This window comes from Kitasatospora sp. NPDC006697 (assembly GCF_042869935.1).
Taxonomy (GTDB): Bacteria; Actinomycetota; Actinomycetes; order Streptomycetales; family Streptomycetaceae; genus Kitasatospora.
Genome location: NZ_JBIAGU010000028.1, coordinates 1 through 57671, shown reverse-complemented (window position 1 = coordinate 57671; position 57671 = coordinate 1). Strand labels below are relative to the sequence as shown.

Annotated in this window: 41 protein-coding genes, 1 pseudogene and 1 riboswitch; of the genes and pseudogenes, 23 read left to right on the top strand and 19 right to left on the bottom strand. The window is 73.6% G+C overall.

The annotated features are described in order from the left end of the window. The first annotated feature begins 57 nt into the window (after nt 1-57). Both ACFYNO_RS30650 and ACFYNO_RS30645 read left to right on the top strand, forming a co-directional pair. Nucleotides 58-732 (top strand): molybdopterin-dependent oxidoreductase, encoded by a 675-nt coding sequence (locus ACFYNO_RS30650; protein WP_388020024.1) that lies wholly within the window; start codon nt 58-60, stop codon nt 730-732. Then, a complete protein-coding gene (locus ACFYNO_RS30645) occupies nt 716-1375 on the top strand; it encodes a cytochrome b/b6 domain-containing protein (RefSeq protein WP_388019859.1) in 660 nt (219 codons plus the stop codon). Before ACFYNO_RS30650 ends, ACFYNO_RS30645 begins: the two co-directional genes overlap by 17 nt. Here the strand turns inward: ACFYNO_RS30645 and ACFYNO_RS30640 are convergent. After that, on the bottom strand, nt 1342-1869 hold the full coding sequence (locus tag ACFYNO_RS30640) for an NUDIX hydrolase (RefSeq protein WP_388019856.1): 528 nt from the start codon (nt 1867-1869) through the stop codon (nt 1342-1344). The two genes, ACFYNO_RS30645 and ACFYNO_RS30640, sit on opposite strands and share 34 nt — an antisense overlap. Before the next feature lie 63 nt (nt 1870-1932). Here ACFYNO_RS30640 and ACFYNO_RS30635 point away from each other — a divergent pair, with 63 nt between their 5' ends. Next, nucleotides 1933-3150, top strand: coding sequence for a serine hydrolase domain-containing protein (locus ACFYNO_RS30635; protein WP_388019853.1), 1218 nt, complete (start codon nt 1933-1935; stop codon nt 3148-3150). 4 nt (nt 3151-3154) lie between these two features. On the opposite strand, the pseudogene adh reads toward ACFYNO_RS30635, so the two are convergent. Together adh and ACFYNO_RS30625 are read right to left on the bottom strand one after the other, a co-directional pair. Then, nucleotides 3155-4219, bottom strand: a pseudogene (gene adh / locus ACFYNO_RS30630) (aldehyde dehydrogenase); the annotation flags it as partial. A 188-nt stretch (nt 4220-4407) separates the two neighbouring features. Beyond that, nucleotides 4408-5256 (bottom strand): terpene cyclase, encoded by an 849-nt coding sequence (locus ACFYNO_RS30625; RefSeq protein ID WP_388019850.1) that lies wholly within the window; start codon nt 5254-5256, stop codon nt 4408-4410. Between the two features lie 337 nt (nt 5257-5593). On the opposite strand from ACFYNO_RS30625, the gene ACFYNO_RS30620 reads away from it, so the two are divergent. The 6 genes from ACFYNO_RS30620 to ACFYNO_RS30595 all read left to right on the top strand — a co-directional run bounded on the left by ACFYNO_RS30620 (nt 5594) and on the right by ACFYNO_RS30595 (nt 13559). Continuing rightward, entirely contained in the window at nt 5594-8542 is a 2949-nt protein-coding gene (locus tag ACFYNO_RS30620; RefSeq protein ID WP_388019847.1) for an ATP-binding protein, read from the top strand. Nucleotides 8543-8573: 31 nt separating this feature from the next. After that, on the top strand, nt 8574-9641 hold the full coding sequence (locus ACFYNO_RS30615; protein WP_388019844.1) for an aldose epimerase family protein: 1068 nt from the start codon (nt 8574-8576) through the stop codon (nt 9639-9641). 267 nt (nt 9642-9908) lie between these two features. After that, on the top strand, nt 9909-12200 hold the full coding sequence (locus tag ACFYNO_RS30610; RefSeq protein ID WP_388019841.1) for a nitrate- and nitrite sensing domain-containing protein: 2292 nt from the start codon (nt 9909-9911) through the stop codon (nt 12198-12200). After that, entirely contained in the window at nt 12197-12604 is a 408-nt protein-coding gene (locus tag ACFYNO_RS30605) for a roadblock/LC7 domain-containing protein (RefSeq protein ID WP_388019838.1), read from the top strand. Before ACFYNO_RS30610 ends, ACFYNO_RS30605 begins: the two co-directional genes overlap by 4 nt. Beyond that, nucleotides 12601-12996, top strand: coding sequence for a DUF742 domain-containing protein (locus ACFYNO_RS30600; protein WP_388019835.1), 396 nt, complete (start codon nt 12601-12603; stop codon nt 12994-12996). The genes ACFYNO_RS30605 and ACFYNO_RS30600 overlap by 4 nt, the downstream gene beginning before the upstream one ends. Continuing rightward, entirely contained in the window at nt 12996-13559 is a 564-nt protein-coding gene (locus tag ACFYNO_RS30595; protein ID WP_388019832.1) for an ATP/GTP-binding protein, read from the top strand. The genes ACFYNO_RS30600 and ACFYNO_RS30595 overlap by 1 nt, the downstream gene beginning before the upstream one ends. Before the next feature lie 63 nt (nt 13560-13622). On the opposite strand, the gene ACFYNO_RS30590 is transcribed toward ACFYNO_RS30595, so the two are convergent. The 7 genes from ACFYNO_RS30590 to ACFYNO_RS30560 all read right to left on the bottom strand — a co-directional run bounded on the left by ACFYNO_RS30590 (nt 13623) and on the right by ACFYNO_RS30560 (nt 30223). After that, a complete protein-coding gene (locus ACFYNO_RS30590; RefSeq protein ID WP_388019829.1) occupies nt 13623-14402 on the bottom strand; it encodes a G1 family glutamic endopeptidase in 780 nt (259 codons plus the stop codon). A 186-nt stretch (nt 14403-14588) separates the two neighbouring features. Next, nucleotides 14589-15794 carry a fumarylacetoacetase gene (gene fahA / locus ACFYNO_RS30585; protein WP_388019826.1) on the bottom strand — a complete coding sequence of 402 codons (1206 nt, stop codon included), beginning with the start codon at nt 15792-15794 and terminating at the stop codon, nt 14589-14591. Beyond that, the gene (locus ACFYNO_RS30580; RefSeq protein ID WP_388019823.1) at nt 15791-17011 is read right to left on the bottom strand and encodes a homogentisate 1,2-dioxygenase; all 1221 of its coding nucleotides are present in this window, start codon (nt 17009-17011) and stop codon (nt 15791-15793) included. The genes fahA and ACFYNO_RS30580 overlap by 4 nt, the downstream gene beginning before the upstream one ends. A 162-nt stretch (nt 17012-17173) precedes the next feature. Continuing rightward, nucleotides 17174-22588, bottom strand: coding sequence for an amino acid adenylation domain-containing protein (locus ACFYNO_RS30575; RefSeq protein WP_388019820.1), 5415 nt, complete (start codon nt 22586-22588; stop codon nt 17174-17176). A gap of 6 nt (nt 22589-22594) precedes the next feature. Continuing rightward, a complete protein-coding gene (locus tag ACFYNO_RS30570) occupies nt 22595-25600 on the bottom strand; it encodes a condensation domain-containing protein (protein WP_388019817.1) in 3006 nt (1001 codons plus the stop codon). Beyond that, a complete protein-coding gene (locus ACFYNO_RS30565) occupies nt 25597-28653 on the bottom strand; it encodes an amino acid adenylation domain-containing protein (RefSeq protein WP_388019814.1) in 3057 nt (1018 codons plus the stop codon). Before ACFYNO_RS30565 ends, ACFYNO_RS30570 begins: the two co-directional genes overlap by 4 nt. Next, a complete protein-coding gene (locus ACFYNO_RS30560) occupies nt 28646-30223 on the bottom strand; it encodes a condensation domain-containing protein (protein WP_388019811.1) in 1578 nt (525 codons plus the stop codon). Before ACFYNO_RS30560 ends, ACFYNO_RS30565 begins: the two co-directional genes overlap by 8 nt. A gap of 177 nt (nt 30224-30400) precedes the next feature. Between ACFYNO_RS30560 and ACFYNO_RS30555 the strand changes: the two genes are divergently transcribed. From ACFYNO_RS30555 to ACFYNO_RS30520, 8 genes are all read left to right on the top strand, one after another. Next, entirely contained in the window at nt 30401-31945 is a 1545-nt protein-coding gene (locus ACFYNO_RS30555; protein WP_388019808.1) for a class I adenylate-forming enzyme family protein, read from the top strand. Beyond that, entirely contained in the window at nt 31946-34936 is a 2991-nt protein-coding gene (locus ACFYNO_RS30550) for an amino acid adenylation domain-containing protein (RefSeq protein ID WP_388019805.1), read from the top strand. Continuing rightward, nucleotides 34933-35967, top strand: coding sequence for a hypothetical protein (locus ACFYNO_RS30545; RefSeq protein WP_388019802.1), 1035 nt, complete (start codon nt 34933-34935; stop codon nt 35965-35967). Before ACFYNO_RS30550 ends, ACFYNO_RS30545 begins: the two co-directional genes overlap by 4 nt. 178 nt (nt 35968-36145) lie before the next feature. Beyond that, the gene (locus ACFYNO_RS30540; protein WP_388019799.1) at nt 36146-37444 is read left to right on the top strand and encodes an extracellular solute-binding protein; all 1299 of its coding nucleotides are present in this window, start codon (nt 36146-36148) and stop codon (nt 37442-37444) included. A 13-nt stretch (nt 37445-37457) separates the two neighbouring features. After that, the gene (locus ACFYNO_RS30535; RefSeq protein ID WP_388019796.1) at nt 37458-38480 is read left to right on the top strand and encodes a carbohydrate ABC transporter permease; all 1023 of its coding nucleotides are present in this window, start codon (nt 37458-37460) and stop codon (nt 38478-38480) included. A gap of 2 nt (nt 38481-38482) precedes the next feature. Further along, on the top strand, nt 38483-39313 hold the full coding sequence (locus ACFYNO_RS30530) for a sugar ABC transporter permease (protein ID WP_388019793.1): 831 nt from the start codon (nt 38483-38485) through the stop codon (nt 39311-39313). A 57-nt stretch (nt 39314-39370) separates the two neighbouring features. Beyond that, complete coding sequence (locus ACFYNO_RS30525) at nt 39371-41071, top strand: glycoside hydrolase family 13 protein (protein ID WP_388020021.1); 1701 nt, start codon at nt 39371-39373, stop codon at nt 41069-41071. A gap of 1 nt (nt 41072) precedes the next feature. Further along, nucleotides 41073-42119, top strand: coding sequence for a LacI family DNA-binding transcriptional regulator (locus ACFYNO_RS30520; RefSeq protein ID WP_388019790.1), 1047 nt, complete (start codon nt 41073-41075; stop codon nt 42117-42119). Between the two features lie 79 nt (nt 42120-42198). On the opposite strand, the gene ACFYNO_RS30515 is transcribed toward ACFYNO_RS30520, so the two are convergent. The 3 genes from ACFYNO_RS30515 to ACFYNO_RS30505 all read right to left on the bottom strand — a co-directional run bounded on the left by ACFYNO_RS30515 (nt 42199) and on the right by ACFYNO_RS30505 (nt 45462). After that, nucleotides 42199-42399, bottom strand: coding sequence for a hypothetical protein (locus ACFYNO_RS30515; RefSeq protein WP_388019788.1), 201 nt, complete (start codon nt 42397-42399; stop codon nt 42199-42201). Between the two features lie 173 nt (nt 42400-42572). Next, nucleotides 42573-43787 carry a transglycosylase family protein gene (locus tag ACFYNO_RS30510; RefSeq protein WP_388019785.1) on the bottom strand — a complete coding sequence of 405 codons (1215 nt, stop codon included), beginning with the start codon at nt 43785-43787 and terminating at the stop codon, nt 42573-42575. Between the two features lie 7 nt (nt 43788-43794). Next, nucleotides 43795-43938, bottom strand: a riboswitch (cyclic di-AMP (ydaO/yuaA leader). 534 nt (nt 43939-44472) lie between these two features. Beyond that, on the bottom strand, nt 44473-45462 hold the full coding sequence (locus ACFYNO_RS30505) for a hypothetical protein (RefSeq protein WP_388019782.1): 990 nt from the start codon (nt 45460-45462) through the stop codon (nt 44473-44475). Nucleotides 45463-45933: 471 nt separating this feature from the next. On the opposite strand from ACFYNO_RS30505, the gene ACFYNO_RS30500 reads away from it, so the two are divergent. Further along, entirely contained in the window at nt 45934-46170 is a 237-nt protein-coding gene (locus ACFYNO_RS30500) for a DUF397 domain-containing protein (protein WP_388019779.1), read from the top strand. A gap of 251 nt (nt 46171-46421) precedes the next feature. Here ACFYNO_RS30500 and ACFYNO_RS30495 read toward each other — a convergent pair whose 3' ends face one another. Next, complete coding sequence (locus ACFYNO_RS30495; RefSeq protein WP_388019776.1) at nt 46422-46976, bottom strand: ATP-binding protein; 555 nt, start codon at nt 46974-46976, stop codon at nt 46422-46424. A 384-nt stretch (nt 46977-47360) separates the two neighbouring features. Between ACFYNO_RS30495 and ACFYNO_RS30490 the strand changes: the two genes are divergently transcribed. Then, on the top strand, nt 47361-48233 hold the full coding sequence (locus ACFYNO_RS30490) for a helix-turn-helix domain-containing protein (RefSeq protein WP_388019773.1): 873 nt from the start codon (nt 47361-47363) through the stop codon (nt 48231-48233). Nucleotides 48234-48245: 12 nt separating this feature from the next. Here ACFYNO_RS30490 and ACFYNO_RS30485 read toward each other — a convergent pair whose 3' ends face one another. After that, complete coding sequence (locus ACFYNO_RS30485; RefSeq protein WP_388019770.1) at nt 48246-48881, bottom strand: TetR/AcrR family transcriptional regulator; 636 nt, start codon at nt 48879-48881, stop codon at nt 48246-48248. A gap of 211 nt (nt 48882-49092) precedes the next feature. Beyond that, entirely contained in the window at nt 49093-50619 is a 1527-nt protein-coding gene (locus ACFYNO_RS30480) for an MFS transporter (RefSeq protein WP_388019767.1), read from the bottom strand. Nucleotides 50620-50706: 87 nt separating this feature from the next. Between ACFYNO_RS30480 and ACFYNO_RS30475 the strand changes: the two genes are divergently transcribed. After that, nucleotides 50707-51120 (top strand): MarR family winged helix-turn-helix transcriptional regulator, encoded by a 414-nt coding sequence (locus ACFYNO_RS30475; RefSeq protein WP_388019764.1) that lies wholly within the window; start codon nt 50707-50709, stop codon nt 51118-51120. 23 nt (nt 51121-51143) lie between these two features. Here the strand turns inward: ACFYNO_RS30475 and ACFYNO_RS30470 are convergent, their stop codons facing one another. Continuing rightward, a complete protein-coding gene (locus ACFYNO_RS30470; RefSeq protein WP_388019761.1) occupies nt 51144-52100 on the bottom strand; it encodes a M56 family metallopeptidase in 957 nt (318 codons plus the stop codon). A gap of 114 nt (nt 52101-52214) precedes the next feature. Continuing rightward, nucleotides 52215-52772: a DUF5134 domain-containing protein gene (locus tag ACFYNO_RS30465; RefSeq protein WP_388019758.1), complete on the bottom strand. Its 558-nt coding sequence runs from the start codon at nt 52770-52772 to the stop codon at nt 52215-52217. 348 nt (nt 52773-53120) lie between these two features. Here ACFYNO_RS30465 and ACFYNO_RS30460 point away from each other — a divergent pair, with 348 nt between their 5' ends. From ACFYNO_RS30460 to ACFYNO_RS30450, 3 genes are read left to right on the top strand one after another with little or no spacing between them, the layout of a single operon-like run. Continuing rightward, nucleotides 53121-54536 (top strand): DUF6421 family protein, encoded by a 1416-nt coding sequence (locus ACFYNO_RS30460; RefSeq protein ID WP_388019755.1) that lies wholly within the window; start codon nt 53121-53123, stop codon nt 54534-54536. Further along, a complete protein-coding gene (locus ACFYNO_RS30455) occupies nt 54533-55285 on the top strand; it encodes an SDR family oxidoreductase (protein WP_388019752.1) in 753 nt (250 codons plus the stop codon). The genes ACFYNO_RS30460 and ACFYNO_RS30455 overlap by 4 nt, the downstream gene beginning before the upstream one ends. After that, a complete protein-coding gene (locus ACFYNO_RS30450) occupies nt 55282-56361 on the top strand; it encodes a threonine aldolase family protein (RefSeq protein WP_388019749.1) in 1080 nt (359 codons plus the stop codon). The genes ACFYNO_RS30455 and ACFYNO_RS30450 overlap by 4 nt, the downstream gene beginning before the upstream one ends. Nucleotides 56362-56390: 29 nt before the next feature. Here the strand turns inward: ACFYNO_RS30450 and ACFYNO_RS30445 are convergent, their stop codons facing one another. Beyond that, nucleotides 56391-57368, bottom strand: a complete 978-nt coding sequence (locus ACFYNO_RS30445) for a hypothetical protein (RefSeq protein ID WP_388019746.1) — start codon at nt 57366-57368, stop codon at nt 56391-56393. Nucleotides 57369-57671 lie beyond the last annotated feature (303 nt).

The window sequence follows — 57671 nt, the reverse complement described above, 5'->3', positions numbered from 1 at the left end:
ATCGGTGCTGTGAACGACAACCCCGAATCCCGCGGCGCCCCGGTCGGGCGGCGGGTGATGCTTGGGATGCTCGGGCTCGGCGCGGCGGGGGTCGCGGCGGGGCCGGTGCTCTCGCGGGCGGTGGACTCGGTGCTGGCCGGCCTGTCGCAGCAGGACCCGACCGGGCTGACCAGTCTGCTGCCGGACTCCGGCGGCTTCCGCTACTACTCGGTGACCGGCCCGGTGAAGTCCGTCGCGCCCGCCGACTACCGGCTGACCGTGGACGGCCTGGTGGACCGGCCGGCCGGCCACTCCTACGCCGAACTCCAGGCGATGCCGCAGCACCGGATCGTCCACGACGTGCAGTGCGTGACCGGGTGGCGGGTGCCCGCGACCCCGTTCGAGGGCGTGCGGCTCTCCGACCTGCTGGACGCGGCCGGGGTGCGCCCGGGCGCGGGTGCGGTGCGGTTCAGCTGCTTCGACGGCAGCTACACCGAGAGCCTGACCATGGCGCAGGCCCGCCGGCCCGACGTGCTGGTGGCGCTGAAGATGAAGGACCAGCCGGTGAGCCACGACCACGGCGGGCCGGTGCGGCTCTACGTGGCGCCGATGTACTTCTACAAGTCGGCCAAGTGGCTCTCCGGCATCACCGTGACGCAGTCCGTGCAGCCCGGCTACTGGGAGAACCTCGGCTATGACGTGGACGCCTGGGTCGGCAAGTCGAACGGACGCGACGATGCTCCCACCAGCTGAGCCCGCCGCCCGGGTGGCGCGCTTCACCCGGGCCGAGCGGTGGGTGCACCGCGCCACCGCCGGCCTGATGCTGCTCTGCATCGCCTCCGCCGCCTGCCTCTACCTGCCGCAGCTGGCCGAGCTGGTCGGCCGGCGCCGGCTGGTCGAGCAGGTGCACGAGTGGAGCGGGCTGCTGCTGCCGGTGCCGGTGCTGCTCGGCCTGGGCTCGCGGGCGCTGCGCCGCGATCTGGGCCGGCTCAACCGCTTCGCGGCCTACGACCGGGAGTGGCTGCGCGGGGTGCTCTGGCGCACCTTCCACCGGCCGGCCGGCAAGTTCAACGCGGGCCAGAAGCTCTACGCGGGCTGGATCGCCGGCGCCGTGCTGGTGATGCTCGGCACCGGGCTGCTGATGTGGTTCACCAAGCTGGCGCCGCTCGGCTGGCGCACCGGCGCGACCTTCGTGCACGACTGGCTGGCGCTGGCCGTCGGCACGGTGGTGGCCGGGCACCTGTGGATGGCGCTGCGCGACCCGGAGGCCCGGCGCGGGATGCGCACCGGCAGCGTGGACCGGCGCTGGGCGACCCGGGAGCACCCGCGCTGGGACCCGGAGGCGCACGGGGAGGACGCCGGTCAGGCCGGGGAGCCGGCCCGCCACGCCCGGTAGCGCCGCCAGGCCGCCAGGCCGTCCGGCACGAACCGCCACTCGCCGCCGGCGATCCGCTGCTCGATCTCGTCGTCGGTCAGCCAGCCGTGCCAGTCGATCTCGCTGGCCTGCGGATTCACCGGGCCGTGCCACTCGGCGGTCCAGACGTCGCAGAACCAGGCGCAGCCGTCTTCCTCAAAAAGGAAGTTGAAGGCGGGCTCGGCGGTGATCCCGGCCACCCCGAGCTCCTCCTCGGCCTCCCGGACGGCGGCCTCGGCGTAGCTCTCCCCTGCGCCGAGCACCCCGCCGACGAAGACGTCGTAGGTGCCGGGCGCGTACAGCTTCTCCGCGGAGCGGCGGTGCACGAAGACCCGGCCCGCGGCGTCGCGCACCAGCACGGTGGCGCAGCGGTGGGTGAGCCCCAGCCGGTAGACCTCGCCGCGCGGGGCGGTGCCGACCACCCGGTCCGCGCGGTCCACCACGTCGAGCAGCTCGTCCCTCGGGTCCTCGTTCATGGCGTCAGACTAGAGTGCGCTGACAGCGGGTGTCAGGTGGGCAAGAGGCGAGGCGGTTGCGCGGTGCTGGAGATCCGGGGCGAGGCGGTCGAGGGGTTCGAGCCGGTGCGGGAGGCGTTCGCCCGCAACTTCCGCGAGCACGGTGAGCTGGGCGCGGCCTTCGCGCTCTACCTGCGCGGCCGCAAGGTGGTGGACCTGTGGGCCGGCGACGCCCGCCCCGAGGTGGGCGGCCGGCCGGCGCCCGCGGTGGCCTGGAGCGCGGACACCGCGCAGGTGCTGCGCTCGGTGACCAAGGGCGCGGTGGCCGGCGCGGCGCTGCTGCTGGCGCAGCGCGGCGAGCTGGACCTGGACGCGCCGGTGGCCTCCTACTGGCCGGAGTTCAAGGCGGCCGGCAAGGACCGGATACCGGTGCGCTGGCTGCTCTCGCACCGCGCCGGACTGCCCGCGCTGGACCGGCCGCTGACGGTGGACCAGGTGCTTTCCTGGGAGCCGGCGGTGGCGGCGGTGGCCGCCCAGGCGCCGTTCTGGGAGCCGGGCCGCGCGCACGGCTACCACCCCTACACCTACGGCTGGCTGGTCGGCGAGGTGGTGCGCCGGGTGACCGGGCGCACGGTCGGCCGGTACTTCGCCGAGGAGATCGCCGGGCCGCTGGGCCTGGACCTGTGGATCGGGCTGCCGGCCGGGCTCGGCGACCGGGTCGGCCGGCTGGTGGACCTGCCGGCGCCGCCGCCCGGCCCCGGCCTGCGGCTGCGGCCCAAGCGCTCGGTCTCGGACGCCTACCAGGACCCGGCCTCGCTGACCGCCCGCTCCTTCGGCGCGGTGCGGCCGGGCCTGGACCTGAACGACCCGGCGGCGCAGGCCGCCGAGATCCCCGGCGCCAACGGCATCGGCACCGCCCGTGCGGTGGCCCGCTACTACGCGGCGCTGATCGGCGCGGGCGACGGCCCGGCCGCCCGGCCGCTGCTCACCCCGGCGATGCTGGCCGAGGCGATGGGCCCGGCCTCCGACGGACCGGACCGGGTGCTGATCGTCAACTCCCGCTTCGGCCACGGCTTCTTCCGGCACGGCCCGACCTCGCCGATGACCTCCCCGGCCGCCTTCGGCCACCCCGGCCGGGGTGGCGCACTGGGCTTCGCCGACCCGGAACTGGGCCTCGGCTTCGGCTACGTGACCTGCGGGATGCAGCCGGGGGTGACCGGCGACATCCGGTCCCGCACGCTGATCGAGGCGGTGCGGTCCTGCCTGCTCCCGGCCTCGGGCACGGCCCGCACGCCGGGCTGATCCCCTAGAAGAAGCCGAGCTTGCCGGCCGAGTAGCTGACCAGCAGGTTCTTGGTCTGCTGGTAGTGGTCGAGCATCATCTTGTGGGTCTCCCGGCCGAAGCCCGACTTCTTGTACCCGCCGAACGCGGCGTGGGCGGGGTAGGCGTGGTAGCAGTTGGTCCAGACCCGGCCGGCCTTGATCTCCCGGCCCATCCGGTAGGCGGTGTTGCCGTCCCGGGTCCGCAGGCCGGCGCCGAGGCCGAACCGGGTGTCGTTGGCGAGCTTCAGCGCCTCGTCCACCGAGTCGAAGGTGGTCACCGAGACCACCGGGCCGAAGATCTCCTCCTGGAAGATCCGCATCCCGTTGCTGCCGCGGAAGACGGTCGGCTCCACGTAGAAGCCGCCGGACAGGCCCTCGACGGTGCGGGCGCCGCCGCCGGCCAGCAGTTCGGCGCCCTCCTGCCGGCCGATCCCGATGTAGGAGAGGATCTTGCGGAACTGCTCCTCGCTGGCCTGCGCGCCGATCATGGTGGCCGGGTCCAGCGGGTCGCCGGCGGTGATCGCCCGGGTCCGCTCCAGGCAGCGGGCCATGAACTCGTCGTAGATCGAGGAGTGGATCAGCGCTCGGGACGGGCAGGTGCAGACCTCGCCCTGGTTGAGGGCGAACATCACGAAGCCCTCGACCGCCTTGTCCAGGTACTCGTCGTCGGCGGCCATGACGTCGGGCAGGAAGATGTTCGGGCTCTTGCCGCCCAGCTCCAGCGAGACCGGGATGATGTTCTCGCTGGCGTACCGCATGATCAGCCGACCGGTGCCGGTCTCGCCGGTGAAGGCGATCTTGGCGATCCGCGGGCTGGCGGCCGGCGGCTTGCCGGCCTCCAGGCCGAAGCCGTTCACCACGTTGAGCACGCCGGGCGGCAGCAGGTCGGCGATCAGCTCGACGAAGGCCAGCACGCTGACCGGGGTCTGCTCGGCGGGCTTGAGCACCACGCAGTTGCCGGCCACCAGCGCCGGGGCCAGCTTCCAGGCCGCGATCAGCAGCGGGAAGTTCCACGGGATGATCTGGCCGACCACGCCCAGCGGCTCGTGGGACGGGCGCGGCGGACCGGCGGCACGGGTGGGCCGCCGGTCCGTTCCTGCCCGCGCGGGGCGGCCGGGGGCGGTACCCGACGGGTGGTCGGGTCCCGCTCCGCGACACCGCGGTGGGAGGCGGATCGAGGTGCGAGAGGCACCCTAGCCGCCGCGCGGCCGATCGGCTACGGTGAGTGCCGATCCGGTCACCCCGGCTGGTAGCGGCCGGTTCCGCTCTCCCAGCTGAGGTAGCCGCTGAGCCAGGCGGTGAGCCCGTCCGCGTACCGCTCGGCGTCCTGTTCCTGGTCCGGTCCGAGCTCCAGGGCCCGGTAGGTGCGAGGCAGTTCGTCCTTCAGCTGGGCGTACTTGTCGACCATCAGCTGGGCCTCGGCCAGCACCACCGAACCGGCCTCCTCCAGCGAGCAGCCCCGCTCCCGCTGGACGATCATCACCAGGTTGTTCACGTCACCGCGGGGCGCCTCCTGCGGGTAGGAGCGGATGTCGTTGCTGAGCGAGGGGATGTCGGCGGCCAGTTGGCGCAGTTGTCTGAGCGGCGGGCAGTGGAAGGCGGCGGGGGAGACCTCGAACCGCCCCAGCCGCTCCACCATGTCCAGCACCGACTCCATCGCGGCGGTGCCCCGACGCAGGATCAGGTAGCTCTCCCGGTCGGGCGGTTCACCGCCGCGCCGGCCGGCCGCCTCGGCGGGGTGGCTGGCGAAGTAGGACTCCCAGTTGTAGGTCGCCCGGGCGCGCCAGCGCGCGGACATGCCGCGGCTGATCCGCTCCCAGAGGTTCTCGAAGGCCAGCGCGCAGGGCATGTCGGCGGGGGCCGGCGCGCCGTGCAGCACGCCGGTCAGCCGGTCGCAGAGCGCGGCGACCTGTGCCGGGCGCCGGCCGAGCGGCCCGTCGAACTGGTCGTCGAAGAGGAAGTAGAACCCCATCAGGTCGGTGGCCAGGGCCAACTCCTCGGCGGTGCAGTCCGGGTAGCTGAGCGCCGCGAGGTCGGGGACCGCCCAGCGGGCGTAGGAGTCCGGGGTCAGGTCGCTGCCCAACATCCGGAACTCCTGAAGCCAACGTCGGTGGTGGGTCTCGGCGTTGGCCCGGTTCGGGTTCCGGCGGTGGGGATAGGGGACATCGAGGGTCGTCGCATCGGACATGGGACTCCCGAGGAAAGGGCGCACGATGGTGGCGGAGATCGGGAAGCCCGAGGTCCCAAGGGGCGCAGGGTATCCCATAACACCATCAGATGACATTGACGTGGCAGCAATTGCCCATGGCACCCGTACTTGAATCATCATCAGACGACCGACCTGGGCAAAGACGGCATCAAACGGTCCGCGCGGCGATAGCCTCGGGCCAGATCACGCAGTGCGGACGTGGAGGGGACCGAGGGTGACGGAACAGGGGAGCGGATTCGTGCCGGGCGGCGAACGGCCCGGCCCGGAGCCGGCGCAGCCGCGGCTCTACGAGCGCGAGAGCGCCTTGCAGTCCGTCCGACAGGCCCTGGACACCTTGCGGGTGCGGTACGAGGCGGGCGGAGTGCAGCTCGGCTCGGTGCTGCTCTACAGCGGCAAGGCCGGCATGGGGAAGACCAGCATCCTGCAGCAGATCCGCACGCTGGCCGGCCGCGAGGGCCTGACCGTGCTCTCCGGCCGGGCCGGCGAGCAGCGCACCAACGAGCCCTTCCACCTGCTGCGCCAGTTGTTGCTCGGCGAGCTCCTCGCGCTCCCCGCCGAGCAGCGAGCCGAGGTGCTGGGCGACTGGCGCAACGTGGCCGGACCGGCGCTCGGGCTGGTGCCGCCCTCCGGCGAGGACCTGGATCCGCAGAGCGTGCGCCGCGGCCTGGACTTCGTGATGACCCAGCTGGCGGTGGTCCGCGCACCGCTGGTGATGCTGGTGGACGACTTCCAGTGGGCCGACCAGGAGTCATTGGTCTGGCTGGAGGAGCTGGCGGTCCGCTGCCCGGAGCTGCCGATGCTGCTGGCCATCGCCTGGCGCAGCGGCGAACTGCCGGAGCAGGCCCACGGCTTCCGCCGGCTGGTGGCCGCCAACTCGCACCACCACCTGGAGTTCCAGGGCCTCACCCCGCCCGGCACCACCCTGCTGGTCCGGGCCGTCTTCCCGGAGGCCGAGGACTCCTTCAACCGCCAGGTCTGGGCGGTCACCGACGGCAACCCGTTCCTGGTCAACGCCCTGCTCAACAAGGTGCGGGAGAGCGGCATCGAGCCGGTCCACGACAACGTGCCGCTGCTGCACGACCTGGCCGCCGAGGCCGTGGGCATGGACCGCGAGTACTGGCTGCGCAAGCTCACCACCAACACCGTCAACTTCGCGCAGGCCGCGGCGATGCTCGGCACCGAGATCCAGCCCCGGCTGGCCACCCGGATCGCCGGGATGACGCCCACCCAGGCGGCCGACGCGATCGCCGAGCTGCGCCGCCACCAGGTGCTGACCGGCCCGGCCGAGGGCCCGCTGGAGTTCGTCCACCCGCTGCTGGCCACCTCCCTCTACAAGTCGATCCGGCCCGGCACCCGCACCGCGATGCACGGCAAGGCCGCGGTGGAGCTGGAGAACGCGGGCCGGCCGCTGGTCGAGTCCTCCCGCCACCTGCTGGAGACCCACACCGACGCCGACCCCGAGGTGGTGGCCAAGCTGCGCCGGGCGGCCCGCGAACACCTGGCGGTCGGCGCCCCGGAGGCGGCGGTGCGCTGCCTGGACCGGGCGCTGGCCGAGCCGCCGGAGGACCAGGACCTGGCCCAGGTGATCTACGAACTGGCCTGCGCCACCCTGCTCACCGACCCGCTCGCCACCGTCAACCAGCTGCGGCTGGCGCTGACCACCCCGGGCCTGCCGGACGACGTCCGGGTGGACGCCACCTTCCGGCTCTCCGAAGTGCTGGCGCACAGCGGGCAGCTGGGCGAGGCCACCGAGCTCACGCTGGCCGAGGCCGAGCGCCTCGAACCGGGACCGGCCCGGGTGCGGCTGGAGGTGGCCCACTTCATCTGGGCCGCGTTCCAGCGCGACGAGGCGGACGGCCCAGGCCGCTCGGTCCGGCTGGCCGACCTGGCCACCGGCCAGTGCGGCAACGACATCAACGCCCGGGCTGCCCGCGCGCTGCGCGCCTGGGACCTGACCCTGCAGGGCGGCAGCGCGGTCGCGGTGCAGGCGCTGCTGGACTCGGTGCTCGACGAGGTCGGCGGGCTGCCGGAGGGGCTGGACTGGACCACCAGCCAGTGGGGCCTGGAGCTGCCCGGCATCATCGGGCTGACCCACATCTACACCGACCGGCTGGACCGCGCCGAGCAGCTCTTCGAGGAGGCCGGCTGGGCGTTCCGGGTGAACGGCTGGGAGGGCGGCCACATGGGCTTCGCCTACTTCCTGATGGGCCTGGCCAAGTTCCGCCGCGGCGCGCTGGCCGAGGCCGAGGTGGACCTGCGCAACGCGCTGGGCATCGCCCGCCGGCTCGGCGCCGGCCTGCCGCTGCAGTGGGACGCGGTCGGCGTGCTGGCCGACACGCTGCTGGCCCGCGGCCGGGTGGAGGATGCCTGGAAGCTGGCCGCCGACTACTCCTTCGCGCCGCCCTACCACCCGACCGCGATGGTGCTGCCGGACGCGGCCACCCTCTACGGCAAGCTGCTGCTCGCCCAGGGCGACCGGGACGGCGCGGTCCGGGTCTTCGTCGGCGTGCGCGAGCAGTTGTCGGCGCGCGGCTGGCACAACACCATCTGGGCGCCCTGGGCCGGGCACCTGGCCCAGGCGCTGCTGCCGGACCGCCCGGACCAGGCGCGCGAGCTGGCCGCCTGGAACGTCCAGCGGGCCCGCGCCTCCGGCGTCGGCTCGGCGATCGGCAGCGCGCTGCGGATGCAGGCCGCGGTGCTGGAGGGCCAGCCCGCGGTGGAGCTGCTGACCGAGGCGGTCGCGGTGCTCGGCACCTCGCCGGCCGGCTACGAGCACGCCTGCGCGCTGGTCGACCTGGGCACGGCGCTGCGCCGCCTGGGCCGGCTGGCCGAGGCCACCGAGGAGCTGCACCAGGGCATGGAGCTGGCCGTGCTCTGCAACGCGGACGGCCTGGTCGGCCGGGCCCGGCGCGAGTTGAACGCCTCCGGCCTGCGCCCCAGCCGGCTGCGCAGCACCGGCCGGGACGCGCTGAGCCGCGCCGAGTGGCGGGTCGCCGAGCTGACCGTGGCCGGCCACGGGCCGGCCGAGATCGCCGCCCGGCTGGACGTGCCGGAGAGCCTGATCCACCGTCGGATCGCCGCCGTCTACCGCAAGACCGGCAGCAGCCCGGAGGGCCTGGCCGCCGCGCTGGGCCTCCGGGGCGAGGAGCCCGACACGCCCTAGGCTTGCACCGACTTCGGAGGAGGAGCAGACCATGACGGTAGTAGAGGTGACCCGGGCCCCGCTGACGGCGGGCGGGGCCGGGGCGGCGATCGAGCGGTGGACCCTGAGCAGCGGCCCGGTCGAGGTGTCGGTGCTCTCGCTGGGCGCCACCCTGCACACCGTGCGGGTGCCGGACCGCACCGGGGCGGTCGCCCAAGTCCTGCTCTGCTCCGAGGAACTGACCGAGATTCTGGGCCCGGCCCGGCACTACGGCGCCACCGTGGGCCGGTACGCCAACCGGATCGCGGACAGCCGGATCACGCTGGACGGCGAGGAGTACAAGCTGGCGCCGACCGGCCCCGGCCTCACCCTGCACGGCGGGCCGGACGGCTTCGCGGACCGGATCTGGAGCGCCGAGCCGGTCGCCGACGGCGAGCGGGCCGGCGTCCGGCTGCACCTGCACAGCCCGGACGGCGACCAGGGCTTCCCCGGCGCGCTGGACGTCTGGGTCAGCTACCTGCTCGCTCCGGACGGCGAACTGGCCATCGAGTACAGCGCCGTGACGACCCGTCCGACCGTGATCAATCTCACCAATCATGCCTACTTCAACTTGAACGGCGAGGGCTCCGGCGACGTTCTGGACCATCTGCTGACGCTGGCCGCGGACCGGATCACGCCGACCGACGAGCGCCAGGTGCCGACCGGCGAGTACCTGCCGGTGGCGGGCACCCCGTTCGACTTCCGCACCCCGCGCCCGATCGGCGAGCGGATCCGCGACCCCCACCCGCAGCTCGCCCTGGCCGGCGGCTACGACCACAACTGGGTGCTTCGTTCGGATGCGCAGGGCGCCGCCGCCGCACCGGCCGCGGTGCTGGAGGACCCGGTCTCCGGGCGGAAGTTGGAGGTCCGGACCAGTGAGCCCGGAATCCAGGTGTACACCGCCAACAGCTTCGCCGGAGCGGTCACCGGACCGGGTGGAACCGCCTACGGACCGTTCGCCGGAATCGCGCTGGAGACCCAGCACTTCCCCGACTCACCGCACCACCCGGACTTCCCCGACACCGAGCTGCGGCCGGGTCGGGAGTTCCACTCGGTCACCTCACTGCGTTTCTCGTGGTGACCGGGCGCGTTTGCTAGTGAGACACACGGTATGACTAGTATCACTCCGTCAAAGGTCTTACCGCAGACGGCGTGTCGCATCGGCCAGCCGTTCAGTCTCTAGGAGCATGCCCTGCGCGCGCGTAGAGCCTCCCGTACCCGACGCCCACGGCTGAGCCTGCGCACAGCCCTGCTCGTCCTGGCAATCATCCCCAGTCTGGCGATCGCCGCACTGTGGGCCACCACCTCCATCCAGACGCTGTCGTCCTACCAGCGGCAGGCGGCTCAGGTGGACCTGGTGAGAAAGACCGGCCAGCCCGCCTCGCTGCTGCTGTTCAGCCTGCAGGAGGAGCGCCGGATGACCGTGGAGCAGCTCGCCAAGCCGGGCAGCTCCACGGACGCGCTGAAGTCGCAGCGCCAGCAGGTCGACTCCGAGATGCACAACTTCCTGACGCTCTCGAACATCTCGATGGACGGCGAGCCGACGGAGATCCGCACGGCGCTCGCCGCCGCCCGGGACAACCTCGGCGACCTGTCGGGCAAGCGCGCCGCGGTCGACTCCGGCAGCGTCGACGTCCAGGCGGTCTACACCTACTACAACAACCTCATCGCCACCTACATGGAGCTGTTCACGGCGCTCAGCCACGTGGACGACGGCACCGTGGCGTACCTGTCCCGCCCGCTGGTGGCGGAGTTCTGGTACATGGAGATGATCTCCCGCGAGGACACCCTGTTCTCGATCGGCTGGCCGACCGGGCAGCTCCCGCTGCCCAACTACGCCTCCGCGCTGCAGATGACCGCGATCCAGGCGTACATCTTCACCGAGGAGGTCAGCACCCGCCTCCCCGCCGAAGAGAACCAGCTGGTCCAGCGCATCATCAACAGTGACGCCTGGAAGAACAAGGTCCAGGTCGAGGCCGCGGTCCTGAAGCCGAGCAACCCGGACAAGAGCGGCATGATGGCCGTTCCGAACCTGGGCACGCAGTGGCGCGCCGTGATGGACTCGATCCGTCCGCAGATCGCCCAGCTGGTGACCATGCGCGCCAACTCGGTGCTGAACACCGGTCAGAAGGACGCCGACGACCTGCTGGTCAAGGTCATCACCACCTCGGCGATCGGCCTCGCTGCCGTGGTCATCGTGGTGCTGACCGGCTGGGGGCTCACCCGCTCGCTGCGCCGCCGGATCGTCGGCCTGCAGGAGGAGGCCGGCGAGCTGGAGCGCACGCTGCCCGAGGTGGTCGACCGGCTGGCCCGCGGTGACCAGGTGGACGTCGCGGCGGTCAGCCGGGCGATCTCCACCGACACCCTGGCCACCGGCGGCGACGAGCTGGACCGCCTCGGCCAGGCGCTCAACCTGGCCCGGGCCAGCGCGGTCGGCACCGCCGTCCGGCAGGCCGACCAGCACCGCGGCTTCGAGAAGCTGCTGCAGCGCATCGCCCGCCGCACCCAGCTGCTGATCGGCCTCCAGCTGAAGACGCTGAACGAGATGGAGCGCCGGCACGAGGACCCGGAGGTGCTCGAGGGCCTCTTCGACCTCGACCACCTGACGGCCCGTCTGCGCCGTTACGAGGAGAACCTGGTGATCCTCGGCGGCGGCCAGCCGCAGCGCCGCTGGCGCAAGCCGGTCCCGCTGCTGGACGTGCTCCGCTCCGCCCAGGGCGAGGTGCAGGACTACCGGCGCATCCTGATCGACGTCGAGGGCAGCCCCTGGCTGTCCGAGCGCGCGGTCGGCCCGGTGGTCCACGTGCTCGCCGAGCTGATGGAGAACGCCGCGACCTTCTCCAAGCCCCCGTCCCCGGTCGAGGTCCGCGCGGCCCTGGTCGGCCGCGGACTCGCGGTCGAGGTCGAGGACCGCGGCCTGGGCATGGAGCCCGAGCAGTACGACGCGGCCAACGCCCTGATGCGCTCGACCCCGCGGATGGACGTGCTGGCCCAGGCCGACGACGTCCGGCTCGGCCTCTACGTGGTGGCCCGGCTCGCGGCCACCCTCGGCCTCCAGGTGGAGTTCCGCCCCTCGGCCTTCGGCGGCACCCGTGCGGTGGTGCTGATCCCGGGCGAGCTGGTCTCCCGCAACCCCAACGGCGAGTACGGCGGCTACCCGGCCGCGGTGCCCGACCCGGCGCCCGAGCCGCTCCCGGTCCGCGGCGGCGGCGCCGGCGCCGGCGCGGCGCTGTCCGGCGAGGTGTACAACGAGTTCGAGGCCGACCTCAGCTCCACCGAGTACCAGTCCTATGACGAACCCTCAGCCGACACCTGGACCGAGCCCTTGGAGCCAGTCCCCGCGCCGCGCCCGTCCTGGGCCACCCGCGGTGCCGACGACCACGAGCGGACCGTGGAGTCCGCCGAGACGCCGCTGCCGCAGCGGGTCCGCCAGGCCAGCCTGGCGGCCGAGCTGCGCACCCCGCCGCCGGCCAGCGCCGGCGTCGAGGAGACCGCGCCGACCCGCGTCCGCTCCGGTGCCACCATCGGAGCGTTCCAGCGCCGCTCCCGTGCCGCCCGCTTCGGCGAGCAGACCGGTGAGCCGACGCCGTTCCCCACCACCACGGTGTTCCCCGCCCCGACGACCGAGGACCAGTCATGACGCGCACCACCGCCACCTACCAGGACCTGGACTGGCTGCTGGACGGACTTGTCGACTCGGTCCCCGGTACCAGATGTGCCGTGCTGCTGTCCGACGACGGCCTGGTGGTCAGCAAGTCCCGCAGCATCGAGCGGGCCGACGCCGAGCGGCTGGCGGCGGTCGCCACCGGCCAGCAGAGCCTGGCCCGCGGCGTCGGCACGCTCTTCGGCGGCGGCGCCGTGCACCAGGTGATCGTCGAGCTGGCCGAGCTCTGGCTCTTCATCACCGCGGCCGGCCAGGGTACCCACCTGGCGGTGATCGCCTCCCAGGAGGTGGACGCCGAGATGATGTCGCTGGCCATGCACACGCTGGTCCAGCAGGTCGGCCAGAAGTTGGGCACACAGTTGCGGGGGGCCGTCGGATGAACGCGCACTGGAGCGAGGAGGACTTCGAGTACGGTGACGACGGTGCGGACTCGATGGTCCGCCCGTACACCATCACCCGGGGTCGCACCACGTCCGAGCGCGACGACCTCACCCTGATCACGGTGCTCAGCACCGTGCAGCCGGCGGCCCTGGCCGGCCGCCGGCTGCAGCCGGAGCACCGGGTGATCCTGGACCGCTGCCGCTACCCGGCGGCGGTCGCCGAGGTGGCGGCCGACCTCAACCTCCCGGTCTCGGTGACGAAGATCCTGTTAGGAGACCTGATCGCGCAGGGGCTGCTGACCGCCCGTGCCCCCTTGGCCGTTGCCAAGGTCAGCGGAGGCGTCGACCTGGCGCTGCTGACCGCCGTACGTGATGGACTGCGGAGACTGTGATGACGAACGATCAGGCGGCGCCCGCCGCCGTCAAGATCCTGATCGCGGGCGGCTTCGGGGTGGGCAAGACCACCCTGGTCGGCTCGGTGAGCGAGGTCACCCCGCTGCGCACCGAGGAGTACCTGACCCGGGCCAGCGTCGGGGTCGACTCGCTCGAGGGCGTCCAGACCAAGGACACCACCACGGTCGCCCTCGACTTCGGCCGCATCACCATCAGCAACGAGCTGGTGGTCTACCTGTTCGGCACCCCCGGGCAGGAGCGGTTCTGGTTCATGTGGAACGACCTGGTGCAGGGCGTGCTGGGCGGCGTGGTGATCGCCGACACCCGGCGGCTGGACACCAGCTTCGCCTCGATCGACTTCTTCGAGAGCCGGCAGATCCCGTTCGTGGTGGCGATCAACTGCTTCGACGGGCACAACACCCGCTCGGCGATCGAGATCCGCACCGCGCTGGACCTGGACCCGCACGTGCCGCTGCTGGTCGGTGACGTGCGCGCCCGCACCTTCGGGCGGGACGTGCTGCTCGCCCTGGTCGACCACCTGATGGCCCCGGCCCTGGTCTGACCCGTCGTCGACGCGCCGCGGCGCCCCGGAGCACGCTCCGGGGCGCCGCGGCGTTCGCGCGTCTCAGCTGTGGCGCCAGGTGACCGAGAAGGCGGTGCCGTCGGCCGACAGCGGCGAGGTGGTGGCCAGCACGGTCTTGTCCTGCTTGGCCATGGTGATGCCGTCCGGCTTGAAGCTGCCCAGCGGGTGGCCGTTGGCGGTGGCCGAGTCGAAGGAGGCGGTGCCGAAGTCCGTCAGCGGCAGCGGGCCCGCCATGGTGGAGGGCGCCTCCGCGATCACCTCGGCGGAGGCCAGCTTGGCCCGGCGCAGGTTCTTGCGCACGGTGTGGCTCCAGCCCTGGGTGGCGTCGGTGAGCTTGAGGGTGAAGGTGCCGCGGCCGTCGGTGGTGACCGCGGCGTCGAAGTGGTCGCCTGCGGCCACCGGGTCGTTGTAGTTGACCGGGTAGGCCGGGTACATCTCGTACCAGGAGGAGTAGACCGGGGTGCCGCCCGAGCAGTCCGCCTCGGTGCCGGTCTGCTCGACCGAGTCGCTGCCGTCGCCGTCCAGGCCGACCCAGAAGCTGGACCAGGTGTCGGTGTCGGTGCAGGTCGCCGCGGGCTGGGTCCAGCTGGCGCTGACGCTGGTGAAGCGCTGGCCGGTGGCCGAGTAACCGGCCCAGTTGGCGCTGGTGCTGTTCAGCGTCTCGCCGTGCGGGCCGGTGGTGTGCGGGGCGGTGATCACCACCGGGGCGTGCAGGTGCGGGGCGTGCACGTGGCCCGGCGCGGCGAGCGCGGGGGCGGCGGAGGCGGTGAGCAGGGCGGTGAGACCGGTGGCGAGCGCGAGGGCGCGGCGGGCTGCGGGCATGGCGGCTCCCGTGGGGGACAGGTGTGGTTGACGGTGCCCGGACAACGGTAGGGCAGCGAACCAATGGTCCCGGTGTGACGGGTATGCAAATCCGCCGACTTCACCCGAACAGCCGTCAGATCTGTTCAGCACGGAGGCCCCTGACCCACCGTCGGCGGAGCAGGGGCCTCCCGGACCGGGCCGGCGTCAGCCGTGGACGGTGCCGCTGACCGCGCCGAAGCCGATCCGCACGCCGTCCGCGCCGGGCGCCGAGGCGGTGATGGTCACCGTGTCGCCGTCCGCCAGGAAGGTCCGGGTGTCGCCGTCCGGCAGCGTGATCGGATCCCGGCCGTTCCAGGTCAGCTCGATCAGCGAGCCGCGCTGGTCCGGCTCGGCACCGGAGATGGTGCCCGAGCCGTAGAGGTCACCGGTGCGCAGCGAGGCGCCGTTGACCGTGGTGTGCGCGAGCATCTGGGCCGGCGACCAGTACATCCCGGCGTACGGCGGGCGGGAGACCACGGCGCCGTTCAGCTCGACCCGCAGGTCGATGTCCAGCCCCCAGGGCTCCTTCTCCACCAGGTAGGGCAGCGGCTGCGGCTGCTGCTCCGGGGTGGCGGTGCGGGCCGCCTCCAGCGCGGCCAGCGGGACCACCCAGGGCGAGATCGAGGTGGCGAAGGACTTGCCGAGGAAGGGGCCCAGCGGCACGTACTCCCAGGACTGCACGTCCCGGGCGCTCCAGTCGTTCAGCAGCACCACGCCGAAGACGTGCTCGGCGAAGTCGGCCACCCCGACCGGCTCGCCCAGCGCGGAGCCGGCGCCCACCACGAAGCCCAGCTCGGCCTCGATGTCCAGCTTGGCCGAGCGGCCGAAGACCGGGGCCGGGTCCTGCGGGCCCTTGAACTGCCCGGACGGCCGCCTGATCCCGGTGCCGGAGACCACCACGGTGCCGGCGCGGCCGTGGTAGCCGACCGGCAGGTGCTTCCAGTTCGGCAGCAGCGCCTCGGCGTCCGGGCGGAACATCCGGCCCAGGTTGGTGGCGTGGTGCTCGGAGGCGTAGAAGTCGACGTAGTCGGCCACCTCCACCGGCAGGTGCAGGGTCACCTGGTCGATCCGGTACAGGTTGGCCTCGACCAGCCGGCGCTCCGCCTGGTCGGTCAGCAGGCCGGTGACCCGCTCCCGGACGTAGGCCCACTCGCGCGGGCCGCGCCGCATGAAGCGGTTCAGCGAACCGGTCGCCAGGTCGGCGCCGAGCGGGGTGCCCGCCCAGATCGCCGAGAGGTCCAGCACCTGCTCGCCGATCGCGACGCCCACCCTGGGCTGCCCGCTCCCGGGCGGGGTGAACACCCCGTACGGCAGGTTCTGCACCGGGAAGTCCGAGCCCTCGGGAACCGGGACCCAGCTCTGCTCGCTCACTCGCTCACACCGTCCTGCGGGCCGCGCCCGCTCCAACTCCACGCGTACTTGCCGTCGTCGCTGGCCCGGCCGCCCTCGGCGATCTCCAGCGGGCGGAAGGTGTCCACCATCACCGCCAGCTCGTCGAAGGACTCGGCGCCGATCGAGCGCTCGTAGGCACCCGGCTGCGGACCGTGGGTGTGGCCGCCCGGGTGCAGCGAGATCGAGCCCTGGCCGATGCCGGAGCCCTTGCGGGCCTCGTAGTCGCCCCCGCAGTAGAACATCACCTCGTCGCTGTCCACGTTGGAGTGGTAGTACGGCACCGGGATCGACAGCGGGTGGTAGTCCACCTTGCGCGGCACGAAGTTGCAGATCACGAAGTTCTCGCCCTCGAAGACCTGGTGGGCCGGCGGCGGCTGGTGGATCCGGCCGGTGATCGGCTCGTAGTCGGCGATGTTGAAGGCGTACGGGTAGAGGCAGCCGTCCCAGCCGACCACGTCGAACGGGTGGGTCGGCACGGTGAGGACGGTGCCGACCACGCCCGAGGAGCCGTTGCCCCGGTGCTTCACGTAGATCTGGACATCGCCCTCGCCGTCGACCAGCAGCGGGCCGGAGGGGCCGCGCAGGTCGCGCTCGCAGAACGGCGCGTGCTCCAGCAGCTGGCCGTACTTGGAGAGGTAGCGGCGGGCCGGGGTGATGTGGCTGTTGGCCTCGATGGCGTAGAGCCGCAGCGGCTGCTCCCCGCTCGGCAGCCAGCGGTGGGTGGTGGCCCGGGGGATCACCACGTAGTCGCCCTGGCCCACGGCCAGGGTGCCGAAGACGGTCTCCAGCACGCCCTCGCCGGACTCCACGTAGACGCACTCGTCGCCTATGGCGTTGCGGTAGAGCGGCGAGTCCTGGCCGCAGGCCACGTAGCCGATCCGGAGGTCGGCGTTGGCCAGCACGGTGCGGCGCCCGCGCACCGCGTCGGTCTGCCGCCACTGCTCGCCCGGGAAGAGGTCGTGCAGCTTGAAGTGGAAGGGCTTCAGCGGGTGGTTGGGCTCCGGCTTGCCCTCCGGCAGCGCCCAGACCCGGCTGTCCACCAGGGCCGAGGGAATGGCGCGGTGGTAGAGCAGCGAGGAGTCGGAGAAGAAGCCCTCCTCGCCCATCAGCTCCTCGTAGTAGAGGCCGCCGGACTCGTTGCGGTGCTGGGTGTGCCTCTTCGGCGGCACCGTGCCCACGGTGCGGTAGTACGCCATCTCTGCGCCTCCTGAGCGACTGTCGCCCCGGACTGCGTCGGCCGGGGCAGGGTCCGCCCTGGGGGTGGGAGCGGACCAGACCAATCCCATGGCCAGCGCCCCCGACCTGTCAAGGACCCGCTGGGCCGGCGGGCGGCGCAGCGGGTCCCCGACCTGCGCGGATCAGCCCCCGGCGGCCTGGCGGGCGCGCAGGATCTCCAGGCCCACCAGGTCGTCCGGCGGTGCGTCCGGCACCTGCTCGTCGAAGCCGCGCAGGGCCGGCAGCCGCAGCGAGACCAGCACGATCACCGCCATCGCCAGCGCGAAGACCAGGTAGAGCAGCCCGGTGCCGCGCCCGGGTCCGGTGCCGAGCACCCGGCCCACGGTGGAGGCGAGCGGGCCGTGCGCGGCCAGCAGCGGCTCGAAGAGCCTGCTGCCCAGCGGCGCCACCAGGCCGAAGCCGAGCGGCAGGGTGGACCAGGAGATGACCGTGTTCAGCGCGAACACCCGGCCGTGGAACCGCTGGGCCACCTTGACCTGCACGGTGGTGAAGTAGATCCCGTTCATCACGTTCAGCCCCAGGCTCATCCCGAACGCCCCGGCCGCCACAACCCAGAGTCGCGGGCTCAGCCCCGGCAGCACGCAGAGCGCGGCCAGCACCAGCGCGGAGTACAGGATGCCGTGCATCCGGCGCTGCCGCGGCCCGCCCCAGAAGCCCATCACCAGCCCGCCGGCCACCGCGCCCAGCCCGGCCCAGAGGGAGACCTGGCCGGCGTCGGCCAGGGTGCCGAAGGAGAGGGTGAGCGGGGAGAGCAGCACGAAGAGCGGGGAGAGGAAGACGTTGAGCACCGCGAAGAAGAGCAGCATCGAGCGCAGCCCGCGGTTGCCCCAGGAGTAGGCCAGGCCCGCCCTGATCTCCGCGCCCAGGCTCTCCTTGCGCCGCCAGGCCAGGGTGTCCGGGAACCGCACCGCGGCGGTCACCGCGATCGCCACCGCGTAGCTGGCCACGTCCAGCGCCAGGATGCCGCCCAGGCCGATCGCCGCCAGCAGCCCGGTGGCGAGCACCGGCGCGAGCACCTGGGCGCCGCCGCCGATCATCTGCACCACGCCGTTGGCGTGCCCGAGGTAGCGCTTGGGCACCAGCTGCGGGATCGCCGAGCCGTAGGCGAGGCGCTGGAAGGTGACCGCGACCGAGAGCACCATCACGAAGCCGTACAGGTAGCCGACGTCCAGGTGCCCGGTGGCGGCCAGCACGGCCAGGGCCAGCTGGGTGGCGCCGGCCAGGCAGTCGGCCGCCAGCATCACCTTCTTGCGGCTGCTGCGGTCCACCACCGCGCCGGCCAGCGGGGCCAGCAGCAGGCCGGGGACCAGGCCGAGCACGGTGAACAGGGTGAACCGGGCGAGCGAGTGGGTGTGCAGGAAGATCCAGATCGGGATGGCGAACTCGGTCAGCGCCGATCCGGTGACCGAGACCAGCTGGCCGGCCGCGACCGAGAGGAACCGGCCCATGCTGGGCTGCACCCTTCCCCAGCCTCCGGCCGGGGATGCCCCTATGGCCGCCGGGTCCGCCCCGTTCTCGGAGCGCCCGCGAAGCTGCCAGGTCTCCCGGCTCGGGTCCGCCGGGCCGTCCAGCGCGGGGTGCACGGTGGTGACGATCTCGGCCAGTTCCCCGGCCCGGTACTTCAGGAAGAAGTGCCCGGCCTCCTCCAGCACCACCAGCGCGGTGCGCGGGCTGAGGAAGTGCCACTCGCGGAACCGCTCCTCGGCGTACTCGGTGGCCGGGTCCTGGTCGCCGACCACCGCGATCACCGGTGCGGCGAGCGGCGCCACGCCCTGGTCCAGCATCGCGGTGAAGCGCTGCTCGGCGCTCTCGCTGTCGTGCCGCATGTTGCGGATGATCCGGTAGGCCTGCTCCTGGTCCAGCTCACCCATCTCCAGGCCCAGGCCGCGCAGCCAGTTCTCGTAGACCCGGTCGCCCTTGAGCTTCTCCCGCTGGGCGAGCGCGGACAGCCCGCGGATCAGCCGGCCGCGCGGGCGGGCGAACGGGAAGATGGCGCCGATGTAGACCGCCGCCACCGCGCGGCCGGCCGCCTCCAGCCGGCGGGCCAGCTCGACGGTGAGGGCGCTCCCCACCCCGCAGTGGCCGTACAGCGCCAGCGGGCCCTCCACCTTGGCCAGGATCTCGCCGGCGGTGCGCTCGATCAACTCCTCGAACGGCAGCGGGTCCTCCACCAGGCCCAGGTCGTGGCCCGGGATAGAGAGGGCGAACAACCGGTGGGTGTCCGGGAGTTCGTCGGCCAGCGGCTGGTAGACCACCGCGCTGCCGCCGCCGTAGGGCACACAGACCAGGGTGAGTTCGGCGGGGCCCCGGCGGCCCCGGGTCAGCTCGTGCAGCAGCTCGCGCGGGCCGCGCCGGTCGGCCGGCAGCTCGGCCAGGGCGGCCAGCTCACGGACCGTCGGGTGCTTGAACAGGTCCAGCACGCTGATCCCGGCGCCGAGTTCGGCCTTGAGCCGGGCCACCGCCTGGGTGGCCAGCAGCGAGTGGCCGCCCAGGTCGAAGAAGTCGTCGTCCAGTCCGATCCCGTCCAGCTCCAGCACCTGCTGCCAGACGGCCGCCACGGTCAGCTGGGCCGGGGTGCCGGGCCGCTCGCCGGCGGCGCCCGGGGCCGGGCGGGCCGGGGCGGGCAGCGCCGCGCGGTCCAGCTTGCCGCTCGGCGAGAGCGGCAGCGCGGCCAGGTGCACGTAGGCTGCCGGGACCAGCAGTTCGGGCAGGGTGCGCTTGAGCGCGGTGCGCAGCTCGGCCGGCGCGCTCTCCTCGCCGGTGGTGTAGGCGACCAGGCGCTGGTCGCCGGGGCGGTCCTCGCGGACGACCACGGCGGCCTCGCGGATGCCCGGCAGCGCGGTCAGCGCCGCCTCGATCTCGCCCGGCTCGATCCGCAGGCCGCGCAGCTTCACCTGGCGGTCCATCCGGCCGAGGAAGTCCAGCGCGCCGTCCGGCCGGCGCAGTGCCAGGTCGCCGGTGGCGTACATGCGACTGCCGGGCGGGCCGTACGGGTCGGGGCGGAACTTCTCCGCGGTGGCGGTGGGGTTGTTCAGGTAGCCCAGCGCCAGGCCGGCCCCGGCGATGAACACCTGGCCCGGCACGCCGTCCGGCAGCAGCTGCCCGTGCTCGTCCAGCACGTACAGCGAGAGGTTCTGGATCGGGCGGCCGATCGGCAGCCGGGCGGCGCCGGTCGCCGCCTCGGGCGGGCAGGGCCAGGCGGAGACGTCCACGGCGGCCTCGGTGGGGCCGTAGAGGTTGTGCAGCTCCAGCCCGGGCAGCCGCTGGTGCAGTCGCAGCGCGTGGGCGGGCGGCAGCTCCTCGCCGCTGCACACCACCCGGCGCAGCGAGACGCAACCCTCGATGCCCTCCTCGGCCAGGAAGGCGCCGAGCATCGAGGGCACGAAGTGCGCGGTGGTGACGGCCCGTTCGCGGATCACCTCGCGCAGGTAGCCGGCGTCCTTGTGCCCGCCCGGGCGGGCCAGCACCAGCCGGGCGCCGGCCAGCAGCGGCCAGAAGAACTCCCAGACCGAGACGTCGAAGCTGGCCGGCGTCTTCTGCAGCACCGCGTCCGCACCGGTGAGCGGGTAGGCCTGCTGCATCCAGTGCAGCCGGTTGCAGATCGCCCGGTGCGGCACCAGCACGCCCTTCGGGCGGCCGGTGGAGCCGGAGGTGTAAATGGCGTAGGCCGGGTCCAGCGGGCCGGCCTGTGGCTCGGGAGGAGTGTCCGGGTAGCCATCTGATGGATCGTCAAGATAGAGGACCTGGGCCGCTGGTGGGGCGTCCGGCAGGTTCCGCTGGGTGAGCAGCAGGCGGGCGCCGGAATCCGCGACCATGTAGGCCAGCCGCTCGGCCGGATAGTCCGGGTCCAGCGGCAGGTAGGCGGCGCCCGACTTGAGCACGGCCAGCAGCGCGACCACCAGGTCGAGCGAGCGCTCGGCGTGCACGGCCACCAACCGGCCGGGGCCCGCGCCGCGTTCGCGCAGTGCGTGGGCCAGCCGGTTGGCCCGGGCGGCCAGTTCGTCGCCGGTCAGCTCGCCGTCCTCGCCCTGCACCGCGAGACGGCCGCCCGCCTCGGCCAGGCCCAGGTCGACCAGCGCGTCCAGCGTGGTGTCGTCCGGGAACGCCGTGCCGGGGCCGCGCGATGCCTCGATGGCGGCGGCCCGGCCCTGCTCGTCGAGCAGCGGCAGGCGGAAGACCGGGATGTCGGGCTGTTCGGTGGCGGCGGTCAGCAGCAGGGTGAAGGTGGCGGCCAGCCGCTCGACCGTGGCGGCCTCGAACAGGTCCGGGTTGTAGAGGACCTGGCCATGGAAGCCGTCCGGGCCCTCGGTGACGTACAGCTCCAGGTCGAACCGGGTGTTCCAGGTGGTGACCGGGTAGCCCTCGGCGGTCAGCGTCCCGGTGGCCGCCGGCACCGGCGGGGTGTAGTTCTGCAGCGCGAACAGCACCTGGAAGACGGGGGAGCGGCTGACGTCGCGCACCGGGTCCAGGGCGGTGACCAGCCGCTCGAAGGGCAGCTCCTGGTGGGCGAAGGCGTCCAGCGCGGTGCCGCGCACGGTGGCGAGCAGCTCGGTGAAGCTCGGGTCGCCGGCCAGGTCGGCGCGCATCGCCAGCATGTTGACGAAGACGCCGACCACCTCCTCCAGCTCCTTGCGCCCGCGCCCCGCCACCGGGGTGCCGACGGCGAAGTCGCGCTGCCCGCTGCACCGGGCCAGCAGCAGCTGGAAGGCGGCCAGCAGCACCATGTACGGGGTGGCGGCCGCCGCCTTGGCCAGTTCGGCCACCCGCTCGCTGGTCCGGGCGCCGAGCGGGAAGGCGTGGGAGGCGCCCGCGTAGGTCCGTTCGGCCGGGCGCGGGTGGTCCAGCGGCAGTTCCAGGGCGGGCACCCCGGCCAGCCGGGGGAGCCAGTGGTCCAGGTCGCGGCGCTCGGCCGCGCCGTCCGGGGCGGACCGCTGCCAGGCGGCGAAGTCGCCGTAGCGGACCGCCGGTTCGGGGCGGACCGGGGCGCCGCCGGTGAGTTCCAGCAGCTCGGCCAGCAGCAGTTCGGCGGCCCAGCCGTCGCAGGCCAGGTGGTGCACGGCGAGCACCAGCAGGTGCTCCTCGGGGCCGAGTTCGACCAGCAGGGCGCGCAGCAGCGGTGCCTCGGCGGGGTCGACCGGCGCGGCGAGTTCGGCGGCCACCAGCTCGGCGGCCGCGGCCTCGTCGTCGGCGGCGGCGAAGCGCGGCCCGACCACCGCGGCCGGCTCGACCACGGCGACCGGCCGGCCGTCCTCGGTGGCCGGGAACCTGGTGCGCAGCGCCTCGTGACGGCCCGTCAGGGCGGCCAGGGCCGCGGTGAAGGCGGTGCGGTCCAGCGGCCCGCGCAGCCGGCGGACCAGGGGGATCGTGTAGGCGCTGGTGCCGGGCGCGTACTGCTCCATGAACCACAGCCGCTCCTGGGCGTAGGAGAGCGGCGGATCGGCTTCGGCGCGGCGGGGGATGGCGGGGGCGGCGGGCGCGGGCAGCCGCAGCCGGGCCGCGAGCAGGTCCTGCTGGGCGGCGGAGAGCTGGTCGGTCACGGTGGGTCAGGATCCTTCCGCGGCAGCGTCGAGGGAGAGGTCGGCCAGGACCAGGGCGCGGACCTCGGCGGCCAGTGCGGCAACCGAGCGGTGGTCGAAGACCAGCCGGACCGGCAGGTCGAGGGCGGTGGCCTCGCCGAGCCGGGCGGTCACCCGCAGGGCGTGCAGCGAGTGGCCGCCGAGGGCGAAGAAGTCGTCCAGTGCGCCTACCGCGGGCAGGTCCAGCACCTCCTGCCAGACGGCGGCGACCAGGCGCTCGGCGTCGTCCCTGGGGGCCAGGAACTTCGCGGCACCGGGGTCGGGCCGTCCGGGGTCGGGCAGGGCGGCCCGGTCCACTTTGCCACCCGGGGTCAGCGGCAGCGCCTCCAGCAGCACGAACCGGCCGGGGACCAGGCGCTCGGGCAGCCGCGCGCGCAGTGCGGCCGGGTCGGGCAGCGCTCCGACCAGGTAGGCGACCAGGGCCTGGTCGCGGACCGCGACGGCGGCGGCCAGTACGCCCGGTTCGGCGAGCAGGTGGCGCTCCACCTCGCCGGGCTCGATCCGGTGGCCGCGCACCTTGAGCTGTCCGTCCAGCCGGCCGAGGAAGTGGAGCCGGCCGTCGGGGGTGCGCAGCACCCGGTCGCCGGTGGCGTACAGCCGGTCGCCCGGGTCGCCGAACGGGTCGGGGTGGAAGGCGCGTGCGGTGCGCTCGGGGTCGCCGGCGTAGCCGAGCGCCACCCCCGGGCCGCCCAGGTGCAGCTGGCCCGCCACGCCGAACGGCACCAACTGGCGGTGCTCGTCCAGCACGTACGCGTCGGTGCAGTCCAGTGGCTGCCCGATCGGCGGGTCGGCCGGGCCGTCGGCCACCTCGGCGGCGGTGGCGATCACCGTGGCCTCGGTCGGGCCGTAGGTGTTCAGCAGCCGCACCTTCGGGCCGACCGCGCGCCGCCAGGCGTGCACCGCGGCGCCGCGGGCCTGCTCGCCGCCCAGGATCAGCAGCCGCAGCTCCGGTGGCCAGGCGGTGGCCGGCTCGGCGGTGAGCGCGTGCCAGTAGCTGGTGGGCAGATCGAGGACGGTGAGCCGGCGGCCCTCCGGCGTGCGCAGGAAGTCGGGGAGCAGTTCGCCGCCGCCCGGCAGCAGCACCAGGGTGGCGCCGGCGGCCAGGGCCGGGAAGACCTCCTCGACATGGGCGTCGAAGCTCGCCGAGGCGAACTGCAGCACCCGCTCGCCCGGGCCGAGACCGTACCGCTCGACCATCCAGCGCACCCGCACCGCCAGCCCCTCGGCGGTGAGCTGGACCGCCTTGGGCTCGCCGGTGGAGCCCGAGGTGTGGCACAGGTAGGCCAGCCCGGCCGGTCCGGGGCGGGCACCGGGGAGCGGGTGGAGGCCGGTCGCGTCGAGCAGCAGCGCGGCGCCGGCTCCGGCGGCCAGCCGAGCACGGCGCTCGGCGGGGTCGGCCGGGTCCAGGTAGGTGTAGGCGGCGCCGCGCCGGTGGGCGGCGAGCAGCGCCGCGACCAGTTCGGCGGAGCGGGGCAGGCTGACGGCCAGCACCTGGCCGGGGGCCAGACCGTCCAGCCGCTCGGTGGTCTTCGTCACCAGGTCAGCCAACTCGGCGTAGCTGAAACGGCGTTCGCCGTCCACCAGGGCCTCGGCGGTGGGGTCGGCGGCGGCCTGCTCGGCGAACAGCAGGTGCGGGGCGCGGGCCGGGCCGGCCGGGCGCGGGCCGCGGCCGGCGGCCAGCAGGGCGGTCCGCTCGGTGGCGGGCAGCAGCTCCAGCCGGTCCAGCGGGCGGTCCGGGTCGGCCAGTGCGGCGGCGAGCAGGGTGCCCAGGCGGGCGGCCAGCCGGGCGCCCCCGGCATGGTCCAGCAGGCTCAGGCGGTGGCCGAGGGAGAGGCCGAGACCCTGCTCGGGGTCGGCGGGGTCGTCCCAGGCGTCCAGGGTGAGCGGGGCCTTGGCGCGCGCGAAGCCGGAGGGGAGGTGGTCCACCGCCAGCCCGTCGAAGCCGGCCTCCCCGCCGCCCGCACCGCCGCCGTTGAGCACCAGCAGCGCCTGGAACGGACCTTCGCTCCCCGCGCCCAACTCCTCGAACGGCACCTGCGGGTGGGCGTAGGCCTCGAAGAAGGTGCGGCGGTTGCGCTTCAGCAGTTCGCGCAGCGAGGGCGAGCCGGAGAGGTCCTGACGGACCACCAGGGTGGTGGAGAAGTAGCCGATCAGCGGCTCCAGTTCGACCCGGTCACGGCCGGCCACCGGGGTGCCGACGGACAGGTCGGTGGTCGGGTGGTGGCGGGACAGCAGCGCCTGGAAGGCGCTGAGCAGCACCAGGAAGACGGTGGAGCGCTCGGCCCGGGCCAGCGCGTGCAGCCGCCCGGCCAGGCCCGCGGGGAGCGGCACCTGGTGGAAGGCGCCGCGAGTGTCCGTACCCGTGGGCGGCAGGTCGAGCGGGGCGGAACCGTGCAGCGTGCGCTGCCAGAACTCGCGGTCGGCGGCGGCGCGTTCGCGGGACTGCTCGGCGTGGCTGTGGAACTCCAGTGGCAGTGGCGGGAGCTGGACGCCGTTGTAGAGCTCGGCCAGCTCGCGGTGGTAGACGTCCATCGACCAGCCGTCGGCGGCGATGTGGTGCAGCACCAGGGCGAGTTGGTGCTCCTGCGGGCCGATGCGCAGCAGGGTGGGGCGCAGTGGCGGCGCGGCGGCCAGGTCGAGCGGGCGCTCCAGCCGCTCGCGGACCAGCTCGTCGGCCCGCTCGGGGGCGCACTCGAGGAGTTCCAGCGGACAGGGGGCCGGCGCCAGCACCTGGCCCACGGCCACCCCGTCGCGTTCCTGGTACCGGGTCCGCAGCGGCTGGTGCCGGGCGGCCAGGGCGTCCAGCGCCCGGCGCAGTGCGGGCAGGTCCAGCTCGCCGCGCAGCCGCAGCCGACTGTACATGTGGTAGGAGGTGTCCTCGGGGTCGAAGCGGTGCAGGAACCAGAGCCGTTCCTGACCGGGCGTCAACCGGTACTCGCGCTCGATGACCGGCTCGCTCACGGCGGGGGTCACGAGGCCTCCTCCAGGTACTGCGCCAGCCCGCGGATGGTCGGGGCGTCGAAGAAGACGTGCAGGGGCAGTTCGGCGCCCAGCCGGTCCAGGGCGCGGGCGGCGATCCGGGCCATGGTCAGCGAGTGGCCGCCCAGGTCGAACAGGTCGTCGTCCGGGCCGATCGCGGGCAGTGACAGCACCTCGCACCAGATCTCGTGCAGCACGGCCGCCGCACCGGCGTACTCCGCTCCGCTCGCCGGGGTGGCCGTCGGGGTGGGCGCCGGCAGCGCGGCCCGGTCCAGCTTGCCGTTGGGCGTGGTCGGCAGCTCGGCCAGCACCAGCACCGTCTGCGGCACCGCGTACCCCGGCAGCAGCTTGGCCAGCCGGGCCCGCAGCCGCTCCGGGTCCGCGCCGCCCGTGACGTACCCGACCAGCACCTCCCCGTGCAGCGCGGCCGCCGCCTGCCGGACCCCGGGGTCGGCCAGCAGCGCGGCCTCCACCTCGCCCAGCTCCACCCGGTGGCCGCGCACCTTGACCTGGTGGTCCGAGCGCCCCAGGAACTCCAGGCCGCCGTCCGCCCGGTAGCGCACCAGGTCGCCGGTCCGGTACATGAGGGCGGGGGGCGTCAGCGCGGAGGCGGTGCCCCACGGGTCCGGCACGAACCGCTGCGCCGTCAGCTCCGGGTTGCCCAGGTAGCCGAGCGCCACCCCGGCGCCGCCGATCACCAGCTCGCCGGGCACCCCGAACGGGCTCAGGCCGCCCTCCTGGTCCAGCACCCGCAGCCTGGTCCCGGGCAGCGGCCCGCCCAGTGAGACCGTCGCCGGCTCCGCGGGCACCTCCCAGCAACTGGACCAGATGGTGGTCTCGGTGGGCCCGTACATGTTGAACAGCCGGGCCGCCCGCGCCCGCAGCTCCCGGGCCAGCGGCAGCGGCAGCGCCTCGCCGCCGACCAGCGCCACCGGGACCTCCGACAGCCCGCCGGCCAGCAGCAGCTGCCAGCCGGTCGGGGTGGCCTGGAGGTGGGTGACCCCGTGCGCCCGGACCAGCTCGCGCAGCGCCGCGCCGTCCTCGGCGGCCCGCTGCCCGGGGACCACCAGGCGCCCGCCGGTGCTCAGCGGCAGGTACATCTCCAGCCCGGAGATGTCGAAGGAGACCGAGGTCAGCCCGAGCCAGCAGGTGTCCGGACCGGTCCCGCCGACCAACGAGCCGGTCGCGTCCAGGAAGGCGGCCAGCGCCCGGTGCCCCACCAGCACGCCCTTGGGGCGGCCGGTGGAGCCGGAGGTGTAGATGACGTACGCGGGCCGGTCCAGCCCGGGCAGCGCGTCGGTGCCGGGCTCCGCCCCCGGGTCCAGCAGCACCCGGGGCGCGGTGACCGCGGCCGGCAGCAGCGGCGCCGACCCGGCCGTGACCAGCACGCAGGCGGCCCCGGAGTCGGCAAGCGCCAGCGCCGTCCGTTCGGCGGCGTGCTTCGGGTCGAGCGGCAGGTAGCTCGCGCCGGCCCGCCAGACGCCGAGCAGCGCGGCGAGCAGCTCCGGCGAGCGCTCCACGAACACCCCGACCACGTCGCCGGGCCGCACCCCGGCCGCCTGGAGCTGACCGGTCACCCGGGCGCTCGACGCGGCCAGCTCGCCGTAGCGGACCGGGCCGCCGGCGCACTCCAGGGCCACCGCCTCCGGCGCCCGCTCCGCCTGGGCGAGGAACCGCGCGGGCACGGTCGACTCGGGAACCGCCAGCGCGGCTCCCTCCCCGCGGGCCAGCAGCTCCGCCTGCTCCGCCGCCGGCAGCAGCGCCACCTCGAAGACCGACCGGTCCGGCTCGGCCAGCAGCGCCTGGAGCAGCGTCAGGTACCGGGCGAGCAGCCGCTGCGCCGTCTCCCGGGTGAACAGCGCCGCCGCGTAACTGAGGTGCAGCTCGGCCCGGCCGTCCTCGCGCCAGATCTCCAGCGCCAGATCGCACTTGGCCTGCGCGTACTCCAACTGGAAGACCTCGCTCGCGCCGTCCTCGGGGGCCAGCGGCGCGGACTGGGCGTGCTGGAGGGCGAACATCGCCTGGAAGAGCGGGGTGCGGGACCGGTCGCGAGTCACGTCCAGCGCCGTCAGCAGCTCGGCGAACGGCAGCTGCTGGTGCGCGAACCCGGTCAGCGCGGTGGCCCGGACCCGGTCGACCAACTGGTCGAAGTCCGGCTCCCCGGCCAGGTCGGCACGGAGCGCGACCGTGGTGGCCAGGCAGCCGACCAGGCCCTCGTGCTCCACCCTGGACCGCCCGGCCACCGGCGTGCCCACGCAGAAGTCCCGCTGCCCGCTGTGCCGGGCCAGCAGCACCTGGTAGGCGGCGAGCAGCACCATGAACGCGGTGGCGCGGTGCGACCGGGCCAACCTGTCGACGGCCGCCATCAGTTCGGCGGAGAGCTCGGCCCGCGCCAGGCCCCCGGCGGTCTCCCGCACCGCCGCGCGCGGCGCGTCCGTGGGCAGCTCCAGGTCCGGGACCCCGGCCAGCGCGGCGGTCCAGTGGGCGAGCGCCCGCTCGCCCGCGGCCCGTCCGGCGGCGCCGCGCTGCTCGGCCACGTGCTCGCGGTGGGTCATCGCCAGTGGCGGCAGCGGGTCGGGCTTGCCCTCGGTGAAGGCCCGGTAGAGCGCGGCGACCTCGGCGCCGACCAGCTGCATCGACCAGCCGTCCACCGCGATGTGGTGCAGCACCAGGCAGAGCACGTGCTCGGCCGGCCCGACCGCCAGCAGGGCGGCCCGCAGCGGGGCCCCGGCGGCCAGGTCGAAGGGCTCGGCGACCCGCTCGGCCACCAGGCGGTGCAGCGGGTCCGGGTCACCCGGGACGGTCAGCCGCTCCAGCGGTACGGCCGCCGGCGGGGCCACCTCGGCCCGGGGCACGCCGTCCTGCTCCAGGTAGCGGGTGCGCAGCACCTCGTGCCGGGCCGCCACGGCGGTCAGCGCCCGGGCCAGCGCGGCCGGGTCGAGCCGGCCGGTCAGCCGCTGCACCCAGAAGACGTTGTAGGAGGAGTCGGTGGGATCGAGCCGTTGCAGGAACCAGAGCCGTTCCTGGTGGGGGGACAGGTCAAGCAAGGGTGCTCTCCTGGGGGCCGGCCGCGGCGGCGACCTCGGTGCGGAAGGCCGCGGCGAGGCGGGCGGCGGTGTCGGGGGCGAAGGCGTGGTGGTTGTAGACGACGGCGGCCGACAGCGAGCCGTCCGGCCTTTCCTCGCAGATCAGTTCGGGTGTGCTGAGGTCGAGCTCGCCGCCCGGGGTGGGCCAGTCCAGGCCCTCCTGCTCGCGCGGCAGCGGGAACGGCTCGGAGCGCACCCCTGGCAGGAACGGGCCGCTGCCCCAGTTCTCGTAGTGGATCCGGGCCGGGAACGGCACCAGCGGCGCCGTCTCGTGGTAGGCGTGGAACTGGTGGGTGGCCGCCTCCAGGGCGGTGGTCCGGACCCGCCCGAGCAGCGTGGGGAAGTCGGGGGCCGCGGCGGTGTCCACCCGCAGCAGCAGCGACTGGACCAGGCAGCCGATCAGCGCGTCGTGCTCGGCGGCGGTCCGCCCGGGCACCGGGGACATCAGCACCAGGTCGGTCAGCCCGGTCCAGTCCGCGAGCACCCTGGTCCAGCAGGCGGCGACCGCCATGAACGGGGTGGCGCCGAGGGCGCGGGCCCGCAACCTCAGCGCGCCGAGCTCGGCGGCGGACAGCTCGAAGCCGTGCCGGCGCCGGGAGAACCGGTCGGTCCGCAGGCGCCCGGGGAACGGCTCCAGCGCGCGCGGCGCACCGGCCAGCCGCTGCTGCCAGAACTCCCGGTTCCGGTCCCACTGCTGGGCGGTCCAGGCGCAGTAGCCGGCGTGGTGCAGCGCCGGCGGGGCCAGCGGATCGGGCCGGCCGGCCGCGAACGCCGAGACCAGCCGGCCCAGTTCGCGCAGCAGCACGCCCAGCGACCAGCCGTCGAAGACGAAGTGGTGCACGCTCAGTACCAGCACCGCGTCGTTCGGCGCGAGCCGGATCAGCAGCGCCCGCACCAGCGGGTCGGCCACCAGGTCGCCGACCCGCTCGCGCTCGTCCCGGGCCAGTTCGGCCGCGTGCGCCTCGTCCCGGGCCGTCACCAGCTCCAGCTCCGCGGGCAGTTCCGCGGCCACCGAAAGCTGCAGCCTGCCGTCCGGGGTGCGCTCGCGGAGCAGCCGCAGCGGCTCGTGACGCCGGGTCAGCGCGTCCAGCGCCCGCCGCAGCAGCTCGGGGTCGAGCGGTTCGCGCAGCCGGATCGCGGTGCTGATCGCGCCCGGGTCGCGCGGCGGCTCGGTGGCCGCCATCCAGTCCAGGAACTCCAGCTGCTGGGTGGTGAGCGCCAGTTCGGGGTCGGCCCCGGTGGTAGCCGGGGCCGGGGCGGGGGTGGACGCGTGGGCGTCGATCCAGGCGGCCTGCCCGGCCAGCACCGGGCGGTCGAAGGCGAGGGCGGCGGTGGCCGGGGCGCCGAAGGCCTGCCGCACCTCGGCGGCCAGCCGGCCGGCGCGGAAGGAGTCGCCGCCGAGGGCGAAGAAGTCGTCCTGGCGGTCGACCCGGGCCACGCCCAGCAGGCGGCGCCAGATCCCGGCGAGCGCCCGCTCGGTTGCCGAGTTCGCGTCAACTTCCTTGGGGGGCACGGCTGGTGAGTAGGTCATCGGGCAGTCCGTGGGGGTTGGCGGCCGGCGGGTTCCGGCGTGTGCCAGTGAACTGTTACGCATCCGTCCGATCGCTGCAAGAGCATGCGGAAACTTTCTGAAACATCTTCCGTCGCAGGTTGCGGCCCTGTTACGTTCCGAGTCCCCACCCCGACCCCGCCCGACGGAGGGACCCGCATGCCGCTTTCCGAACCCCCGACCACCGTGGTGGGGCTGCTGGCGGCCCGGGCCGCGGCGCAGCCGCGCCGCCCGGCGGTCCGTCAGGACGGGCGCGAGCTCGACTTCGCCCAGTGGCGGGCCGGGGCCGACCGGCTGGCCCGCGCCCTGGTGGCCCGTGGGCTGCGGCCCGGCCAGCGGGTGGCGCTGCTGCCCGGCGAGGACTGGCTGCGCTACGCCGTCGACTTCGCCGGGGTGCTGACGGCCGGTGGGGTCGCGCTGCCGCTGGCCGCCGCGCTGCCGCCGCGTCAGCTGGCCGAGACGCTGACCCGCAACCAGGTGGCGGGCGTGCTGCACGGACCCGGCCTGGCGGTGCCGGCCGGACCGTGGTGGACCGCGGCCGAGCTCCCCGAAGCCCCGTCAGACCTGGCGCTGCCGCCGGTCGGCCCGCAGGACCCGGCCCAGATCGTCTGCACCTCCGGCTCCACCGGCACCCCCAAGGACGTCGCCGCCAGCCACGGCAACCTCTGCCACGGCCGTCCCGCCCACCCGCGCACCCGCCGCTACGCGCACTCGCAGGGCATGCTGCACGCCTTCCCGATCGGCACCAACGCGGCCCAGATGATGCTGGTCGAGGCGCTCACCGCGCACCCCACGCTGCACTGCGCCGGCCGGTTCGAGGCCGCGGCGCACGCCGAGCTGATCGAGCGGGAGCGGATCGGCACCCTCTTCCTGGTCCCGGCGACCGCCGCCGAACTGCTGCGCTCCGGCGCGCTCGACGGCCGCGACCTCGGCTCGGTGCAACTGGTCAGCTCCTCCGCCGCGGCGCTGCCGCCGGTGCTGGCCCGGGAGCTGGCCGCCGCCTTCCCGCGCGCCGTGCTGGTCAACTACTACACCTCCACCGAGGCGGTCCCGGCCCAGCTCAGCGTGATCGTCGACCCGGCCCGGCCGGAAGCCCTCGGGCGCCCGGCCGACCCGCGCGACCTGCGGATCGCCGGCCCGGACGGCACCGAGCTGCCGACCGGCGAGGTGGGGGAGGTCTGGCTCCGCTCGGACGCGCCGCCCCGGCGCTACGCGGGCGACGACGCCGCCACCGCGGCCACCTTCCGGGACGGCTGGGTGCGGATGGGCGACCTCGGGCGGCTGGACGCGGCCGGCTACCTCCACCTGGTGGACCGGGAGAGCGACGTGATCAAGTCCGGTGCGCTCAAGGTCTCCACGCTGCGGATCGAGGCGGCGCTGCTGGAGCACCCGGCGGTGGCCGAGGCGGCGGCGGTCGGCCTCCCGCACCCGCTGATGGGCGCGGTGCCGGCCGCCGTGCTGCGGGCCGACCGGCCGCTGGACCTGGACGAGCTGCGCGACTTCCTGGCCGAGCGGCTGACCCGGTCCGAACGGCCGGTGCGGCTGCTGCTGGTGGACGAGCTGCCGCGGACCGCCACCGGCAAGCCGGTCAAGCCGGAGATCCGCCGCCTGCTCGAAGCACCGGCCCCCGCGCCCGTCGCGGCCGAGCCCGACGTCGCCGACCCGTTCGGCCGCCCCTTCCTCCCAACCCCCGAGGACTTCTGAATGGACGTCAACCTCGCCCAGAGCGGCATCTGGTTCACCGAGCGCCTCGGCGGCCTCGGCACCGTGTACTCGATGCCGTTCGCCGTCACCCTGCACGGCCCGCTGGACCAGGACGCGCTGCTCGCCGCCCTGCGCACCGTGGTCGACCGCCACCCGGTGCTCGCCGGCGCGCTCCGCGAACAGGACGGGCTGCCCCGGCTGGTCCCCGCCGTGCAGCCGCCGCAGCCCGTCGTGGTCGACCTGAGCGCCACCCCCGAGCTGCAGCCCGAGCACGAACGGGCCGAGATCCTGCGCCCGTTCGACCCGGCGCACGGCCCGCTGCTGCGCTGCACCCTCTACCGCACCGCCCCCGAGACCCACCGCCTGCTGGTCGTGGTCCACCACCTCGCCTTCGACGGCCAGTCGACCTCGCTCTTCCTGGACGAGCTGGCCGCCGCCTACGCCGGCGCCGAACTGCCCGCCCTCCCCGAGCCGGAGGACCCGGCGGACCAGCACGACCGGGTGACGCAGGCGCTGCCCGGCGCCCGCGCCTTCTGGAAGCAGCGCTGGAGCGAGCCCGCCGAGGTCCGGCTCCCCGGCCTGCACGGCACCCCGCGCACCGCCGGCCCCGGCGAGAGCGTCGGCTTCGAGCCGGACCCGCGGCTGCGCCCCGCGATCGCCGCCCTGGGGATCAGCACCTTCCAGTTCACCCTGTCCAGCTGGCTGGTGCTGCTGCGCCGCTACGGCAACCTCGAACCGGTCCTCGGGGTGGACTTCGGCACCCGCACCGCCGAGCAGTGCCCGCTGATCGGCGCGCACGTCAACGAACTCCCGGTCGCCCAGGCGCCGCGGCTGGACCAGTCCTTCCGCACCTTCGTGGACGCGCTGGTCTTCGGCCAGGGCCTGCGCTCCGACCTGCGCGGGCTGTTCCGCTACCGCGAGGTGCCGCTCGGCAGGGCCGTCGCCGGGGTGCGCCCGGCCGTGGCCCTGGCACCGGTCACCCTGGCCTACCGCCGTCGCGGTGCGGCCCCCGACTTCCCCGGCCTGCGGGCCGAGGTGGACTGGGCGCTGCCCAACCACACCGCGCGCGGCACCCTGCGGATCCACCAGGTGGACGGCCCGGAGGGCTGGCGGACCGTGCTCCAGTACGACCCGGACCGGCTGGACCGCGCCGACGCCGAGCGGATCGCCCGGCACTGGCAGCGGCTCGCGGCGGCCCTGGCCGAGCACCCCGACACCCCGCTGGCCGAGCTGGAGTTCGCGCCCGAGGAGGCCGAACTGGAGCGCCGGTGGAACGCCACCGCGGTGGAGCGCCCGGCTGCCACGCTGCCCGAACTCCTCGCCGCCCAGGCCGCCGCCACCCCGCAGGCGCTCGCGGTCAGCGGCACCGTCGAACTGACCTACCGTCAACTCGCCGACCGGGTCGACTCACTGGCCCGGCACATCGAGCCCGGCAGCGTGGTGGCCATCCTCGCCGAGCGCGGTCCCGCCGCCCTGATCGGCCAGCTCGCCACCCTCCGCGCGGGCGCCGCCTACCTCCCGCTGGACCCCGCCCACCCCGTCGACCGCCTCCGCGCCCTGCTCGCCGACGCCGGCGCCGCGCTCGTCCTCACGGACCGTCCGCTCGACGGGATCGAGGCCCGCCCGCTGCCCGATCCGGCCGCCGCGCCCGAGGCGGCCCCGCGGACCGACCGTGCCCACCCCGGGCCCGCGGACCGCGCCTACGTCCTCTACACCTCCGGCTCCACCGGCCGCCCCAAGGGCGTGGAGATCGAGCACCGAGCCCTGACCAACCTGCTGCTCGACTTCCGCGACCGGCTGTCCGCCGCCCCCGAGCACCGCTGGCTGGCGCTGACCGCCCCGACCTTCGACATCGCCGCCCTGGAGCTCTACCTGCCGCTGGTCAGCGGCGGCCGGGTGGTCTTCGCCCCGCCCACGGCGCACGCGGACGGCCGGGCCGTGGTGGAGCTGATCGAGCGGCAGCAGATCAGCCACGTCCAGGCCACGCCGTCCGGCTGGCAGCTGCTGCTGGACGCCGGCCTGCGCGAGGTCCCGGTCGCCCTGGTCGGCGGCGAGGCGCTGCCGCCGACCCTGGCCCAGCAGCTGCTGGCCCGCACCGGCCGGCTGCTCAACGTCTACGGCCCGACCGAGACCACCGTCTGGTCCACCGCCGCCGAACTCACCGGCGGCGCCCAGGGCGGCATCGGCACCCCGCTCGCCAACACCACGGTGCGGCTGCTCGACCCCACCGGCCTGCCGCTCCCGCACGGCCTGCCCGGCGAGCTGTGGATCGGCGGCGCCGGCCTGGCCCGCGGCTACCTGGGCCGCCCGGAGCTGACCGCCGAACGGTTCGTCACCGGCCCGGACGGCGAGCGCCGCTACCGCACCGGCGACCTGGCCCGCCGCCGCCCCGACGGCTGCCTGGAGTTCCTGGGCCGCCTGGACGGCCAGCTCAAGCTGCGCGGCCACCGGATCGAGCCCGGCGAGATCGAGGCCCAGCTGCTGACCCACCCGCAGGTGGCCCGGGCCGCCGTCACCGTGCTGGACCCGCAGAGCCCCGGCGGCGGCCGGCTGGTCGCCCACCTGGTGGCCACCGACCCGGTGCCCGGCGAGCCGGAGCTGCGCGCCCACCTGGCCCGCACCCTGCCCGCCGTGCTGCACCCCTCGCTCTGGCGCCTGGTGGACGAGCTGCCGCTGACCGGCAACGGCAAGGTGGACCGCCTCGCGCTGGCCGCCTGGCGCCCGCAGGCCGCCGAGCAGCAGGCACCGCGGCCGGAGCGCGGCGGCACGGCCGCGGCGGTGCACGAGATCTGGTGCGAGGTGCTCGGCCTGCCGGGGATCGGCGACCAGGAGGACCTGTTCGACCTGGGCGGCCACTCGCTGACGGTGACCCAGATCGGCGCCCGGATCGCCTCCCGGCTCGGCGTCGACCTGCCGCTGCACGTCTTCTACGACGACGCCACCATCGCCGGCATGGCCGCCGCCGTGGACCGGGTGGGCAGCGCCCGATGACCGACCTCACCGCGCTGCACGTCAACTGGACCGGTCCGTTCCGGGCCGGCCTGCGCCGGGCCCGGGAGGGCGGCGGCCGCCGGGTCTACGGCTTCCCGCCCGAGGAGGTGCTGAGCTGCGTGCACAGCGCGCTGGCCTGGCGCGAGCACCACGGGCCGATCGAGCTGGTCACCGACGAGCTGGGCGCCGCCTGGTGCCGGGAGCAGGGCCTGGCGGGGCTCTACGAGCGGATCGACACCGGCCTGGACGCGCTCGACGGCATGGACCTGGACCCGGTGGTCTGGTTCACCGGGGCCAAGTACCTCGCGGTGCGCGACCGGCCGGCCCCCTTCGTGCTGCTGGACACCGACCTCTACCTGCGCCGTCCGCTGGCCGGCCTGGACCGCGGCGGGGCGCAGCGGAAGGGCTTCTGGTTCGCGCACTGGGAATCGGTCGACAACGCCGTCTACCCGCCGCCCGAGGAGCTGCCCAACCGGGCCGGCGCCGACCTCTCCCGCTGGCTGTTCGACACCCCCGCCACCAACATGGCGATCGCCGCCTTCCTGGACGAGGACCACCGGGCCGGCTTCGCGCAGGCCGCCCTCGGCTTCGCGCTCGGCAACGGCGGCCCGGCCCCGGGCGAGCCGGTGGCCCGCCCGGCCTTCGCCGAGCAACGGCTTGCACCCGCTGTCGCAAGGACCCTGGGCGTGCCGCTGCACCCGGTGGCGGAGGGCTTCTGGCTGGTCGAGGAGGAGCGCTGGGACGGCCCCGCGCCGGTCGCCGACTTCCACCACATCTGGAACCTCAAGGCCGCGCTGCGCCGCCACCCCGAGCTGCACGGCCCCTACCTGCGACAACTGCTGGCGGAACTGCTCTGGCGGTTCCCGGACACGGCCGGCCTGCTGGCGCGGATCCCGGCGCTGGCCGGGCTGCGCCCGCTGCTCGCACCCACGCTGGCGGCCCTGGAGCAGCACGGCCCGCTGACCGACCCGAGTTGGCCGTTCGGCGAACGCAGGACGCGCCGCGGCAACCGTGAGGACACGCGCGTGTAACGATCGCCGAGTCTTTGCAGAAACTTGCTGCAAGACCTTTCAGCCGGGCTTTCAGCCCTGTTACGTTCCTGCCCAAGCCCGGTGCCGGCGCCAGTGCGGTAGGTGCCGCGGGGCCAGTATCGCCCCTCCAGCTCCCGGATCGGGCACCCACCCCCACCGTTTTCACCTAGGAGTTCTCATGCGGCGTGGCATCGCGGCCTCCAGTCTCGTTGCGGCCCTTGCCGTGACTCTCGCAGCCTGCGGCAGCAGTGGCTCGGGCAGCAGCACCAACGCCCCCGCGGCCGGCGCCTCGGTGGACCCGTCCAAGGTCAGCGGCACCGTGACCTACTGGGACACCTCGGACGCCAAGGCCGAGGCCCCGACCTACCAGGCCGTGATCGCGGACTTCCAGGCGAAGTACCCGAACATCAAGGTCAACTACGTCAACGTGCCGTTCGCCGACGCGCAGAACAAGGTGAAGAACGCCTTCTCCACCGGCGCCGACGCCCCCGACGTGATCCGTTCCGAGGTCGCCTGGACCCCCGAGCTGGCCGCCGACCACTACCTGCAGCCGCTCGACGGCACCCCGGCCCTGGTCAACCCGGACGACTACCTGCCGAACCCGGTCGCCGCCACCAAGTACGACGGCAAGACCTACGCCGTCCCGCAGGTCACCGACACCATGGCGCTCTTCTACAACAAGAAGATGTTCGCCGACGCCGGCATCACCAACCCGCCGGCCAGCGTGGACGAGCTGAAGGCCGACAGCGCCCAGATCAAGCAGAAGCTCGGCAAGACCGGCTTCTACCTGCGCGGCGACGACGCCTACTGGACCCTCTCGTTCCTCTACGGCGAGGGCGGCGACCTGGTGGACGCCTCCAGCAAGACCGTCACCATCGACAACGCGGCCGGCGTCAAGGCCTTCACCACCATGAAGGACCTGGTGGACTCCGGCGCCGCCAAGACCTCGGTCACCGACGGCTGGACCAACATGATGTCGGACTTCCAGTCCGGCAACGTGGCGATGATGATCAACGGCCCCTGGTCGCTGGCCACCATCAACCAGGGCGGCGGCGCCTTCGCCGACAAGTCCAACCTCGGCATCGCCGTGGTCCCGGCCGGCAGCGCCGGCCAGGGCGCCCCGCAGGGCGGCCAGTCCTACGCGGTCTACGCCGGCAGCAAGAACGTCTCCGCCTCGGAGATCTTCGTCCAGTACATGTCCTCGCCCGAGGCCCAGACGAAGATCCTCCAGGGCACCGGCGCGCTGCCCACCCGCAAGTCGGTCTGGGCCCAGCCGGACGTGGCCTCGATGGACGAGGTCAAGTTCTTCAAGGACGCCATCGACAAGGCGCACCAGCGCCCCTGGATCCCCGAGGGCGGCACGCTGTTCGCCCCGCTCGTGACCGAGTACACCGCGATGCTCTCCGGCAAGGAGAGCCCGCAGACCGCGGTCAAGAACGCGGGCGACGCCTACCGCAAGAACCTCGGCTGGAAGTAAGGAAAAGACGGGCATGGCTGCCGTGGACACCACCAGTCGGCCCGGCGCCCCGGCCGCGGGCGGGAACCTCCCCGCCCGCGGCCCGCGGCGCGCGGCCGGCACGGCTGGGCGCTTGCGCCTGGCCCTGAGCAAGCACTGGTACGCCTGGACACTGGTGGCGCCGGTCGTCATCGTCATCCTGGTGCTGGTCGGCTATCCGTTGGCGCAGGGGATCTACCTCTCCACCACCAACGCCAACGACAAGAACACCGAGAAGCAGATCGGCCAGTTCCTGCACATCCCGGCCAGCTACAAGAGCGTGGGGCTGGGCAACTACACCGACATCCTGTTCGGCGCCCACACCACGTTCTGGGCCCGGCTCGGTTGGACCGTCACCTGGACGGTCAGCTGCGTGGCGGTCTCCTTCCTGGTCGGCCTGGCGCTGGCGATGCTGCTGAACCGGCAGGTCCGGTTCCGCGGCCTCTACCGCACCATGCTGATCCTGCCCTGGGCGGTGCCGGCGTTCGTCTCCACGTTCAGCTGGCGGTTCATCATGAACAACGACCGCGGCTTCCTGAACCACGCGCTCCAGGCGATGGGCCTGCCCACCTTCGACTGGCTCAACGACCCGACGATGGCCCAGATCTCGGTGGTCATCGTCAACATCTGGCTCGGCTTCCCGTTCGTCATGGTCGCGATCCTCGGCGGACTCCAGTCCATCCCCGCCGAGCTCTACGAGGCGGCCGAGATGGACGGCGCCAGCCCGTGGCAGAAGTTCTGGTACATCACGCTGCCGGCCCTGCGTCCCGTCAGCAGTACCGTGGTCCTGCTCAGCACGATCTGGACCTTCAACATGTTCCCGGTGATCTTCCTGCTGACCAACGGCGGGCCCGGCGACACCACCCAACTGCTCGTCACCTACGCCTACAACGAGGCGTTCACCGGGATGCGGCAGTTCGGCGAGTCGGCCGCCTGGGGAGTGATCATCCTGCTGATCCTCGCGGTGTTCGCGGTCGTCTACCGCCGGGCGCTGCGCAAGCAAGGCGAGGTGTGGTGACCATGGCACAGAGCAAGAAGCGGTCCCCCGGGGCCTCGGCGGCGCTGCACGGCGCCCTCGCGCTGGCCTCCCTGGTGTCGGTCTTCCCGGTGCTGTGGATCTTCCTGACCTCGCTGAAGCCGGCCGGCCACGAGACCAGCACCAGGTTCTTCGACCACCCCACCCTGGCCGCCTACGGCGACCTGATCAGCCACACCAAGTTCCTCACCTGGTTCGGCAACTCGGTGCTGGTGGCCGGCTTCACCACGGTGATCGGCGTCTTCCTGGCCGCCACCACCGGCTACGCGGTCAGCCGGTTCCGGTTCCCCGGCATGCGGCCGGTGATGTGGACCCTGCTGATCACCCAGATGTTCCCGGTGGCGATCCTGATCGTGCCGCTCTACCAGCTGCTGGCCAAGCTGCAGTTGCTCAACCAGCCGCTCGGCCTGATCCTCACCTACCTGACCATCGCGGTGCCGTTCTGCGCCTGGACGATGAAGGGCTACTTCGACACCATCCCGACCGAGATCGACGAGGCCGGACGGATCGACGGGCTCAACCCCTTCGGGACCTTCTGGCGGCTGGTGCTGCCGCTGGCCCGGCCGGGCCTGGCGGTCACCGCCTTCTACTCCTTCATCACCGCCTGGGGCGAGGTCGCCTACGCCTCGCAGTTCATGACCGGGCTGGACAAGATGACCCTCGCCGGGGGCCTGCAGACCTTCGTCAACCAGTACACCCAGAACTGGTCGATGATGGCCACCGCCTCGGTGCTGATCGCGATCCCCGCGGCCGTCGTCTTCGTCCTGGTCCAGCGCCACCTGGTGGCCGGTCAGACCGCCGGCTCCGTCAAGTAGCCACCCCCAGCGCTCACCTACGTCCCCAAGGGATATGCCTCCATGACCCAGGCCCCCATGACCCAGGCTGCCACCACCCCCGGCACGGCCGACGCCGGCCGGCCCGCCCCCGCCCCGGCCGGCACCCCGGCGGCCGGCGAGTCCAGAGGCTGGTGGCGGGACGCGGTCATCTACCAGGTCTACCCGCGCAGTTTCGCCGACGCCAACGGCGACGGCATGGGCGACCTGCCCGGCATCCGCGCCCGCCTGCCCCACCTGCGCGACCTCGGGGTGGACGCGGTCTGGCTCTCCCCGTTCTACGCCTCCCCGCAGGCCGACGCCGGCTACGACGTGGCCGACTACCGCGCGGTGGACCCGATGTTCGGCACCCTGCTGGACGCCGACGCGCTGATCCGGGAGGCCCACGCGCTGGGCCTGCGGATCATCGTGGACCTGGTGCCCAACCACTCCTCGGACCAGCACGAGTGGTTCCAGCGGGCGCTGCGCGAGGGCCCCGGCTCCCCGCTGCGGGACCGCTACCACTTCCGCCCCGGCAACGGCGCGGACGGCGAACTGCCGCCCAACGACTGGGAGTCCATCTTCGGCGGGCCGGCCTGGACCCGGACCGCGAACCCGGACGGCACCCCGGGCGAGTGGTACCTGCACCTGTTCGCCCCCGAGCAGCCCGACTTCAACTGGGAGAGCCCGGCCGTCGCCGACGAGTTCCGCTCGATCCTGCGGTTCTGGCTGGACATGGGTGTGGACGGCTTCCGGGTCGACGTCGCCCACGGCCTGGTCAAGGCCGCCGGCCTGCCCGACCTCGGCGCCCACGACCAGCTCAAGCTGCTCGGCAACGACGTGATGCCGTTCTTCGACCAGGACGGCGTGCACGAGATCTACCGCGCCTGGCGCCGGATCCTCGACGAGTACCCCGGCCAGCGGGTGCTGGTCGCCGAGGCCTGGACCCCCACCGTCCAGCGCACCGCCAACTACGTGCGCCCCGACGAGATGCACCAGGCCTTCAACTTCCAGTACCTGGGCACCTACTGGGACGCCGACGCGCTGCGCCGGGTGATCGACGAGTCGCTGGACGCGATGCGCCCGGTGGACGCCCCCACCACCTGGGTGCTCTCCAACCACGACGTCACCCGGCACGCCACCCGGTTCGCCAACCCGCCCGGCGGCACCCAGCTGCGCGAGCCCGGCGACCGCGCGCTCGGCCTGCGCCGGGCCCGCGCCGCCACCCTGCTGATGCTGGCGCTGCCCGGCTCCGCCTACCTCTACCAGGGCGAGGAACTGGGCCTGCCGGACGTCACCGACCTGCCCGATGAGGTCCGCCAGGACCCCTCGTACTTCCGGGCCAGCGGCCAGGACGGCTTCCGCGACGGCTGCCGGGTGCCGATCCCGTGGTCCGGCACCGCCGCCCCCTACGGCTTCGGCCCGGCCGAGGGCGGCCCCAGCTGGCTGCCGCAGCCCGCCGAGTGGGCCGGCCTCAGCGTCGCCGCGCAGACCGGCGACCCGGACTCCACCCTGGAGCTCTACCGCAGCGCGCTGGCCGTGCGCCGGCAGCACCCGGCGCTCGGCGCCGGCGACGCCGTGGAGTGGCTGGAGACGCCCCCCGGGGTGCTGGCCTTCCGCCGCGACGACTTCCTCTGCACCGTCAACACCACGGCCGAGCCGGTGGAGTTCGCGGTCGACGGCGCCCTGCTGCTCGGCTCCGCGGGGGAGCAGCAGCCGGGTCTGCTGGCACCGGACAGCACCAGCTGGTGGGCGGTGTGACATGGTTGCAATAGGCTCTGGGATCGTGACTACCGCGCGACTCTCGGACATCGCCGCTCAGGCAGGGGTCAGCGAGGCCACCGTCAGCCGGGTGCTCAACGGCAAGGCGGGCGTCTCGGCGACCACCCGGCAGACCGTGCTGGCCGCCCTCGACGTGCTCGGTTACGAGCGGCCGACCAGGCTGCGCCAGCGCAGCGCCGGGCTGATCGGGCTGATCACCCCGGAGCTGAGCAACCCGATCTTCCCGGCGCTGGCCCAGGTGATCGAGCAGGTGCTCAGCCGGCACGGCTACACGCCGGTGCTCTGCACCCAGACCCCCGGCGGCTCGACCGAGGACGAACTGGTCGAGATGCTGGTGGACCGCCAGGTCGCGGGCATCGTCTTCGTCTCCGGCCTGCACGCCGACACCGCCGCCGACCACGACCGGTACGCCAAGCTGACCGGGCGCCAGGTGCCGTTCGTGCTGATCAACGGCTACAGCGAGCGGATCGCCGCGCCGTTCATCTCGCCGGACGACCGGGCCGCGATGTGGATGGCCGTGCAGCACCTGGCCGAGCTCGGCCACGAGAAGATCGGGCTGGCGGTCGGCCAGCGGCGCTACGTGCCGGTGCAGCGCAAGATCGAGGGCTTCACGGCCGCCATGCAGTCGGTGCTCGGCACCGGCGCGGCGGAGGCCGACGAACTGGTCCACTCCACCCTGTTCAGCGTGGAGGGCGGCCACTCGGCGGCCGGCGTGCTGCTGGACCGCGGCTGCACCGCCATCGTCTGCGGCAGCGACCTGATGGCGCTGGGCGCGATCCGGGCGGTGCGGCAGCGCGGGCTGAGCGTGCCCGGCGACGTCTCGGTGGTCGGCTTCGACGACTCGCCGCTGATCGCCTTCACCGAGCCCCCGCTCACCACCATCCGCCAGCCGGTCGAGGCGATGGCCACCGCCGCCGTCGACGCCCTGCTGGAGGAGGTCGGCGGCGAGAGCCCGCAGCGCACCGAGTTCATGTTCCAGCCCGAGCTGGTGATGCGCGGCTCCACCGGGGCCGCCCGGACGCGCTGACGGTCGGTCCGTACGCCGGTGCCCGCCGCTCCCTCGCGGAGCGGCGGGCACCGGCGTTGCCGTGCTGCGGCCGGGCGGCTCAGCCGTCCGTCTCCGGCCGGCGCTCGCGCTGCAGCCGGCCGGAGTCGTCGGGCTCGCCGGTGCGTGCCTCGGTGCGGCGGCTGCGGGCGAGGTAGTCGCGGACGATCAGCTCGACCGCGTCCTGCGGGTTGGCGGCGCCGCTGAGCATCATCACGTCGATGGCCAGATCGGCGTCCAGGCTGACGGTGACCTTGGGCATGGGCTCTCCTCGGGGGCTGAAGATCCCAGCATGACCCCAGGAGTGCCCGACGGAAACCGGGGATGCCCGGTGACGGCGGAAGGCCGCCCCCCGAACGGGGAGCGGCCTTCCGCCCGTCGGCCGGCGGCTGTCGGACACCAGCCGCCGGCCACCTGGTCCGTGGACCGGTCGGGTCAGACCCGGCCGGCGAAGTCCGGGGTGTAGTTGGAGATGGTCTCGAACTTCACGCCCGCGCTCGGGTTGGCGGCCTCGACGTACTGGCCGTTGCCCACGTACAGACCCACGTGGTAGACGCCGGAGTCGGAGCCGTTGTTCGACCAGAAGAGCAGGTCGCCCGGCTGCAGGTTGTTCAGCGAGACCGGGGTGGTGGCGGCGGCCTGGTCGGCGGCGACCCGGGGGATGGAGATGCCGGCCTGGGCCAGCGCCGCCTGGGTCAGGCCGGAGCAGTCCCAGCCGCCGTTGCTGCTGCCGCCCCAGACGTAGGCCTGGCCGACCTTGGACTCGGCGAAGTTGATGGCGGCGGCCATCGAGCCGGTGGCGGTCTGGGAGGAGGCCGAGGCGGTCCGCACCGAGGCGGTGGTGACCGGCGCGGACTGGGCCGGGGCCGGGGTGCTGTCCGAGCTGTCGTCGCTCTGCTGGGCCGGGGCGGCGACCGTCGTGGTGCCCAGGGTCAGCTTCTCACCCGGGTAGATGACGTTCGGGCCCTCGGTCAGCACCGACTTGTTGAGGTCGTAGAGCTTCTGCCAGCCGCCGTCCACGTGGTGGCTCTGGGCGATGGTGGAGAGCCAGTCGCCGGCCGCCACGGTGTAGCTCTGGGTGGTGGTCTGCGCGGCCGCGGTGGCGTCCTGGGAGGCGCCGCGGTGGTGGCTGTGGCGCTCGGCCCGGCCCTGGTCGCCGCCCTGCGCGGACTGCGACTGCTGGGTCTGGGGCTGGGCCTGCTGCGCCGGGGCCGCCTGCTGGGCAGGGGCGGACTGCTGCGCGGAGCCGCTCGGGTCGACCTGGGCCGGGGCGCCGCCCGCGGTCAGGCCCGCCTGGATGGAGCAGACCGGCCAGGCACCGGGGCCCTGGTCGGCGAGCACCTTCTCGGCGACGGCGATCTGCTGGTCCTTGGTGGCCAGGTTGGCCTGCGAGGCGTACTGCGTGCCGCCGTAGGCCGCCCAGGTCGAGGAGGTGAACTGCAGGCCGCCGTAGAAGCCGTTGCCGGTGTTGATGGACCAGTCGTTGGTGCTCTCGCAGGCAGCGACCTTGTCCCAGACCGAGACCGGGGCGGCGGAGGCGGTGGTGGCGGTGATGCACGGCAGGGCCAGGCCGAGGCCCAGGAGGCCGGTGGCGGCGATCGCGCGCTTGGCGGTGCGGGACGGACGGTTCGTGCCAGTCGTGGGCAGCATGAAGACGCGTTCCTCTCCTACGCCTGCGAGGTGAGCTGTCGGATTCGGGCTGGAGTTGCCCGGCCGCGCACTGCGCGGCTTCACCCCTAGCCCCGGTCTCCCGGGGCGGCTTACCTGGTTCCCCCGCTCCTGCCGTGGTCGCGTTTTCGCACCGCCAGCGGTGCCGGTGGCAGGACTCGGCGTCCGGCCCGCTGGGTCCGTGTGACCACGAACGGGGAGCACGTTAGACAGAGATAAGTTGAATCCGCAAACAGCTGTGAGCAGGGTCACAGCGTCTTCACCGGCTCTTCAAGATCGAAGTGTGCTACCAGCTGAGGGGCCGTCGGCTGGGGGCCGGGGAACTCGGCTGCTCCGTACCGGAATTGCCTGGGTTTCAGGCTGATGCGGTGTTCAAAACGGCGGGGCGCCGCGCGGCCGGCCGCGGCCCGGATCTCGGGACGGGGGCGGGCGGCGGCGGGTCGCGGCGCGCCCGAGTTACCAATTCGAGACCAATCGTCAACCCGCAGCCATATGTCCGTTTTGCACCTGCTGTTCATCCATCAGACGTCTGCCGCTAGCCCGCGGCGGTGCGGCGGGAGCGGCGCCGGGCTGCCGAGGGGCTGCCGAGGGTGCGGGGAACGGCGTGAGGCCCCGCTCCGGGTGCGGAGCGGGGCCTCACGGGGTTCTGGGGCGTCGGGGGGGGGGATCAGCCCTCCAGGGCCGCCTCCGCGGCTTCCCGGGCCTGCTCGGCCGGGTCGGCGGCCTGGGCGGCCTCGGCAGCGGCCTGGGCGGCCTCCTCTGCGGCCGCCAGCAGCGGCGGCAGCACCGACAGGTACGCCGAGCCGACCAGCTGAGCCACCGTCGGGTAGGCGCCGACCGGGGCCGCGCTCGGGCAGCCGGTCTCCTCGGAGGCGGTCAGCAGCAGCTCCGCGTCCACCTCGGGGCCGAGCACCAGCGGCGCCAGCGCGGGCCGCTGCGAGCCGGTGGCCCGCAGGTGGTCCACGGCGCCGGCCACCGAGCCGGGCACGTCCAGCGCGGCCGCCACCACCGGCACGGCCAGCCGGGCGGCCAGCAGCACGCCGGTGATCCCGGCCGCGGCGGCACCCTCCTCACCGCCGGCCGTGGTCAGCACCACGCCGTCGGCCGCGGTGGCGATGGCGAACAGCCGGGCCCGGTCGGCCCGGGCCAGGCCGGCCTCGGAGAGCCGCACGTGCACGGCCTCGGCCAGCAGCGGGTGCGGGCCGAGCACGTCGGTCACCGTCGCCCCGGCCTGCTCGGCCAGGTGGTGCAGCTCGGCCAGCGCCGGGTGCGGGCCGGCCAGCAGCGGCAGCAGCACCGGGACGGGCACGCCCGCCTCGGCCGCGGCGTGCAGCAGCTGGGCCACGGTCGGCACCGGCAGCGGGCCCCGGCCGTCCTGCCGGTCCTGGTCCTGCTGCTGGTCCTGCTGCTGGTCCGGCTCGGCGCCGGTCAGCCAGCCGGCCAGCACCTCGATGCCGGGCTGCTCGCCGCGGACCATCGAGATCAGCTCCTCGACCACCGCGACCGACTCCGGCGTCGCCGGGCCCGGCACGGCCAGGACCAGTGCGGGCGCGCCGGTCGGGACCTCGGGCCGCTCGGGCCGACGGTGGCGCCCCCGTGCCCGGGAGCCTGGCGTGCGGACGGGCAGTGGTGCGCCCGGGATGGCTGCAGTGCTCATGGCGCAGCATCGTAGGACATGCGCGCGATCACTCCTCATCCGGCTGCCGGTCGGCGGCAGTGGCCCGGAACTGCACCGATTCGTGGACCACGTCCACACGGAACCCGCGCCAGTCGTCCCCAAGGTGACGGAGAGTGAGGAATCGGCTGCGAAACTGATCGTCATTCCGCGCTGTCAATGACTGAACCGGTCAGGCCCTCGGTGGCGTCCTCTCCACACGGGGTGACGGATCGCGGCCTGATCCACCCTCAAATGTCCGGTTCTGTCCGATGGAATCTGTCGGATTGGCCATGATTTGTCACCGCAGGTGTGACTCCGTGCACGCGCAAAATCGCATGCCGATGCACGTGCATTAGCGTTATCATCACGACAAGTAAGGCATTCGCCCTGCCCGTACGAGCCGGAGGCGGCCGGCGGCCGGAGCGGTCGGGCGCCGAGCGCTATGAGCACTCCAGCTCTTGGGAGAAACCGATGCACCACACGTACAACGGCATGCCGGCAACCGACCTCGATGGCGTGGTCTGGCAGAAGAGCCGGCACAGCAACTCCAAGGGGAACTGCGTGGAGTTCGCCGCACTGCCGGGCGGCGCCGTCGCGATGCGCAACTCGCGCTTCCCGGACGGGCCGGCCCTCATCTACACCCGGGACGAGATCGAGGCGATGCTGCTGGGCGCCAAGGACGGCGAGTTCGACCACCTGGTGGCCTGACCGTCGGGGTGATGAGCCGTCAAGCCGCCTGCTGCACCGGGCGGTCGCAGGTGCACGGAGAGCCGCCGGGGGAAGGGTCCCCATGGCGGCTCTGTGCTGCCGGGGGCCGCTCGCCGCCGTCCCCGCCGCCGTCCCCGTGCCCTTTCGCGCTCCCGCCCGCATCCGCGTCCCCGCCCGGGCCCGGAAACGGCGAAACGCCGCGCGGCCGCGCGGCGTTCGGTGCACGTTCGGGGGGAGTACTGCTGCTGCGATCAGGCGGAGCGGCGGTGCCGCCCGCTCACGGTGCCGTCCAGCACCACCGCGGCCTGGGCGCAGGAGGACTCGTCGGCCTGGAAGAGCGCCCAGACCACCTTGCCGGTGCCGGAGGCCAGCGGGTGCCAGCCCCAGGACTTGCTGAACGAGTCCACCAGGTGCAGACCCCGGCCGGACTCGGCGACGAAGTCGGCCTCCCTGGTGACCGGGCCCTCGCTGCTCGGATCGCTGACCGCGCAGACCAGTTGGGGACCGCGGTGGACCAGGCTGATCCGGATCGGCAGCGATATCCGGCCGTCTGCAGGGCCGGCCTGCACCGGGAACGGCTGACGTCCCGGCAGATCCGCCGCGCTCGGCTGTCCGATCGCGTGCCGCAGTGCGTTGGTCACCAACTCGGAGGCCACCAGCGCGACATCGTCGAACAGATCGCTGAGACCCCAGTCCTGCAAGGAGGTTCTTGCGAAGTCGCGAGCAGTCTTCACCGCGTCATAGCGGGGTGCGAGGGTGCACGTCACCACGTCAGGATCGACGGCCAGGGCCGTACCGGTGCCCATGAAGAGCTCCTCCCATAAGGGGGCGGACACGGCTGGACCCGGCGGGGTCATGCCGGTCACCTCCGACTCGCTCGGCCGCTTCGCCAACCTCCCGACCACGTACAAGGGGTCGACAGAGGAGCCTGCGGGACTGTCACAGGGGGCGTGCAACTGCACGTGCACCATCGTGCTCTGTGCTCACGGCGGATGCAAGAGTCGATTCACGTGCAGTCGCATCATTGGCATATGCAGGAGCCGGATGCACGTGCATCGGAACGTGCCGATGGATGTGCCGATGGACGTGCTGATGCAAAATTGGTAGATCCTTGTACTGGTACAGGCACGCTGAGCGGCCGGATGATGGCAGACTGTGCGCTGATTTCCTGAGGCGGAGGTTCCCAAGGCATGACCACAGTGCAGCCCGGCGGCGGTTCGATGGTGCGCCGGATCCTCCTGGGCTCCCAGCTGCGCCGGCTGCGCGAGGCACGCGGTGTCACCCGCGAGGACGCGGGCTACGCGATCCGGGCCTCCGAGTCCAAGATCAGCCGGATGGAACTGGGGCGGGTCAGCTTCAAGGAGCGCGACGTCGCCGACCTGCTCACGCTCTACGGCGTGACCGACGGCGGGGAGCGCGAGTCGCTGCTCGGCCTGGTCCGGGAGGCCAACAAGTCCGGCTGGTGGCACAGCTTCAGCGACGTCCTGCCGGGCTGGTTCCAGACCTACGTCGGACTGGAGGAGGCCGCCTCGCTGATCCGCACCTACGAGGTGCAGTTCATCCCCGGCCTGCTGCAGTCCGAGTCCTACGCCCGGGCCGTCTTCGCGCAGAGCCGACCAGTGCTCAGCGAGGAGGAGATCGACCGGCTGGTCGGCCTCCGGCTGCGCCGGCAGGCACTGCTGACGGAGGGTCAGGGCCCGCGGCTCTGGGCGGTGATCGACGAGGCGGCGCTGCGCCGCCCGGTCGGCGGCCCCAAGGTGATGCGCGGTCAGCTGCAGTACCTGATCGACGTGGCCGAGCAGCCCAACGTGGTGATCCAGGTGATGCCGTTCCGGTTCGGCGCGCACGCCGGCGAGAGCGGCGCCTTCAGCATCCTGCGCTTCCCGGAGCAGGACCTCGCCGACGTGGTCTACCTGGAGCAGCTGACCAGCGCGCTCTACCTGGACAAGCGGGACGACGTGGACGCCTACGTGCAGGTGATGGAACGGCTCTGCGTGGACAGCCTCACCCCGGAGCGCACCGTCGACCTGCTCAACACCATCCTGACCGAGAGCGAGGGCTGAGCCCCGGCGGCCTCAGGGCTGCCCGGCCTCCAGCCGCGCCGAGCTCTCCGGCTGCGGGGGCCGGCCCAGCTCCCAGGGCAGCCCGTAACGGGAGAACAGGTCGGCGCGGATCGGCGGCAGAGGGGTCTGTGCCCCCGGCAGCAGCACGCCGATGCAGCCGCCCATCAGCGCGCTGCGCAGCACCGCGTGCTCGGCCACCGGATCCGCCGCGCCCCAGTCCGCCAGCACCTCGCGCAGGATCGCGCCCAGCTGCTGCTGCTCCGGGTCCTGCACGAAACCGCCGACGTCCGGGTCGAGGATCAGCGCCAGGTGCGAGCGCATCACCCGGGGGTGGTCCAGCGCCGTGCGCAGCACCTGGTCGATCGCCGCGGCCAGTCGCTCCTCGGGCCCGGCGGAAGGCGCCAACGCGCCCAGCGCGGCCGCGAGTTCCAGGTGCATCAGGCGGTGGGTGGCCGACTGCATCAGGAGTCGTTTGCCGTCGAAGTAGTACGAGACCAGCCCGCGGGCGAGGCCCGCGCGCTCGGCGATGTCGGCGAGCGTGGTCGCGGCGTAACCGTGCTGGTCGACCAGCTCGACGGTGGCCCGCATCAGCCGCCGACGGGAGCGCAGCCGCATCTCCTCGTTGACCGATTCCCCGCGAGGTGCCATCGTGTCAGCTCCGTACGTTGGTTGGTCCTGGGCCAATATACTTTGTCCAGGTGGCCGGCTCGGCGCCCGAGGCGAAGGCGAGCGCGGGCCCGTACGGATCCGGCGCCGGACTCACCAGAACGGGGGACTGGTGAGACCGGCGCCCACCGGAGCGGCATGGGCGCCGATCCGGTGGGCGTGGTGTTCCGGAGGTGCTAGGTCAGACCCGTCATCAGACCCGTTCCCGCGGGGCCGCCTCGGAGTCCGCGGCCCGGCGGTAATCGTAGTCCGGCACGGAGCGCAGCACCTCGGTCCTGCGGCGGTCCAGCAGGGCACCGGCCGCCGTCACGAGCAGGCCGACCAGGGCCACGCCGGTGACCAGCAGCACCGCGTCCCGGTAGCCGGTGAGCTGGGCCGAGGTGCTGGTGCCGCCGTTGCTGCCCGCCGTCAGCACCGCCGTGGTCACGGCGAGCACCAGGGCGTTGCCGATCTGCATCGCGGTGTTGACCAGGCCGGAGGCCAGGCCCTGCTCCTCGTCGGCCACGCCGTTGGTGGCGGCGATGTTGGCCGAGGGGTAGAAGAGCGCGAAGCCGATGCCGAGCAGCACCATGGTCGGCAGCACCAGGCCGAGGAAGCCGCTGTGCGCGCCCAGCCGCAGGAAGAGCAGATAGCCCAGGGCCATCGCCAGGCTGCCCAGCGGCAGCAGCCGCCCGGTGCCGAAGCGGTCCACGATGGCGCCCATCTTGGTCGCGGACAGCGCCACCAGCGCGCCGGCCGGCAGCAGCGCGAAGCCCATCTTCAGGGCCGACCAGTGCAGGGTCTGCTGCAGGTAGAGGGCGACCACGAACTGGAAGCCCGCGTAGGAGCCCATCAGCAGGAAGGCCGTCAGATTGGCCCGGGCCACGCTGCCGTTGCGGAAGATGCCGAGCCGGACCAGCGGGTGTGCGGTGCGCTGCTCGATCAGCAGGAAGGCGGTCAGCAGCACGGCGACGGCGACCAGCGAGCCGATGGTGCGCGCGGAGGCCCAGCCGACCTGCTGCGCCTCGGTGACCGTGAAGACCAGCAGCAGCAGCGCCGCGGTGCCGGTGATCGCACCGAGCACGTCGTAGCCGCCGGCGCCGCGCTGGTGGGCCTGGCGGGGGAGCACCCGCAGGGCGAAGACCAGCGCGACCACCGCGACCGGGACCGGCATCAGGAAGGTCCAGCGCCAGCCCACCGAGGTGAGCAGGCCGCTGAGCACCAGGCCCAGCGAGTAGCCGCTGGCGCCGCAGGTGGTGAAGATCGACAGCGCCTTGTTGCGCGCCGGGCCCTCGGGGAAGGTGGTGGTGATGATGGAGAGCGCCGCCGGGGCGGTGAAGGCGGCGGCGGCCCCCTTCAGGAAGCGGGCGCCGATCAGCAGCCCGCCGTCGTCCAGCACGCCACCGAGCAGCGAGGCGGCGGCGAAGACGCCCAGCGCGGCCAGGAAGACCCGGCGGCGGCCGAGCAGGTCGGCCGCGCGGCCGCCGAGCAGCAGCAACCCGCCGTAGCCGAGCACGTAGCCGGAGACCACCCACTGCAGGGTCGAGGTGGAGAGCTTCAGGTCGGAGCCGATCGAGGGCAGGGCGACACCGACCATGGAGACGTCCAACGCGTCCAGGAAGAGGGCGGCGCAGAGCACGATCAGGGTCCCCCAGAGGCGGGGGCTCCATTGCTCGGCGGTCGACGGAGCGTCAGCGGGTGTTGCCTGCTTGCCGGGTGATCCGTGGTTGGTGGTCGTCATGGAGAGGAGACTACATGCACGTGCATCCAGTGCAAGCGAATTTAATGCGGCTGCAATTTGTTCATGTGCATCTGCTAGGATGCGCCCGTGTCTTCCGACGTTGACCCGGCCCAACCGGCCGATCTGGTGACCGAGTGGCGCGCCCTGCTGGCCCGCCACGCGGCGACGGCCTGCGCCCTGGACCGCGAGCTGGGCGAGCACTGCGGCCTGGGCATGAGCGAGTTCGAGGTGCTGGAGCGCCTGGCCGAGGACGAGTCGGGCGGTGGGCAGCTGCGCGTGCAGGAGCTGGCCGAGAAGGTGCACCTGAGCCAGAGCGCGCTCTCCCGGCTGATCGGCCGGCTGGAGAAGACCGGCCTGGTCGAGCGCCACATGTGCCCCGAGGACCGGCGCGGCGTCTTCGTGCTGCTCTCGGAGTACGGCCACCAGCGCTACCAGGAGGCCCGCCCGCTCCACCGCGAGGTCCTGGAGCGGACGTTGACGGAGCCTCCGGCCGGCGCCTGAGGGCCGTCCCCCGGGCGCGCTAGCTAGCGCAGCGCGCCCAGCCCCGGCGCCACCGCCAGCAGCAGCGCCGCGGCCGGCGCCGCCAGAGCCAGCAGGGTCAGCCGCAGCCGCCCGGAGACGGGCAGCCGCGGCTCGCCGGCCAGCAGCCGGTCCACCCGGCGCGGCGCCTGCGCTGCCTGCCCCGGCGGCAGTCCGCCCGGTCCGAAGACCCCGCGCCCGGCGTTGATCTCCACCATCGCGTGCGCCGTGGTCATCCGGCCGTGCCGGCGGGCCGCCCGGTCGTCGGCGGCCAGCTCCACCAGCTCGCCGACCTGCTCCCGGAAGGCGGTGAAGACCCCGACCCGGGGGAAGCCCGCCGCCAGCGCCTGGGAGAACTGCGAGAGCCAGTGGTGCCGGGCCCGGACGTGGCCCTGCTCGTGGCTCAGCAGGGCGGCGAGCTCGCGGTCGGTCAGCCGGCTCAGCGCGCCGGTGGTGACCACCAGCCGGGACTGCGCCCCGGGCACCGACCAGGCCTCCGGGCGGACGCTCTCCAGCACCACCAGGCGCTCCCGGCGGGCCGGCGCGTCACCCATCCCGGCCGGCAACTCCGGAGCCCGGTGTGCGAGTTCGCGGTGCAGATGGTCCCGCTGGGCGCGCGCCGAGCGGAACTCCCGGACCAGCGAGACCGCCGTCCAGAGCCCGCCCGCGGCCAGCAGCGCCGCGCAGAGCCGGCCCCAGCCCTCGCCGCCCGCCAGTCCGTAGGCCGCCTCCACCCCGGTCGGCGCGCCGCTGAAGAGCAGTCCGCGCACCGCGGGCAGAGCAGCGGAGAGCGAGATCAGCAGGCTCAGCAGGCAGCAGAGCAGCACCGCGACCACCAGGCACTGCCAGACCAGCAGGGCCAGCACCGGTTCTCGCTCGGCCCAGCGGGCCCGCGCCAGCAGGAGCGGTCCGGCGGTGGCGAACAGCGCACCGAGCAGGAGCAGGCCGAGCAGGGCCGTCATGGCAGCAGGTCCCCCCGGGGGAAGGCGCGACATTACGCTGCGGTCAATCTAGGTCCTCGCCGGGCCCGGGGAGAACCACCCGGCGGCCGCCGTGACCAAGAGCACGTGCGGGCGTCAGAGCGCCAGCAGCATCGCGAACATGCCCACGCCCATGGCGAGTCGGCAGGCCTGCGGGACCGGCCCGCGGGCCGGTCCCGCAGGCGGCCCGGCGGCGGTCAGCAGCCGGCTGCCCGACCAGAGCGCGTAGCAGCCGAAGTAGAGCAGCAGCAGACCGGTGAGGACCGGCAGCCCCGTCGGCATCGCCATCCCCGGGTGCCGGTCCGGGCCGTGCATCGCCAGCGCCATGTAGACCATCGCCGCCGACCCCACCGCGTGGTGCAGCCGGTGTGCCCGCAGCCGCCCCCCGCCCGGTCCGGCGGCCGCGACCAGCGAGCCGGCCCCGAGCAGCCCGAAGAGCACCACCCAGAGCGGGGTGGGCAGCCGGTCCCCGAGCGTGATCATCACGGCCGTGCCCAGGCCCATCGCGGCCTCCGCCGCGTCCGAGCCGCGCGAGCCGTGCCGGGGCGCGCCCGCTCCGGCCGGCCGGGCGCCGCGCAGCCGCAGCAGACAGAGCGTGCCGGTGGCGCCGGTGAGCAGCACCAGCAGCACGCTCAGGACGGCTGGTCCGTGCATCGTGGCTCCCCCGGCCGCTGGCGTCGCCCGGGCAGTCCGGGCCCGTCCACGATCACCCGGAGCGACGCCCTGACAGCAGGGCGCGCACGGGGGCGCATGGAAGTGCGCAGCTCGGCGGGGTCACGGGCGCACGCCGGGGCAGCGCCGACCGGCGGTGCCCGGGTGGCGGCGGACCGTGGCGCCCGGGAGGCTCGAACCGACCGATCCGCCCAAACCGGCGCCGCCGCAAGGGTTTGCGCGCAGCTGCGAGCAGCCCGCAGATTCTCTTTCGTACCCCCCCTTGAACAGGAGAACCTTTCGTCTTTATCGTGTTCTTGACTCAATAACTTCTGTCGAAGCAGGTCTCCTATGCAGAATCTTTCGTCGAAGCTCGCTGCGGCGGCCGACCTTCCCGCTACCGGCCTCCCCGGACCGGCCCTCGCCGACCACCCCGCCTGGCTGCGCCTCAAGGGGGCCGTCGAGACCCTGCGCCCGCTGCAGGACAAGGACGGCTCGATCGACCTCAACGCCGTCCAGCGCGGCACGGTCGACCCGCTGGTCGCCACCGTGCTGGAGTCCGTCCAGGAGCTGGCGCCGTACTTCCCGCACGACGCCGCCTACCTCGAGGCCCTCCAGGCGGACCTGCGCAAGTGGGCCGACACCGGCTACCGCGAGCCCGACTTCCTGGACTCGCTGCTGGCCTTCCAGCCCGCCGCCGACCGCGTCGACGGCCTGCCGCACCTGGTCGTCTTCCCGATGTACACGCAGAACGGCAACCCGGACCGCAACCTGGAGGCCGTGCTGCTGACCGTCGTCTGGCCCGACTGGCTGGCCGAGCTGGAGCGCACCCGCTTCGACAACCCGATGTTCGTGCCGATCACCTTCACCGACTTCACGGCCGGCTACGACACCAACTCCGCCGTGCTCTTCCCGGAGACCGTCGCCGTCCGCAAGGCCCCCGAGCGGTTCACCTGGGGCGGCATCTTCTGCGACCGCGAGGCCGCCCGGTTCCGCGCCGTCTCCGGCTCCGCCGTCCAGCAGCTGGGCCTCGAGATCCCGGCCGACGCCGCCGAGCTGATCGCCGACCAGGACCGCGCCCAGCAGACCTTCGTGCTCTGGGACCTGGTGCACGACCGCACCCACAGCCACGGTGACCTGCCCTTCGACCCCTTCATGATCAAGCAGCGCAGCCCGTTCTGGATGTACGGCCTGGAGGAGCTGCGCTGCGACCTGACGGCCTTCAAGGAGGCCGTCCGGCTGGAGGCCGAGGGCTACTCCCAGGGCCGCGACGTGCAGTACGCGATCCTCTTCGACCGCCTCTTCCGCTTCCCGGTCACCGGCGGCCGGGTCCGCAACTACGACGGCATGGGCGGCCAGCTGCTCTTCGCCTACCTGCACCAGCACGACGCGCTGCGCTGGCGCGACAACCGCCTGACCATCGACTGGGACCGGGCCGCCGAGGTCACCAACGCGCTCTGCGCCGAGATCGAGCAGCTCTACCGGGCCGGCATCGACCGCCCCAAGACCGCGCACTGGATCGCCGCCTACCAGCTGGTCGCCCGCTACCTCACCCCGCACCCCGCCTCCACCTGGGCCAAGGGCCCCGAGGCGCTGCCGCTGGACACCACCGACGCCCGGGCGCTCAACAAGGCGCTCTGCGATGCCGTCCACCCCGACGAGTTCCCGCTGAGCATGTTCTACGAGGCCCTGTCCAAGAAGCTGCGCGGCGTCATCGCCGCCACCACCGGCATCACCGGTGCCGGCATCCAGGAGGTCGCCGCGTGAGCACCACCCTCGGACTCCACGGCAAGGTCATCGCGGTCGCCGGCGCCAGCGGCCCGGCCGGACGCGCCACCCTGCGCCGGCTCGCCGCCGGCGGCGCCACCGTGATCGGCGCCGACATCGACCAGCAGCGCCTGGACGCCGCCGTGGCCTCGGTCGCCGCCGCCGTCCCCGGCGCGAAGATCAGCGGCCAGGTGATCGACCTGCTCGACCCGCAGGAGGTGCACGACTGGGCCGACCACCTGGAGGCCGAGCACGGCCGGGTCGACGGCCTGCTCCACCTGGTCGGCGGCTGGCGCGGCAGCAAGACCTTCCACGACTCCCGGATCGACGACTGGGACTTCCTGCACGACACCGTGGTGCGCACCCTGCAGCACACCTCGCTCGCCTTCCAGCCCGCCCTGCTGCGCAGCGAGGCCGGCCGGTTCGCGATGATCGGCGCGGCCGCCGCGCACAAGCCCACCGCGGGCGGCGCCGCCTACGCGGCCGCCAAGGCCGCCACCGAGGCCTGGGCCCTCGCCATGGCGGACTCCTTCCGCAAGGAGACCACCGACCCCGAGGGCACCCCGACCGCGGCGGCCGTCATCCTGGTCATCAAGGCCCTGCTCTCCCCGGAGATGCGGGCCGAGAAGCCGGAGGCCAAGTTCACCGGCTACACCGAGACCGCCGACCTGGCCGACCACCTGGCGGACCTCTGGTCCCGCCCCGCAGCAGAACTGAATGGACAGCACCTGTGGCTGACAGCCCGATGAGCACCACCACCGACGCGGTGCGCCACCACGACCCCGCCGTGCGCGGGTTCGCCAGTGACAACTACGCCGGTGTCCACCCCGAGGTCCTGGCAGCCATCGCGCTCGCCAACGGCGGCCACCAGGTCGCCTACGGCGAGGACCAGTACACCGAGCACCTGCAGACCGTCTTCCGCCGCCACTTCGGCGAGCGCGCCGAGGCCTACCCGGTCTTCAACGGCACCGGCGCCAACGTGGTCGCGCTGCAGGCGCTGCTGCCCCGCTGGGGCGCGGTGATCGCCGCGGAGAGCGCCCACATCAACGTGGACGAGTGCGGGGCGCCCGAGAAGGTCGCGGGCATCAAGCTGCTCACCGTGCCCACGCCGGACGGCAAGCTCACCCCCGAGCTGATCGACCGGCAGGCCTACGGCTGGGACGACGAGCACCGGGCCGCCCCGCTCGCCGTCTCCATCACCCAGAGCACCGAGCTCGGCACCCTCTACACCGCCGAGGAGATCCGGGCGATCTGCGAGCACGCCCACGAGCGCGGCATGTTCGTGCACCTGGACGGCTCCCGGCTGGCCAACGCCGCCGCCTCGCTCGGCCGCCCGTTCCGGGAGTTCACCACCGACGCCGGCGTCGACGTGCTCTCCTTCGGCGGCACCAAGAACGGCCTGCTGCTCGGCGAGGTCGTGCTGGTGCTCAACCCCGAGCGGGTCCGCAACATCAAGTACCTGCGCAAGATGTCGATGCAGCTCGCCTCGAAGATGCGCTTCGTCTCGGTGCAGTTCGAGGCGCTGCTCACCGGCGACCTCTGGCTGCGCAACGCCGGGCACGCCAACGCGATGGCCCAGCGCCTGGAGACCGCCGTGCGGGAGATCCCCGGCATCACCGTGGTCCGCCCGGTGCAGGCCAACGCGGTCTTCGCGGTGCTGCCCCGGGAGGTCAGCGAGCGGCTGCAGAAGCGCTACCGCTTCTACTTCTGGAACGAGCAGACCGGCGAGGTGCGCTGGATGACCGCCTTCGACACCACGGAGGAGGACATCGACGCGTTCGCCAAGGCGATCGCCGAGGAGATGGCGGAGCAGACGGCGGGCTGACCCCCGCGTCCCCGTGGTCCTGGCCGCTGCTACTCCCCGAGGAGCAGCGGCCAGACCGCGTTCTCGGCCAGTGGCGACCAGACCACGTCGCCGTGGCCGAGGCCAGGCACCACCCGGTAGTCCACCCGGGCCCCGCCGGCCCGGATCAGCCGGGGCGCCAGGTCGTGGTCGCCGCGGCCCAGCTCGGCGTTGACCCAGCGCACCTCGGCGCGGATCGCCGCCCAGTCGATCCGGTACACCTCGGAGCGGCCGCCCCAGAGCGCCGCCAGGTCGCGCAGCAGCGCCACCGGCTGGACCCCGCTGCCCAGCGCCGCCATCGCCCGGGCCCAGACCTCCAGGTCCAGGGCCTCGCCGCCGGCGCTGTGGCCCCGGTGGTAGATCCAGTTCGCCGGACCGGGCAGCTCGGCGGTCCTGGTCAGCGCGTACTCCAGCTGGGCAAGGACCTCCGGATTCCCCGCCCCGGCGGCGAAGGCCGCCTTGAGACCCGGGTCGAGCACCCGCTCACCCGCGGCGAGCAGCTGCTGGAACTGCGTGCAGAGCCGCCCGGCCCGCTCGGCGAGCTGCGGCTCGGTCGCCGGGTCGTACGGACCGGTGGTGTCCAGGACCAGCACCCGGCGGGCGGCGCAGCCCGGCTGCGCCGCCAGGTCGAGGGCGAGCGCCGCGCCGGCGGAGTGGCCGAGCAGGTCGTAGGGGAGGCCGACCACACGCTCGATCCCGGCGAGCACCCGCTCGGCATCGGCACGGTGGGCGGCCAGACCCCAGCCGGCGGCCCCGCTCGGGTCCTGGGCGTCCTCGCGCGGGGTGATGCCGACGGGGAGGTACCCGCGGCCGGCGAGAACCTCCACCAGGCTGCGCCCCCGGGCCACCGCGAACGAGGCCCTGGCGTTCAGCCCGCCGCCGGGCAACAGGACGGCGACGCGCTTCGGCGCTTCTGCGCCGACCGGAAAGACGTCGACCCTCACCGGGAGATCCCGGCAGGCCTCGACCAGTTGTTCTGTCATGCTCACGAGTTCCGACCCCTCCCGCTGACTGCCGATCAGAATGCCCGAGAGCCGATTTGCCTGTCGCGGCCGGCTACCCGTACAGTTCCGGAGTCGCCGCGAGAGGGGCGACGGAGCGAGTCGGAAGAAGAAACTCCGGTAAAACGGAGCGAAACGAGTCTGATAAGCTCTGCGAAGTAAGAACGAAGCGCCCGGAGAGAACGCGAGAGCGGGATCGAAGGAAGTGTCCGTTCCTTGAGAACTCAACAGCGTGCCAAAAGTCAACGCCAGATATGTTGACATCCCCGGCCTCGGTCATTGTGATCGGGG

Excerpts from the sequence above, each read along its gene's own strand:
- ACFYNO_RS30495 (WP_388019776.1), bottom strand. The coding sequence starts at position 46,976 with ATGGGCACCGGTACGGCCCTGGCCGTCGATCCTGACGTGGTGACGTGC.
- ACFYNO_RS30530 (WP_388019793.1), top strand. The coding sequence starts at position 38,483 with ATGGCACAGAGCAAGAAGCGGTCCCCCGGGGCCTCGGCGGCGCTGCAC.
- ACFYNO_RS30490 (WP_388019773.1), top strand. The coding sequence starts at position 47,361 with ATGACCACAGTGCAGCCCGGCGGCGGTTCGATGGTGCGCCGGATCCTC.
- ACFYNO_RS30600 (WP_388019835.1), top strand. The coding sequence starts at position 12,601 with ATGAACGCGCACTGGAGCGAGGAGGACTTCGAGTACGGTGACGACGGT.
- ACFYNO_RS30545 (WP_388019802.1), top strand. The coding sequence starts at position 34,933 with ATGACCGACCTCACCGCGCTGCACGTCAACTGGACCGGTCCGTTCCGG.
- ACFYNO_RS30485 (WP_388019770.1), bottom strand. The coding sequence starts at position 48,881 with ATGGCACCTCGCGGGGAATCGGTCAACGAGGAGATGCGGCTGCGCTCC.
- ACFYNO_RS30460 (WP_388019755.1), top strand. The coding sequence starts at position 53,121 with ATGCAGAATCTTTCGTCGAAGCTCGCTGCGGCGGCCGACCTTCCCGCT.
- ACFYNO_RS30505 (WP_388019782.1), bottom strand. The coding sequence starts at position 45,462 with ATGAGCACTGCAGCCATCCCGGGCGCACCACTGCCCGTCCGCACGCCA.
- ACFYNO_RS30590 (WP_388019829.1), bottom strand. The coding sequence starts at position 14,402 with ATGCCCGCAGCCCGCCGCGCCCTCGCGCTCGCCACCGGTCTCACCGCC.
- ACFYNO_RS30640 (WP_388019856.1), bottom strand. The coding sequence starts at position 1,869 with ATGAACGAGGACCCGAGGGACGAGCTGCTCGACGTGGTGGACCGCGCG.
- ACFYNO_RS30560 (WP_388019811.1), bottom strand. The coding sequence starts at position 30,223 with ATGACCTACTCACCAGCCGTGCCCCCCAAGGAAGTTGACGCGAACTCG.
- ACFYNO_RS30550 (WP_388019805.1), top strand. The coding sequence starts at position 31,946 with ATGGACGTCAACCTCGCCCAGAGCGGCATCTGGTTCACCGAGCGCCTC.
- ACFYNO_RS30525 (WP_388020021.1), top strand. The coding sequence starts at position 39,371 with ATGACCCAGGCTGCCACCACCCCCGGCACGGCCGACGCCGGCCGGCCC.
- ACFYNO_RS30595 (WP_388019832.1), top strand. The coding sequence starts at position 12,996 with ATGACGAACGATCAGGCGGCGCCCGCCGCCGTCAAGATCCTGATCGCG.
- ACFYNO_RS30450 (WP_388019749.1), top strand. The coding sequence starts at position 55,282 with ATGAGCACCACCACCGACGCGGTGCGCCACCACGACCCCGCCGTGCGC.
- ACFYNO_RS30615 (WP_388019844.1), top strand. The coding sequence starts at position 8,574 with ATGACGGTAGTAGAGGTGACCCGGGCCCCGCTGACGGCGGGCGGGGCC.
- ACFYNO_RS30510 (WP_388019785.1), bottom strand. The coding sequence starts at position 43,787 with ATGCTGCCCACGACTGGCACGAACCGTCCGTCCCGCACCGCCAAGCGC.
- ACFYNO_RS30650 (WP_388020024.1), top strand. The coding sequence starts at position 58 with ATGCTTGGGATGCTCGGGCTCGGCGCGGCGGGGGTCGCGGCGGGGCCG.
- ACFYNO_RS30625 (WP_388019850.1), bottom strand. The coding sequence starts at position 5,256 with ATGTTGGGCAGCGACCTGACCCCGGACTCCTACGCCCGCTGGGCGGTC.
- ACFYNO_RS30645 (WP_388019859.1), top strand. The coding sequence starts at position 716 with ATGCTCCCACCAGCTGAGCCCGCCGCCCGGGTGGCGCGCTTCACCCGG.
- ACFYNO_RS30470 (WP_388019761.1), bottom strand. The coding sequence starts at position 52,100 with ATGACGGCCCTGCTCGGCCTGCTCCTGCTCGGTGCGCTGTTCGCCACC.
- ACFYNO_RS30515 (WP_388019788.1), bottom strand. The coding sequence starts at position 42,399 with ATGCCCAAGGTCACCGTCAGCCTGGACGCCGATCTGGCCATCGACGTG.
- ACFYNO_RS30500 (WP_388019779.1), top strand. The coding sequence starts at position 45,934 with ATGCACCACACGTACAACGGCATGCCGGCAACCGACCTCGATGGCGTG.
- ACFYNO_RS30520 (WP_388019790.1), top strand. The coding sequence starts at position 41,073 with ATGGTTGCAATAGGCTCTGGGATCGTGACTACCGCGCGACTCTCGGAC.
- ACFYNO_RS30535 (WP_388019796.1), top strand. The coding sequence starts at position 37,458 with ATGGCTGCCGTGGACACCACCAGTCGGCCCGGCGCCCCGGCCGCGGGC.
- ACFYNO_RS30465 (WP_388019758.1), bottom strand. The coding sequence starts at position 52,772 with ATGCACGGACCAGCCGTCCTGAGCGTGCTGCTGGTGCTGCTCACCGGC.
- ACFYNO_RS30555 (WP_388019808.1), top strand. The coding sequence starts at position 30,401 with ATGCCGCTTTCCGAACCCCCGACCACCGTGGTGGGGCTGCTGGCGGCC.
- ACFYNO_RS30605 (WP_388019838.1), top strand. The coding sequence starts at position 12,197 with ATGACGCGCACCACCGCCACCTACCAGGACCTGGACTGGCTGCTGGAC.
- ACFYNO_RS30480 (WP_388019767.1), bottom strand. The coding sequence starts at position 50,619 with ATGACGACCACCAACCACGGATCACCCGGCAAGCAGGCAACACCCGCT.
- ACFYNO_RS30540 (WP_388019799.1), top strand. The coding sequence starts at position 36,146 with ATGCGGCGTGGCATCGCGGCCTCCAGTCTCGTTGCGGCCCTTGCCGTG.
- ACFYNO_RS30580 (WP_388019823.1), bottom strand. The coding sequence starts at position 17,011 with ATGGCGTACTACCGCACCGTGGGCACGGTGCCGCCGAAGAGGCACACC.